Genomic DNA, 45,364 nt, shown 5'->3' on the forward strand with positions numbered 1-45,364 from the left:
CCTTCCCTTTTCCCCCTTTCCCTGTACATGCTTCCTCCCCGCGCTTTTTTTTCCCGGCGCGGCACGGCAGGGCAGGGTAGTACATCGCGGTAAGGGACGACCGCGTGGCCAGAGCGTCGTGGCCGGGGACGAGCTGCTCAGCGCCGGGTCAGCGCCAGCACGCTCAGAGCGAACATCAGGACGCCCAGGGGGAGATGGACCGACGGGACGTGCGCGATGCCGAGCACGACCTGGACCGAGGCGAGTACGAGGAATCCCGACGCGTGCCAGATGGGCCGGGGCGAGCCGCCGCCCGGCTTCCACGCCAGTACCGCCGCGAGCACGTACAGCATCGCCGCCCCGTACATCACACGGGCTCCGACGCTGTGCATCGTCTCTCCGTAGGACGAGGTCAGCAGCAGTCCGGCGGAGACCGCCTGGAAGAAGATGGTCAGCGTCTGCACCGCGATCGCGATCCGCAGGAACGAGGGGCCGCGCCGTGTGTTCTCCGTCACCTGAGTGGCCATGCCACACTCCCCCTTTTCTGCCCTCGGGCAGTAGGTCTGTAAGGTCTCACCAGTTCGACGACGCGGGCCTGCGAAAGGTAAGGCGAGGGGGCGGCCGACAGCATGGGGACCGTCGGGAACAGCACGGAAGGGGTAGCCGGCGAGCGGCGCCAACTGATCAATGTCGCCTACCGGTTGCTCGGTTCGGCGGCCGAGGCCGAGGACGCCGTGCAGGATGCCTACGCGCGCTGGTACGGGCTGCCACGAAGCCGGCAGGAGGAGATCCTGTCCCCCGGCGCCTGGCTGACGAAGGTGACCGGCCGCATCTGCCTGGACCTGCTCGGCTCGGCTCGGGCCCGCCGCGAACGCTATGTCGGCGCGTGGCTGCCCGAGCCGCTGCCCGACCGCACCGAGTGGGACCACGCGGGCGGCTCCGACCCCGCCGACCAGATCGTCCTGGACGAGTCGGTGGTCATGGCCTTCCTCGTCGTTCTGGAGTCGATGACGCCCGCCGAGCGGGTGGCGTTCGTCCTGCACGACGTCTTCCGGTACCCGTTCGCCGAGATCGCCGACGTTCTCGGCCGGACCCCTGCGGCCTGCAAGCAGCTGGCGGCCTCCGCCCGGCGGCGGGCGGGCGTCGCGCGCGCTCCGGTCGCCGCGACCGGCCGGACCGACGTGGTGAGGGACGTCAAAGAGGCATGGGAGACCAAGGACATCGCCGCCCTCGTCGGTCTCCTCGACCCGGCCGCCGTGATGACCGCCGACGGCGGCGGCGCGGTCGGCACCGTCCTGCGCCCGGTCGAGGGCGGCGAGTGCATCGCCCAGTACATGGTCGCCATCGCCGACAGGGCTCCGGGGCTCGAACTCCTGGAGCGGTCGGTCAACGGTGTGCCGGGCCTGGTGGCCCGGCGTGCCGGCGTCGTCACGACCGTCGCCTCGTTCGACGTCTCCGACGGGCGCGTCACCCGGATCTGGGTGGTCCGCAACCCGGAGAAGCTGCGGCCGTGGACACGGAAGGGGTAGCGCCTCGGCTGTGCGCGGCACGGCCTCGTCCACCTGCGCCGGGCCCTCGCGGTGGGCGAGGGGCGACCGCCGGGCGGCCTCAGTTCACACCGCTGCCCACCAGCTCCTTCGCCTCCTCGGTGCGCTGATCGTCGCGGTCGGCACCGCGCGGCAGGAGCAGGGCGACGGCGAGGGTGCCCACGCCCAGGATCACCGCGCCGACCAGGCTGGTGTGGGCCACCGCGTCGGAGAAGGACGAACCGACCGCCTCCTTCATCCGCTGGGCGCCCTCGGCGAGACTGCCAGCCTGCGCCTTGAGCTGCGCGGCCTGCTGCGGATCGGTCGCGTGGACGGCCTGCGCGGCGAGATCGCGGGCCTTCTCCCCGATGCCCTGGGCGACGGCGTACCCGGCGCCGACCGAGTCCTGGGCGGTGGACAGCGCGTCCGCCGGGAGCCCGCCGGCGGTCGCGTCGGAGAGGTGCCGGGCGTACGAGGTGGACAGCAGGGAGCCGAGGATCGCGATGCCGAGGGAGCCGCCCAGCTCCAGGGAGGTGTCGTTCACGGCGCCGCCGACGCCCAGCTCGGACTCGGGGAAGGCGCCCATGATGGCGTCGGTGCAGGGGGAGAGGGCGAGCCCGATGGCCAGGCCCAGGATCACCAGGGGTGCCACGAGGTCGCCGTAGGCGGACGAGCCGTCCACCCGCGTCAGCAGCGCCAGGGCCGCGGTACCGCCGACCATGCCCGCGGTCACCGTCCACTTCATGCCGACGCGCGGGGTGAGGTAGCCGGTCAGCGCCGAGCCGGCGAAGACCGCGCCCGCCAGCGGCAGCATGCGCAGGCCGGTGGCCAGGGCGTCGTACCCGAGGACGAATTGGAGGTGCTGGGTGAGGTAGTAGAAGGCACCGAAGACGGCCAGGAAGAACAGGGCGACGGCCAGGTTGGAGCCGGCGAAGCGGCGCTGCGTGAAGCGCCGTACGTCGAGGACCGGGCGCGGGTGGCGCAACTCCCACAGGACGAAGGCCAGCAGGCCCGCGCCCGCGACCGCGGCGGCCGTGACCGCCTTGGCGTCCCAGCCGAAGTGCGGGCCCTCGATGATCATATAGACCAGCGAGCCGATCCACACCACCGACAGCAGTCCGCCGACGTAGTCGATCCGGCCGTGGTGCGCCGCCCTGGAGGGCGGTACGAGGACGAGGGCGCCGACCAGGGCGACGGCCGCGACCGGCACGTTGATCAGGAAGGTCGAGGACCAGCCGTGGTCCTGGAGCAGCGCGCCGGCGACGAGGGGGCCGGCGGCGATGGCGAGGCCGGCGGTGGCGGTCCACAGGGTGATCGCCTTGGCCCGCTCGGCGCGCGGGAAGGTCGCGGCCAGCAGGGAGAGGGTGGCCGGCATGATCAGCGCGGCGCCCACGCCCATCACGGCGCGGGCCGCGATGACGGTCGCCGCGCTGTCGGCGAGGTGGCCGAAGACGGCGCCGCCGCCGAACACGACGAGCCCGAGGACGAGCGCCCCGCGCCGGCTGTACTTGTCGCCGATCGCGCCGAGCAGCAGCATCAGCGCCGCGTAGGGGACGGTGTAGCCGTCGATGACCCACTGGAGGTCGGCGCTGGTCAGGCCGAGGTCCCGGGTCATGTCGGGCGCGGCGACCGTGAGCGCGGTGTTGGCCATCACGATGATCAGCAGGCTGAGGCAGAGCACGAGGAGCGCCCACCAGCGCCGGGCGTAGGGGCGGTCCGTCCTCTCGGCCGGTTCGTTCATGACGAGTCGCATGGGCAGGGGTCGCCTTCCTCTGTCTACTTGCACAAGAGAGTGCAATTGCACAACGCTGTGCAATGTATGACCCTTGCACAGTGCTGTGCAAGTCGAAGGAGGGCAGAATGTCAGCCATGACCACGGGTAACACCAGTCGCGCCGACGTGAACCGGCGCCACATCCTCGATGTCGCCCTCGCGGAGCTGCTGCGCGACCCCGACGCGTCCATGGACCAGATCGCGCGGGCGGCCGGTGTCGTACGGCGCACGGTGTACGGCCACTTCCCCAGCCGGGAGGCGCTGATCAGCACGCTCGTCGACGAGGCGGTGCTCGCGCTCGCCGCGGCGCACGCGGCGGGCCGCGAGGGCGTCGAGGACCCGGCGGAGGCCGTGGCGCGCTCGGTGCTGGCGCTCTGGCCGATCGCCGACCGCTACCGGCTGCTGGTCGCGCTCGCCCAGCGCACGGTCACCATGCAGGGCATCCGCGAGCGGCTGGCCCCGGTCCGCGACAGCTGCGCCGAGGTGCTCCAGCGCGGTCTCGACCAGGGCGTCTTCAGCTCCGCGCTGCCCGCGCCGGCGCTCGCCTACGTCCATGAGCAGATCGTGTTCGCGCTGATGGAGGCGGTGAACGACGACCTGCTGGCCGCACACGAAGCGGGCCGCTCCGCCGCGGTCACGGTACTCACGGCGGCCGGGGTGCCCGCCTCCCTCGCCGCCGCCCTGGTGGCCGGGCTCAGCGACTGACCGCCCCGGAACACGAAGAGACCCCGCACCCCCGGAAGGGGCGCGGGGTCTCGGTGTCCCTCGCGGGGTCTGCGGTGTCCCTGCGGAGTGCTACGCCTTGGCCAGTTCGCGCTGCTCGGGAATCCCGGCGCCGTCGTCGGAGTCGTCCAGCAGCGTCTTCTCGTCGAAGGGCAGCTCGCCGGCGAGGACACGCCGGACGCGGTCCTTGTCGACCTCGCCGGTCCAGGTGCCGATGAGCAGGGTGGCGACCGCGTTGCCCGCGAAGTTGGTCAGGGCGCGGGCCTCGCTCATGAAGCGGTCGATGCCGACGATCAGGCCGACGCCGTCGACCAGGGCGGGCTTGTGGGTCTGCAGGGCGCCGGCGAGGGTGGCCAGTCCGGCGCCGGTGACGCCGGCGGCGCCCTTGGAGGCGATCATCATGAACAGCAGCAGGGTGATCTGCTGGCCGATGGACAGCGGCTGGTCCAGGGCGTCGGCGACGAACAGGGACGCCATGGTCAGGTAGATCATCGTGCCGTCGAGGTTGAAGGAGTAGCCGGTCGGCACGGTGATGCCGACAACCGGACGGCTCACGCCCAGGTGCTCCATCTTGGCGATGAGCCGGGGCAGCGCGGACTCCGACGACGACGTCGACAGGATCAGCAGGAACTCACGGCCCAGGTACTTCAGCAGCTGGAAGATGTTGACGCCGGCCACCAGCCGGGTCAGCGCGCCCAGCACCACGACCACGAACAGCACACAGGTGACGTAGAAGCCGAGCATGATCGCGCCAAGTGCCTTGAGGGCGTCGACGCCCGTCTCGCCGACGACGGCGGCCATGGCGCCGAACGCACCGATCGGGGCGGCCCACATGATCATGGCGAGCACGCGGAAGACCAGCCGCTGGATGTGCTCCACCCCGCGCAGGACCGGCTCGCCCTTGCGGCCCATGGCCTGGAGCCCGAACCCGACGAGCAGGGCGACCAGCAGCGTCTGCAGCACCTGGCCCTCGGTGAACGCCGACACGAGCGTGGTCGGGATGATGCCGAGCACGAAGTCGACCGGGCCCTCGCTCGCGGCCTGCGCCTGTGCCTGGCCGGCGCCCCTGGCCGCCTCCGTCAGGTGCATCCCGCTGCCCGGGTGGACGATGTTGCCGATCACGAGCCCGATGGCCAGGGCGACGAACGACATCGCGAGGAAGTAGCCGAGCGCGAGCCCGCCGACCTTGCCGACCTTCGCGGCCTTGCGCACCGAACCGACGCCGAGCACGATCGTGCAGAAGATGATCGGCGAGATCATCATCTTGATCAGGTTCACGAAACCGGTGCCGAGCGGCTTGAGCTCCTTGGCGAAGTCCGGCGCGGCGAACCCGATGGCGACGCCCAGGACCACCGCGGCGATCACCGCGATGTACAGGTAGTGGGTACGGTCCCGCTTGGGTGCGGGTGCGGGTGCGGGTGCGGCAGGTGCCGTATCGGCTGCGCTGCTCAAGGCGGCCCTCCTTGACGACGTCATCGGCATCACCGGCGTGCGGCTCACGTCCGGGCATGGGGGAATGCCGCGACTATCTCCCGTCCTGTGAGCGCGGTCACGCTTCCGTTCATTAAGTTCACGCCACGCAGTTCAGGCCAGAACGAAAGAGGCAGACTGGCAGGCATGCGCATACCCGCCCTTCCCCGACCTCGCAGCCTGGCCGGCCAGCTGTTCGCCATGCAGGCCGTGCTGCTCGCGCTCGTCGTGGCCGGATACGCGCTCTTCAGCTACATCAGCGACCGGGGCCAGGCCGAGGAGGCGGCCCGCCGCCAGGCCACGGCGGTCGCCCGCTCCATCGCCGACGCCCCCTCGGTCCTGGCGGCCGTCCACACCTCCGACCCCTCGTCGGAGCTCCAGCCGTACGCGCTGAGGGTCCAGCAGGACACCGGGGTCGACTTCGTCACGATCATGACTCCGGACGGCATCCGCTGGACCCACCCGGACCCGGACCAGATCGGGCTGCCCTTCCTCGGCAACATCTCCCGCGCCCAGCGCGGCGAGTCCTTCACCGAGACCTACACCGGCACCCTCGGCCCGTCCGTCCGCGCGGTCACGCCCGTCGAGGAGCACGGCCGCGTGGTCGGTCTCGTCAGCGCCGGCATCAAGGTGGAGGCGATCAGCGAGCGGGTCCGGGAACAGGTCATCGCCCTGTTCTCGGTCGCGGCCGGGATCCTCACGCTCGGCGCGGTCGCCACGTACGTCATCAACGCGCGTCTGCGCCGCCACACCCACGGCATGAACGCGGCCGAGCTCAGCCGGATGCACGACTACCACCAGGCCGCCCTGCACGCGGTGCGCGAGGGCCTGCTGATGCTGGACGCGCAGCACCGGGTGGCGCTCATCAACGACGGCGGACGGGTACTGCTGGGCGTGGGACGCGAGGAGGACGTGGTGGGCCGGTCGGTGGCGGACCTCGGTCTGCCGGCCCCGCTGACGGGCGCGCTGCTGGCGTCCGAACCGCGGGTGGACGAGGTGCACCTGACCGACTCGCGCGTGCTGGTGGTCAACACCTCACCGGTGTCGGGCGGACAGCACCGGGGCACGGTGGTGACCCTGCGGGACGTCACCGAACTCCAGTCGCTGATGGGGGAGCTGGACTCGGAGCGCGGCTTCAGCCAGGCGCTGCGCTCCCAGGCGCACGAGGCGGCCAACCGGCTGCACACGGTGGTGTCGCTGATCGAGCTGGGGCGGGCCCAGGAGGCCGTGGAGTTCGCGACGGCGGAGCTGGAGCTGGCCCAGGCGCTGACCGACCAGGTGGTCACGGCGGTGAGCGAGCCGGTGCTGGCCGCGCTGCTGCTCGGCAAGGCGGCCCAGGCCAACGAGCGCGGCGTGGAGCTGGTGGTGTCCTCGGACAGCGGCCTGGACGACGGACTGCTGCCGCGGAGCCTGCCGCCGCGGGACCTGGTGACGATCCTCGGCAACCTCGTCGACAACGCGGTGGACGCGGCGCAGGGCGGCGCGCGGGCCAGGGTGACCGTCACGGCGTGCGCGCGGGACGGCGAGCTGGTGCTGCGGGTCGCGGACACCGGCCCCGGCGTGCGTCCTGACCACACGGACCTGGTGTTCCAGCACGGCTTCTCCACCAAGCCGACGGGTCCCGGCGGGCGCGGGCTGGGCCTGGCGCTGGTACGGCAGGCGGTGCGGCGGCACGAGGGGACGCTGGCGGTGACGGAGGCCGAAGGGGGCGGCGCGTTGTTCGAGGCGCGGCTGCCCCTGGCACACGGGACGGACCAGCACGCGGCCGGCGGGGCCGTGTCCGGGACCCGGGGCGGCCTGCCCGGAGGCGCGGCATGACGGACGACAGAAGCGGGACGCAGCCCATCCGTGTCCTGGTGGTGGAGGACGACCCGGTCGCGGCGGACGCGCACGTGATGTACGTGGACCGGGTGCCGGGCTTCGTCGCGGTCGGCAAGGCGCACACGGGCGCCGAGGCCCGGCGGGCCCTGGAGCGCACCCCGGTGGACCTGCTGCTGCTCGACCTTCACCTTCCGGACGTGCACGGCCTGAAACTGGCCCGGTCCCTGCGGGCGGGCGGACATCACGCGGACGTGATCGCGGTGACCTCGGCACGGGACCTGGCGGTGGTGCGCGAAGGGGTCTCGCTGGGGGTGGTCCAGTACGTCCTGAAGCCGTTCACCTTCGCCACGCTCCGGGACCGGCTCGTGCGGTACGCCGAGTTCCGTGCGGCGGTCGGGGAGGTGGGCGGTCAGGACGAGGTGGACCGCGCGCTGGCGACCCTGCGCGCCCCGAGCCCGGCCGCCCTCCCCAAGGGCCTGAGCGCGCCCACGCTCCAGCGGGTGACGGACGCGCTGCGGGCGAAGGAGGAGGGGCTCACCGCGGCGCGGGTCGCGGGGGCGGTCGGCATCTCCCGGATCACCGCCCGGCGCTATCTGGAGCACCTGGTGGACGCGGGCCGCGCGGTACGCAGCCCGCTGTACGGGCAGGTGGGCAGGCCGGAACTGGTGTACCGGTGGGTGCGGGAGAGCGGCGGGGGCCGGTAGGAGGAGGCCCCGGACGGATCCGCGGGCCTCGCCGGAAGCGGGCCCCGGACGGACCCGCCCGGACCAACGGCTCCTAGTGCCGCGACCGGCAACGTTTGCCCCGTCGCGACGCCCGGCACGCTCCCCCAAGCTCTTCGAGCAGGGGGACCCCCACTCGCCGCACCGGCCGAAAGCCCAAGTACGTCCAGTACGAGGACTTCCGGCCGGCACACCGAGAGCACGCACCGGACGCCGCTCCTTGACGGGCAAACGTCACCTGACGCGGCACTAGAACACCGACTCCGTCTCGTCCATGCGGTCCTTGGGGACGGTCTTCAGCTCGGTCACCGCCTGGGCCAGCGGGACCATCACGATGTCGGTGCCGCGCAGCGCGGTCATGTGGCCGAACTCACCGCGGTGGGCGGCCTCCACCGCGTGCCAGCCGAAGCGGGTGGCGAGGACACGGTCGTAGGCGGTCGGGACGCCGCCGCGCTGGACGTGGCCGAGGATGACCGGCTTGGCCTCCTTGCCGAGCCGGCTCTCCAGCTCGTACGCCAGGGCCGTGCCGATGCCCTGGAAGCGCTCGTGGCCGAACTTGTCGATCTCGCCCTTGCCGTAGTCCATGCTGCCCTCGGCCGGGTGGGCGCCCTCGGCGACGCAGATCACCGCGAACTTCTTGCCGCGGGCGAACCGCTCCTCGACCATCTTCACCAGGTCGGCCGGGTCGAAGGGCCGCTCGGGCAGGCAGATGCCGTGGGCGCCGGCCGCCATGCCGGACTCCAGCGCGATCCAGCCCGCGTGCCGGCCCATGACCTCGACGACCATCACGCGCTGGTGCGACTCGGCCGTGGTCTTCAGCCGGTCCATGGCCTCGGTGGCCACACCGACGGCCGTGTCGAAGCCGAAGGTGCGGTCGGTGGAGGAGATGTCGTTGTCGATCGTCTTCGGCACGCCCACCACCGGCAGCCCGGCGTCCGACAGCATGCGCGCCGCGGTCAGCGTGCCCTCGCCGCCGATCGGGATCAGCGCGTCGATGCCGAACCGGTGGATCATGTCCGAGGCGTTCCCGCAGGCCTCGCGGAGCCGGTCCCGCTCCAGGCGGGAGGAACCGAGGATGGTGCCGCCGAGGGCGAGGATGCCGCCCACCGCGTTGAGGTCCAGCGTGCGGTAACGGCCGTCGAGCAGGCCCGCGTAGCCGTCCTCGAAGCCGATGACCTCGTCCCCGTACGCCGTGACCGCCCGGTGTACGACCGACCGGATCACCGCGTTCAGGCCCGGGCAGTCGCCGCCCGCCGTGAGAACTCCGATACGCATGCTGCTGTGTCTCCTGCTCGCTGTTGACACCGGTGATCCCGTCCGATTGTTTCATGTCCGGGCGGCGACCATGGCCTGGCGGGCGCCATAGCTACCGTCAGGGGTATTGTCAAGAGGATTCCGCTCACCCCGGTGGGCGTTTTTTGCAGGACGCCATCCCCGGCCGACGAGTGATCCCCCGAGGAAACGGAGAGCCCGCGTGACCCGCAGCGTGTACGTGACCGGCATCGACCGCGGTGACGGCCGACAGGTCGTCGAGCTGGGAGTCATGGAGCTGCTGACCCGGCAGGTGGACCGGGTGGGCGTCTTCCGCCCTCTCGTCCACGACGGCCCCGACCGTCTCTTCGAACTGCTGCGCGCCCGCTACCGCCTCTCCCAGGACCCGGCGACCGTCTACGGCATGAACTACCGGGAGGCGTCCGCCCTCCAGGCCGAGCAGGGCACGGACGAACTGGTGTCGGCCCTCGTCGACCGGTTCCACCTGGTCACCCGCGACTACGACGTGGTCCTCGTCCTCGGCACCGACTTCGCCGACACCCAGCTCCCGGACGAGCTGTCCCTCAACGCCCGGCTCGCCAACGAGTTCGGGGCCTCCGTCCTGCCGGTCGTGGGCGGCCGCAGGCAGCACGCCGAGTCGGTGCTCGCCGAGACCCGCAACGCCTACCGCGCCTACGACGGCCTGGGCTGCGACGTGCTGGCCATGGTCACCAACCGGGTGGCCCGCGGGGACCGCGACGAGATCGCCGAGCGGCTGACCGGCCGGCTCCCGGTGCCCTGCTGGGTGGTGCCGGACGAGCCGGCCCTGTCCGCGCCGACGGTCGCGCAGATCACCCAGGCCCTGGACGGCAGGGTCCTGCTGGGCGACGACTCCGGCCTGGCCCGCGACGCCCTCGACTTCGTCTTCGGCGGCGCCATGCTGCCCAACCTCCTCAAGGCGCTGACCCCCGGCTGCCTGGTGGTCACCCCCGGCGACCGCGCCGACCTGGTCATCGGCTCGCTCGCCGCACACAGCGCCGGCACCCCGCCGATAGCCGGTGTGCTGCTCACCCTGAACGAGGCGCCGCGGCAGGAGATCCTCACCCTGGCCGGCCGGCTCGCCCCGGGCACCCCGGTGGTCTCGGTGTCCGGCAACAGCTTCCCCACCGCCGAGCGGCTGTTCTCCCTGGAGGGCAAGCTGAACGCGGCCACACCGCGCAAGGCGGAGACCGCGCTCGGCCTGTTCGAGCGGTACATCGACACCGCCGACCTCAGCAAGCGCGTCTCCGCGCCCAGCAGCGACCGGGTCACCCCGATGATGTTCGAGCACCAACTGCTCGAACAGGCCCGCAGCGACAGGCGCCGGGTCGTGCTGCCGGAGGGCACCGAGGAGCGCGTGCTGCACGCGGCGGAGGTGTTGCTGCGCCGGGGCGTGTGCGACCTGACCCTGCTCGGCCCGGTGGAGGGGATCCGCAAGAAGGCCGCCGACCTCGGCATCGACCTCGCGGACGCGCAGCTGATCGACCCGGCCACCTCCGACCTGCGGGACGCCTTCGCCGAGCGGTACGCGCTGCTGCGCGCCCACAAGGGCGTCACGGTCGAGCTGGCCTACGACGTCGTCTCGGACGTGAACTACTTCGGCACGCTCATGGTGCAGGAGGGTCTGGCCGACGGCATGGTGTCGGGGACGGTGCACTCCACGGCCGCGACCATCCGGCCCGCGTTCGAGATCATCAAGACCCGCAGCGACGCCTCGATCGTCTCGTCGGTGTTCTTCATGTGCCTGGCCGACAAGGTCCTCGTCTACGGCGACTGCGCGGTCAACCCCGTCCCGGACGCCGAGCAACTGGCCGACATCGCCATCCAGTCGGCGGCCACCGCCGCCCGGTTCGGGGTGGAGCCGCGGATCGCCATGCTGTCGTACTCCACCGGCACCTCCGGCTCGGGCGCCGACGTGGACAAGGTGCGCGAGGCGACCGACCTGGTGCGGCTGCGCCGCCCGGACCTGATGATCGAGGGGCCGATCCAGTACGACGCGGCCGTGGAGCCGTCGGTGGCCGCCACCAAGCTGCCCGGCTCGGAGGTGGCGGGGCAGGCCACTGTGCTGATCTTCCCGGACCTGAACACCGGCAACAACACCTACAAGGCCGTGCAGCGTTCGGCCGGCGCGATCGCGGTCGGCCCGGTCCTCCAGGGCCTGCGCAAGCCGATCAACGACCTGTCCCGGGGCGCCCTCGTGCAGGACATCGTCACCACCGTGGCCATCACGGCGATCCAGGCCCAGTCGTCCGGCACCTGACCTCCCGTCGAACGCGTGCGGCCGGGGCCGCCCACGGCCCCGGCCGCAGACCTCCCCAGCTCCCGACCAGAAAGCGTCAGCGCTCGTGACCGCGACCCGCGTCCTCGTCCTCAACTCCGGCTCCTCGTCGCTGAAGTACCAGCTGCTCGACATGCGTGACGCGACCCGGCTCGCCGTCGGCCTGGTGGAGCGCATCGGTGAGCGGACCTCCCGGCTCCAGCACACCTGCCTGACCGCGGCGGGCACCCGCGAGCACAACGGCCCCCTCGCCGACCACGACGCCGCGCTGAAGGCGGTCGCGGAGGAACTGGCCAAGGACGGGCTCGGCCTGGACTCCCCCGAACTGGCCGCGATCGGGCACCGGGTGGTGCACGGCGGCATGTTCTTCACCGAGCCGACCGTCGTCGACTCCGCCGTGCTCACCGAGATCGAGCGGCTGATCCCGGTGGCGCCGCTGCACAACCCGGCCAACCTCACCGGCATCCGCACGGCCATGGCGCTGCGCCCCGACCTGCCGCAGGTCGCCGTCTTCGACACGGCGTTCCACACGACCATGCCGGAGTCCGCGGCGCGCTACGCGATCGACGCTCAGACCGCCGACCGGTACCGGGTGCGGCGCTACGGCTTCCACGGCACCTCGCACGCCTACGTCTCCCGGGCGACCGCCGAGCTGCTGGGCAGGGCCCCCGAGGACGTCAACGTCATCGTGCTGCACCTGGGCAACGGCGCGTCGGCCTCGGCGGTCCGGGGCGGCCGGTGCGTGGACACCTCCATGGGGTTCACGCCGCTGGAGGGACTGGTGATGGGAACGCGTTCCGGTGACCTCGACCCGGCCGTCATCTTCCATTTGCAGAGAGTCGGCGGAATGTCCATGGACGAGGTCGACACTCTCCTCAACAAGAAGAGCGGTTTGTTCGGCCTGTGCGGCGAGAACGACATGCGGGAGATTCGGCGCCGGATGGAGGAGGGCGACGACACGGCACGGCTCGCGTTCGAGATCTACATCCATCGGCTGAAGAAGTACGTGGGCGCCTATTACGCGGTACTCGGCACCGTGGACGCTCTCGCCTTCACGGCCGGGGTCGGCGAGAACGCGGCCTTCGTGCGCGAGGCCGCCCTCGAGGGCCTGGAAGGGCTGGGCCTGGCGGTGGACCGCGAGCGGAACGCCGTACGCGGCGACGGGGCGCGGCTGATCTCGCCCGAGGGCGCGCGGATCGCCGTGGCCGTGGTTCCCACGGACGAGGAAATGGAGATCGCCGTCCAGACTTACGCGCTGGTCGGAAAGGACGGCTGAGCACGTCCACGGAATTTCGACCGGCACTCGAGTGAGCGCGAAGGCGCCCATTTGTATCTTCCACCTGACGGAATATTCCGGAGCGAAACAAACCGATAGGATCGCCCCATGCGCCGTTCGAAAATCGTCTGTACTCTCGGCCCAGCGGTCGACTCCCACGAGATGCTCGTCGCCATGATCGAGGCGGGCATGAACGTGGCCCGTTTCAACTTCAGCCACGGCACGCACGCCGAGCACCAGGCACGGTACGACCGTGTCCGCGCCGCGGCCAAGGAGACCGGCCGGGCCATCGCCGTCCTCGCGGACCTCCAGGGTCCGAAGATCCGGCTGGAGACCTTCGCCGAGGGTCCGGTGGAGCTCGAGCGGGGTGACGAGTTCACCATCACCACCGAGGACGTCCCGGGCGACAAGCACATCTGCGGCACGACGTACAAGGGGCTGCCGGCCGACGTCTCGCGCGGCGACCAGGTCCTCATCAACGACGGCAACGTCGAGCTGAAGGTCCTGGACGTCGAGGGCCCGCGGGTGAGGACGATCGTCATCGAGGGCGGCGTCATCTCCGACCACAAGGGCATCAACCTGCCCGGCGCCGCGGTGAACGTGCCCGCGCTGTCCGAGAAGGACGTCGAGGACCTGCGCTTCGCGCTGCGCATGGGCTGCGACATGGTCGCCCTGTCCTTCGTCCGCGACGCCAAGGACGTCTCCGACGTCCACCGGGTCATGGACGAGGAGGGCCGCCGCGTCCCCGTCATCGCCAAGGTGGAGAAGCCGCAGGCGGTGGAGAACATGCAGGACGTCGTGATGGCCTTCGACGGCGTGATGGTGGCCCGCGGCGACCTGGCCGTCGAGTATCCGCTCGAAAAGGTCCCCATGGTGCAGAAGCGCTTGATCGAGCTGTGTCGGCGCAACGCCAAGCCGGTGATCGTGGCGACCCAGATGATGGAGTCGATGATCACCAACTCCCGTCCGACCCGCGCCGAGGCCTCCGACGTGGCCAACGCGATCCTGGACGGCGCCGACGCGGTCATGCTGTCGGCCGAGTCCAGCGTGGGCGCCTACCCGGTCGAGACCGTCAAGACGATGTCGAAGATCGTCCGGGCGGCGGAGGAGGAGCTGCTCTCCAAGGGCCTGCAGCCGCTGGTCCCCGGCAAGAAGCCGCGCACGCAGGGCGGTTCGGTGGCCCGCGCCGCCTGCGAGATCGCCGACTTCCTGGGCGGCAAGGGCCTGGTGGCCTTCACCCAGTCCGGCGACACGGCCCGCCGGCTGTCCCGCTACCGCGCCTGCCAGCCGATCCTGGCGTTCACCACCGACGAGTCCACCCGCAACCAGCTCGCGCTCAGCTGGGGGGTGGAGTCGCACGTGGTGCCGTTCGTCAACAGCACCGACGAGATGGTCGACCTGGTCGACCAGGAGCTGGTCAAGCTCAACCGGTTCGCCCCCGGCGACACGGTCATCATCACCGCCGGCTCGCCCCCCGGCGTCCCCGGCACCACCAACATGGTCCGCGTCCACCACCTGGGCGGCGGCTCCCGCGACTGAGCGCGCGCGGCCGACCGGCGCGGATCGCCACAGACCGGCACATGACTGAGGGCGCCCCCTGCGCACAGGGGGCGCCCTCAGCGGTGTCGCGGCTCCCGGACGGGCCCGCGGCCGGTCAGTCGGTGGTGTACACGTGCATTCCGGGGACGTGCAGGTTGCCGCCGAACTGGGCCGCCTGGACCACCTTGACCTTGGTGAAGTAGATCAGCGGGATGTTCAGCGGCGGAGGGTCGTCCGGGCTGAAGGTGATGGGGATCAGCCCGAACAGGTTGCCGGAGATGCTCTCGGTGTACATCACCGTGTCGCCGCCGCGGATCGTGGACGTCGAGCCTTTGGCGGCCTGCACGTGGTAGGTCTTGCCGGCCTGCTTGTCGTTCACCGTCTGGTGCAGGTCGCCGATGTCGGTGCCCTGCGAAATGACGTACTTCAGCACCCTCTTGACCTTGCCACTGGCCGTGCGCACCTCCACGACGCCCTGGTAGTCGGCGCCCTTCAGCAGCAGCGAACTGGCGTCCAGGTACCAGGGGTCGTCGGCCACGAGCAGCTTGTTGTCCACGCCGCCCACGGTGTCGGTGGCGACAGGGCAGTCCTCCGGGTCCGTCGTGGAACTCGCCGACGGGCTCGGAGAGGCCGTCGCCGCGTCGGCCGCCTCACCTGCCGCCTCGCCGACCGCGCCCTGGACGCCCTCGACGGCCTTCCCGGCCTCCTCGGCCGTCCCGGACACCGTGCCGGCCGTGTCCTTCACGGTGCCCCCGACCGTGTCCGTGACGGTGTCGGTGACCTTCCGGGCGGTGTCCTCGACCGGGTCGGAGACGCCGGCGCCCGTGTCCTTCGCCCCGCCCGCCGCGGGCGAGGCGGAGGCGGACGGCGCGACCCCCGGGTCCGCGGAGGCCCCGGAGCCCTGCTTGCCGCCGGCGAGGAGGCCTCCGAGCGCATCCCCGACGCCTCCGAGCGCGTCGCCGACGGTCCCCAGCACGCCGCCGCTCCCGGCTGCCGACGGGGCCGCGGTGGCGGCTCCCCCGGTCCCCGAACCGCCGGGCTGACTCTGGGAGGCGGTGGGGGCCGGCTCGGGCGCGGCCTTGTCGCCGGAGGCCGTGCCGGGCGAGGAGGAGGCGTGCGAGGAGGACGCGTCCTGCCGGCCGTTCTGACCGTTGCGGTCCGCCTGGCTGTCCTGCCCCGTGGCGGACGTGGCCGGGGACGCCGGCTTCGCGGTGGCGCCGCCGTCCTCCGCGGCGTCGCCGGCGCTCGCGGAGGCGGACGGCGTCGGCGAGGCCGAGGCCTTGTCCTGGGGGTCGTCCAGCGCCGCGACACAGTCCTTGTACTCGTCGGCGGTCAGGCTCTTGGCGGACGGCGTCGGCGCGTTGTTGTCGGCGACGGCGTGCGTCGATGTGAGGCCCATCCCCATGAGGACCGCGGTCGGCATCGCCGCCATGGCTATCGCCTTGCCGGCCGGCATGTGGAACCTGGTGAACAGCGGCTTCTTGGGTGCCGCGTGGCGCGGCCCGGTTCTCACACGGAACTCCTCCACTCCCGTCCCGTGAGTCACCTCGTCAGCCGGCACTTCGCCTCCCGTTCGCCCCGTTGGCCGGGCTCGTTCCTGACAGGTCGTTCTCCCCCAGCGCCTCGAGGTTCTGGGAGGGGCCGCCCTCACCCACCGGGTCCACCATCGGGTCCACCAGCGGGCCGGGCTCGGCCTCGGGAGCACCGCCCGGTACCGGGCCGGCCCGCTCGACGTCCTCCGGAGCGGGCGGTACGCCCTCCGCCCAGGCCACGGCCATCGCGCCGCCGATGAGCGCGAGCAGGAAGCCCATGACGAAGCCGCCGAAGTTGGACACCGGGATGGACACCAGCGCCAGCAGGATCGCCGCGACACCCGCGAACACCCGGATGTGCTTCTGGAACCAGAGGCTGACGCCCAGGACGACGAGGAGCACGCCGATGATCAGGGACCCGGCTCCCGCGGTGGTGGCCATCGCCAGCGTCAGATGACCGAGCTGGAGGTGGGCGTACGGGAAGTACATGATCGGAAAGCCGCCGAGCAGGACGAACAGACCGGCCCAGAACGGACGTGTGCCCCGCCAGGCGCGGAACTGCAGCCTCCGGCGGGTGAACTGGCCGGCTTCGGCAGGAGTCTCGGCGCTCATGGAAAACAGCTCCCTGGTGCGGCGTTGCTGTGATGAGGGTGGTGCTTGGTCGGTGTGGGGGGTGTGTGAAGAGCGGGTGGAAGGTGGAACGGGCGGGGGCGCCATCGGCTCCCCCGCCCGTCACCGAGTGCCTAGTAGCACTCCTTGGTACCCGTCGCCAGTGACATGCTGAGTCCGCTGAGCTTGAAGGTTCCGGCGGTGGTCGCCCACGCCGTCTGCTTCACGCCGGTCAGCGTGGCCGTTTCGGCCTGCTGGGCGAACCCGAAGGGGCTGGTCTGCTTGTTCTTGAGCTCGCCCGCCTTGACGCCCGGACCCTTGTCGATGCTTCCGGCGGCGACACCGATGTCCATGTTGGTGAACGTGGCGTCGGCCGTGAGGTCGGCGACGTCGATGTAGAGGTTCTCGGCCTCCACCGGCGACTTGCCGCCGCCCGCCTTCAGGATCAGGCTCACGTTGCCGAAGGGCGTCGGGGTGACGACCGACTGGCACAGGTTGTTGATCGTGGCCGTCCTGAACGCCGAGACCGCGACCGGGTGGTTCTCGTCCTTGCTGCCGTCGAGGCTCTTCCCCGAGTCGATCGCGCCGTACTGGGAGAACCCCTTGCCTTCGAGCCGGTCCGCCGTCACCTTGAACGACTGGCCCGACACGCTGAACGACGCGGCGAGGGCACCCTGAGCCAGGGCCACGCCTATCGCCGCCGTCGCGGCCACGCTGGGCACCATGACCACAGCGAACCGCTTCCATCTGGTCCCGCCACGCACTTGGGACTCCATTTTTCCTCCTTCTCGGACGTACATCTCCTGGCCCGGCTCACCACCGGCCGGCGGTTCGGCCGGGCAGGGATGGGAGAAGTGCTACGTCCTCGGGAAGGAGAGCGCCCGTACTCGGTGACGCCAACCGCGCCCGAATCACCGGCGATCACCCCCGAGCGACAACCACTGGTCGCGCCTGACACGCATCACGCACAACCTTGCTGGACAGGCTTCGCCAGCCGGCGAAGACCCCCCTGTCCCAAGGGTCGGCGTCACTACCGCCGCCCCTGCTCGGTGGGGACCCAGGCACCCCATGACCCGGCCGGCTGCCGGGGTACGGGGATGGACCGAGCGTCGCCGATCGTGGTGCATTCTCGCCGCCCGCACAAGGGGGTTCGTTACTCGCTGGTAACGGCCGGGCCACCGGGACACGACTCACCGGTCTCGAACGGCGACACTGGGTGGCAACGAAGGGCAGAACAAAACGCCCCATCTCCGGCTGGAACCGGGCGGAAGCACACCCCTGATTTACTGCCAGTAACAGCGGCCGCGCTTACCAAGTTTTGGTAAAGCGCGGCCGCACTGACGGCCCCTCGGCCAATCCTTCACTCGGGCATCACAGGCCGTGAGGTTCAACGACTGGCCACCGCAGGAGCATTGGCCCGGATCAGAACAGCGCCCGCGCCAACGCCCGGCGCGCCCCCGTCACTCGCGGGTCCTCGGCCCCGACGACCTCGAAGAGCTCCAGCAGCCGCAGCCGCACCGTGTCCCGGTCCTCACCGGCGGTGCGCCGCACGGTGTCGATGAGCCGGCCGAACGCGTCCTCCACGTGACCGCCCACCAGGTCCAGGTCGGCGGCGATGATCTGCGCCTGCACGTCGGCGGGCTTCTCGGCCGCCTCCTTGCGCACCCGCTGCGGGTCCAGGCCCTGCACCCGCTGGAGCAACTCGGCCTGCGCCAGGCCGAGTTTGGCCTCCGGGTTGCCCGGGTCGTCGGCCAGCACGTTCTTGTACGCCTGGACCGCGCCGCCCAGGTCGCCGGCGTCGAGGGCCTGCGAGGCCGCGTTCAGCAGTGCGTCGTACGGGCCGACCGGGACTTGCGGGGCCGCCTCGGCGCCCGCCTCGGCGTCCGGGTCGACGGTCAGGCCGGTCAGCCCGAACCGCTGCTCGGCGACCTGCACCAGCTGGTCCAGCGTCTCCCGGATCTGCGCCTCTGCCGCCGCGCCCTGGAACAGGGGCAGGGCCTGGCCCGCGACCACCGCGAAGACCGCGGGGATCCCCTGGACGCCGAACTGCTGCATCAGCAACTGGTTGGCGTCGACGTCGATCTTGGCGAGGAGGAAGCGCCCGTTGTACTCGACGGCCAACCGCTCCAGGACCGGGCTCAGCTGCTTGCAGGGCTGACACCACTCGGCCCAGAAGTCGATGACGACCGGTACCTCGGCCGACCGCTGGAGGACATCGCGCTCGAAAGCGGCCTCGTCGACGTCGATGACGAGATCGGCCGGGGAGACCGCCCCCGCGCCGCCCTCCCTGGCCGCTTGGGCGCGCGCCTGCTCCGCCTTCGCCTTGGCCTCCTGGGCCGCCTTCACCGCGGCAAGGTCGACGACTCCGCTCATGGACATGTTCCGTGGCTGCATGCGCCTATCCTCCCCCGTTCTGCCCGCCTGAGTGAAAACCGCCGGGAAAGCCGTACCGCCGCGGGCTCCCGGTCCCCACCTGGCGCCCTGTGGTCGTCGCTCGGACGCGGGCTCGCGCCCGCGTTTCGCTACGGCACGTAGCGTAATGGCACCGGGTGCCCTCGCGGAAGCTCATCGCGGTGATCTCTCTCACGACCGGACAGGAATCACTCGTTTTCGGTCCGGTTATGGTCAGGGAATGCAGAGCCGCACCCCGATCGCCCGCGCCGGCCGGCCGCGCAGCGCCGCCGCGGATGCGGCGATCCTGGCCGCCACCCGGGCGGCGTTGGTGGAGCTGGGCTGGTCCGGGCTCACCCTGGGGGACGTGGCCACCCGGGCCGGGGTCGCGAAGACGACGCTGTACCGCCGCTGGGCCGGCAAGAACGAACTCGTGGTCGACGCCGTCGCCGAACTCTTCGACGAGCTCCGCCTCCCCGACCGCGGCAGCCTCGCCGCCGACATCGAGGGCGTGGTGCACCAGTTCGCGGCGATCCTGGCCCGGCCCGAGACCAAGAGCGGCCTGATGGCCGTGGTCGCCGAGTCGACCCGCGACGAGGCCCTGCGCGAACGGATCCGCACCTCGATCGTGGACCGCCAGAAGCACCTGGTCCTGGAGGGCCGCGCCCGCGCCCAGACGCGCGGCGAACTCCCCCCGGAACCGGACCCGGAGGAGGCCGCCCGCACGGTCGGCCTGATCTTCGACGTCGTCGCGGGCGCGGTGGTGCACCGCACCCTGGTCAGCGACGAACCGGCGGACGAGCGATGGGTGCACGACCTCACCCGGCTCCTTCTGACCGGGCTGGCGGCGAACGGCTGAGGGGGCGCCGGGACGGATCAACCCGCCCCGGCGCCCCCTCCTGCTCCTGGCCCTCAGAACCCCGCGGGCTCCGTGTAGACCCCCCACTCGTCCCGCAGCACCCCGCAGATCTCACCCAGCGTCGCCTCGGCGCGTACCGCGTCGAGCATCGGCTCGATCATGTTGGCGCCGGAGCGGGCGGCCGCCAGCATCGCGTCCAGCGCGGAGCGCACGGCGCTGTCGTCCCGCGCGGCCTTCCGCTCGCCGAGCATCCGCACCTGCTCCCGCTCCACCTCGTGGCTGACCCGCAGGATCTCCAGATCGCCGGTGACCGAGCCGGTGTGGACGTTGACGCCCACGACCCTCTTGTCGCCCTTCTCCAGCGCCCGCTGGTACTGGAACGCCGACTCCGCGATCTCGCCGGTGAACCACCCGTCCTCGATCCCCCGCAGGATGCCCGACGTGATCGGCCCGATCGGGTGCTGTCCGTCGGGGTGCGCGCGCAGTCCGCGCTCCTTGATCTGCTCGAAGATCTTCTCGGCGTCCGCCTCGATCCGGTCCGTCAGCTGCTCGATGTACCACGAACCGCCCAGCGGATCGGCCACGTTGGCGACCCCGGTCTCCTCCATCAGCACCTGCTGGGTGCGCAGCGCGATCTCCGCGGCCTGCTCGCTCGGCAGCGCGAGCGTCTCGTCGAGCGCGTTGGTGTGCAGCGAGTTGGTGCCGCCGAGCACCGCCGCGAGCGCCTCGACGGCCGTACGCACGACGTTGTTGTACGGCTGCTGCGCGGTCAGCGAGACCCCGGCGGTCTGCGTGTGGAAGCGCAGCCACTGCGCCTTGTCGGTCTTCGCCCCGTAGACGTCCCGCATCCACCGGGCCCAGATGCGGCGCGCCGCGCGGAACTTGGCGATCTCCTCGAAGAAGTCGAGGTGCGCGTCGAAGAAGAAGGACAGGCCGGGCGCGAAGACGTCGACGTCGAGACCGCGGCTCAGCCCCAGTTCGACGTATCCGAAGCCGTCCGCCAGCGTGTACGCCAGCTCCTGCGCGGCCGTCGCCCCCGCCTCGCGGATGTGGTAGCCGGAGACGGACAGCGGCTTGTACGCGGGGATCCTGGAGGCGCAGTGCTCCATCAGGTCGCCGATGAGGCGCAGATGCGGCTCGGGCTGGAAGAGCCACTCCTTCTGCGCGATGTACTCCTTGAAGATGTCCGTCTGGAGCGTGCCGTTGAGGACGGCGGCGTCCACGCCCTGCCGCTCCGCGGCGACCAGGTACATGCAGAAGGCGGGGACGGCCGGCCCGCTGATCGTCATCGACGTGGTGACGTCACCGAGCGGGATGTCCTTGAACAGCACCTCCATGTCGGCCGCCGAGTCGATGGCCACGCCGCAGTGGCCGACCTCGCCCAGGGAACGCGGGTCGTCGGAGTCGCGGCCCATGAGCGTCGGCATGTCGAAGGCGACCGAGAGCCCGCCTCCGCCGTTGCCGAGGATCATCTTGTAGCGCTCGTTGGTCTGCTCGGCGTTGCCGAACCCGGCGAACTGCCGGATCGTCCAGGTGCGTCCCCGGTAGCCGGTCGGATACAGGCCGCGGGTGAAGGGGTACTCCCCCGGCCAGCCGATCCGCTCGAATCCCTCGTACGTGTCTCCCTGCCGGGGGCCGTACACCGGCTCCACGGGGTCGCCGGAGAGCGTGGTGAAGTCCGCCTCGCGCTTGCGTGCGGCGTCGTACCGGGCCTGCCAGCGGCGGCGGCCCTCCTCGATGGCGTCAGCGTCCATACCCTCGAATTTACTAGGACGTCCAAGTAAATGTCGACGGCTGACCGCCGTACGGGTTCCGTACGGCGGTGGCGCGTGCCTACGCCTTGGCCACCGCGGGGGCCTCGTCCTGCGCGGCGAGCCGGGACTCCAGCTCGCGGCTGACCCGGCGCTCGACGAAGAAGGCGGCGGTCGGGACGGTCCCCGCGAGGAGCACCCACAGCTGCTTGGCGACCGGCCACTTGGCCTTGGAGCCCAGGTCGAAGGCGAACACCAGGTACACGACGTACAGCCAGCCGTGCGCGATGCCGACGACGCTCGTGAAGCTCGCCGCGCCGTTGATGCCCAGCACGTACTTGGCGATCACGCCGAGAGTCAGCAGGACCAGCAGCACACCGGTGACGTAGGCCATGACCCGGTAGCGGGTCAGCACGCTTCGTTTCATGGGGACGAGCGTAACCACCCGTTCCGGGAGATCTTGCCCCGGGTGGCCGTGGAGCGGCCGGCCCCTGTCGCGGCCCGCCAGTCCTCGTGGAACGCGGCCCCTCAGTCCTCGTGGAAGTCGTGCGCGGCGATCCGCAGCGGCCGCAGCATCGCGAAGATCTCGCCGCACTCCTCGGCGTCGTAGGCCCCGAGTCCGAACTCCATCGCCATCAGGTCGCGGGTGGCCGACTCGACCACCTCGCGGCCCTTGTCGGTGATGACGGCGAGCGTGCCGCGCCCGTCGTTGGGGTTGGGGCGCCTGGCCACGAGACCGGACCTGACCAGCCGGTCCACGGTGTTCGTCACGGAGGTGGGGTGCACCATCAGACGTTCGCCGATCTTGGACATCGGCAGCTCGCCCGCCTTGGAGAAGGTGAGCAGCACCAGGGCCTCGTAGCGCGCGAAGGTCAGCCCGTACGGCTTGACCACCGCGTCGACCTCGGCCAGCAGGATCTGGTGGGCGCGCATGATCGAGGTGATCGCGGCCATCGACGGCACGCTTCCCCAGCGCTGCTTCCAGAGCTCGTCGGCGCGGGCGATGGGGTCGAAAGGGAGACTGAGGGGCTTCGGCACGTCACCAGACCCTACCCGTCGGTCATATCCGGCTCAGCCCCGTCTCAGCTTTCGGTCCGGCGGGCGGCCACCGCCAGCCCCACGCAGCACACCGTCCCCAGGATTCCGGCCCCCGCGACCGTCGCGGTCAGCCCGGCGAACTCCGCCGCGACCCCGGCCAGCGCCATGCCCACGCCCTGGATCGTCATGAGTCCGGCGGTCAGCAGGGTCATCGCCCGGCCGCGCAGTTCCTCGGGCACCGCCCGCACGAACCACTGGTCCAGGCCGAGCGTGTACGCCGACCCGGTGCCCGACAGCAGCAGCAGGAGGAGGGAGACGGTGAGGTCCGGGTGCAGGGCGTAGCCGAGGTACGGCAGCAGCATGAGGCAGACCAGCGGGAGGGCGATCCGCTCGCGGGCGGCGGGCCGCAGCCGGGAGCCGGCGTACAGCTCGCCCGCGATCGTGCCGACGGGCAGCGCGCACATCAGCAGGCCGAGGCCGGTGGAGCCGGCGCCGAGCGCGGCGGCGTACGGCGCCGCCAGCGCCTCGGGCACGACCGCGAACATCGGCGGCAGCCAGAACAGCAGGAGCAGCACCCTGGTCCGGCGGTCGGCGAGGACCTTCCGGGCGCCCCGGAGCGAGTCGCCGACCAGGGCGCCGGGCCGAACGGTGCGCGGCGGGCGGCGCCGGGTGCCGAAGCGGAGCAACACCGCCGAGGTCAGGAAGGTGCCGACGGTGATGAGCAGGGCGTGCCGGGGGTTGACCACGGTGAGCAGCAGGCCACCGAGGCCGTAGCCGACGAGCAGCGCGCTCTGCGAGACGATCCGCAGCAGGGAGCGGCCGAGGACGAACAGGTCGCCGTCCCCGAGGATGTCGGTGAGGGTGGCCATGCGCGTCCCCTGGAACACCGGGGACACGACGGCGAGCACGCAGCGCAGGACGAGCAGGACGCCGATGTGGGACACCGGCGCCACCATGAGGGCCACGCAGGCGGCGCAGACCAGGTCGCAGACGACGAGCACCCGGCGGGCCGGGAAGCGGTCGGCGATCCCGGCGAGGAGGGTGCCGCCGACGACGTACGGCAGGAAGCCCAGCGCGAAGGTGAGGGCGCTCATCAGGGGCGAGCCGGTGAGGTCGTAGACCAGGACCGACAGGGCGATCTCGCTGACGACCACGCCGAGCAGGGAGAGGGCGTGGGCGGCGAAGACCGCCCGGAACTCGGGCACGGCGAGGACCCGGGCGTAGCCCGTCGGTTCCGGTGCGGGGGCGCTCACGGGCGGGGGCTCCGGCTGGTCCGGGGTCTGCGGGGCGGGGGCGGGCTCGGGGGCTTGCTGCATGGGCCGCAGCGTGCCGGTGGCAGGGGCGGGCGGCGTAGAGTTTCGGCCTCCGCCGAATCTTCGCCGTCTTCGCTGTTCTTCGCTGCTCTTGCTGGGGGTGCCGTGCCGTTCCGTCTGCACTTCGGGGACGACGACCTCATGCGGTGCCGGTTCGCGGTGTCGCCGCTGTGGGAGACGCAGGAGGCGGTGCGGACGCTGCGGCGGCCGGACCGGCACGGGTACCACCCGTACTGGCTGCGTCGCATCCGGGAGGCCGCGCGGGAGCTGGACCTCGCCCCGCTGTGGCTGCTCATGCCCCGGCGCGGGCACAGCCCCGACTTCCTCGGGCCGCCGCCGATCGGGCCGGCGGCCGTCTTCGAGGACGAGATCGCCCAGTTGCGGGCGGCGGACCCCGGGACGGCGCGGGAGGAGCTGGCGCGGGCGCTCGCCGATACGCCGGGTGCGCTGGAGTCGGCCCGGGGGCGGGCGATGCTCGCCGATCCGGGGCGCGCGGTGCGGGAGCTGGCCGACCTGATGGAGGCCGCGTGGCACGCGCTGGTCGAGCCGGAATGGCCCCGGCTGCGGGCGCTCCTCGAGGCCGACGTGGCCTTCCACTCGCGGCGGCTGGCCGAGGTGGGGCTGGGGGCGCTGCTGCCGGAGCTGGACCGGCGGATGTCCTGGGACGGCCGGACGCTGACGGTCGACTGGCCGGGCGAGCACGGGCGCGACCTCGGCGGGCGGGGCCTGGTGCTGATGCCGAGCGTGTTCTCCTGGCCGGACGTGATCAGCGGCTACGACCCGCCCTGGCAGCCCACGCTGGTGTATCCGGCGCGGGGTCTGGCGGGCCTGTGGGCCCGGCCGGGCGCGGAGGGCGGCGAGGCCCTGGTGCGGCTGCTGGGGCGGGGGCGGGCCGCGGTACTGGCCGCGCTGACCGATCCGGCGACGACGACGGCCCTGGCCCACCGGCTGGGACTGGCTCCGTCGTCGGTGTCGGCGCATCTGACGGTGCTGCGGGACGCCGGCCTGCTCACGTCCCGCCGGTACGGGCACCAGGTGCTGTACGAGCGCACACCGCTGGGGATGGCGCTGGTCTCGGGCGGGTGAGGCGCGCGAAACGGGCGGCGCGGGTGGGACGGGAGTCCCACGACGCGCCGCCGGGTGCCTACTCCGCCTACTCCGCCTGCTCTTCCTGCCCACCCTGTTGGGCGAGGTACCTCTCGACCCGCTCCACCTTGGCGGTGAGGCCGTCCGTCACGCCGGGACGGATGTCCGCCTTGAGGACCAGGGACACGCGCGGGGCGCGTGCCTCCACCGCGGCGACGGCACGCCTGACGACGTCCATGACCTCGTCCCACTCGCCCTCGACGGAGGTGAACATCGCGTCGGTGCGGTGGGGCAGTCCGGACTCGCGGACGACCCGGACGGCGTCGGCGACGTACTCCCCCACGTCCTCGCCGACCCCGAGCGGGGTCACGGAAAAGGCGACGATCACGCGCTCACGACTCCTTCGCGGCGGGCGCGGGAGGCGATCACCGCGTCCTCGGCCTCGCGCTTGAGCCTGCGCTCGGCGAAGAAGCCGCCGGTGGGCAGGACCGAGAGGACGAAGTAGAGGGCGGCGGTCCCCAGCGACCACTTGGCGCGGTTCCAGGCGTCGGCCCAGAAGATCACGTACAGGATGAACAGGACGCCGTGGATCGCGCCCATCACGGGCACCGCGTTGAAGTCCGTGGTCCGCTTCAGGACCGAGCAGACCAGCAGCAGGAGGAAGGAGACCGCCTCGGGGGCGGAGACCAGGCGGAGGCGGCGGAGGGCGGTGGCGGTCTTGATGTCCACGGGTCACCTTCGGTGGGAGACGGACCGGCGGGCCGCTGGAGGGGCGCCGGCCGGCTTGTGAATGCGAGCACAAACGTTCGTCCATTGTGGCAAACCCACCGCGCGGGTCCGGTCAGGGGGTGCCCGCGGCCGACCCGTAAGGGTGTGAATCAGGGTCGTTGTCCCCCCGTGGACCCTGTCGGCCGCCCCCGTCCGCCGCTACCTTCGCTGCGTGGCGATGTTCCGACTTCAAGACAGCAGGGTGCTCGCCGTCGACATGACCGGGGATGCCGTGAAGGCGAAGAACGGCTCGATGGTCGCGTACGACGGGCAGATGGCGTTCAAGAGGCTGACCGGTGGCGGCGAGGGCCTGCGCGGCATGGTGACCCGGCGGCTCACCGGCGAGCAGATGACGGTGATGGAGGTGCGGGGGCAGGGGACGTGCTGGTTCGCCGACCGGGCGGCCGAGATCAATCTGGTCCATCTCCAGGGGGACAAGCTGTACGTGGAGTCGAGCAACCTGCTCGCGACCGACGCCGCGCTCAGGACGGGCACGACGTTCACCGGGCTGCGCGGCGCCTCCCAGGGCAACGGGCTGTTCACGACCACGGTCGAGGGGCACGGGCAGGCGGCGATCATGTCGGACGGGCCGGCGGTGGTGCTCAGGGTCAGCCCGCAGTACCCGCTGATCGTCGACCCCGGCGCCTACGTCGCGCACCAGGGGAACGTCCGGCAGTCCTTCCAGTCCGGGGTGACCTTCCGCACGTTCCTCGGGGAGGGCGGCGGGGAGGCCTTCCAGATCCGGTTCGAGGGGGACGGGCTGGTGTACGTCCAGCCGAGCGAGCGGAACACGATCGCGGGGGACCTGTGAGATGACCTTCCGGGAGATCAACTCGAAGATGGTCGAGGCGGCGGTCGTGCCCGGCCGGCGTCTGTTCAGTCAGCGCGGCGCGATGCTCGCCTACCGGGGTGACGTGGAGTTCACGCCCAACATCCAAGGCGGCCAGGGCGGTCTGATGTCGATGATCGGGCGCCGGGTGGCGGGTGAGGCGACACCGCTGATGACCGTGGAGGGCAGCGGCACGGTGTACTTCGGGCACGGCGGTCACCATGTGCACCTGATCGAGATGACGGGTGACACGTTGTACGTGGAGGCGGACCGTCTGCTCGCCTTCGAGGGCACGCTCCAGCAGGGGACCATGTTCATGGGCTCGCAGGGCGGGGTCATGGGCATGGTACGGGGCCAGGTGACGGGTCAGGGCCTGTTCACCACGACCCTCCAGGGCCACGGCTCGGTGGCGGTCATGGCGCACGGCGGCGTCTTCGAGGTGCCGATCACCCCGCAGCGCCCCGTCCACGTCGACCCGCAGGCCTACGTCGCCCACCACGGCGACGTCCGCAACAAGCTCTCCACCGCGCTGGGCTGGCGCGAGATGGTGGGCCGCGGCTCCGGCGAGGGCTTCCAGCTGGAGCTGAGCGGCAACGGCACGGTGTACGTCCAGGCGTCGGAGGAGAAGCTGTGAGCGCGTACGGAACGCCCGGCGCCGGGCCGGTGGTCCACGACCCGAGCACCCTGCCGGCCGACGACAACGTGAACCCGTACACCTTCTGCGTGGAGCTCAAGGGGAGCCAGTGGTTCCTCCAGAAGGGGAAGATGATCGCCTACTACGGGGCGATCGAGTTCAACGGCATCGGGCACGGCGCGCTGGACCTGCTGACCCGTACGTCGTTCCATTCGCCTCTGCACGCGAGCGACTGGGTGGTGGCCCAGGGCTCGGGCCGGATGCTGCTCGCCGACCGGGCCTTCGATGTCAACTCCTTCGACCTGGACGACGGCAATCTGACCATTCGCTCCGGCAATCTGCTCGCATTCCAGCCAACTCTCGCGCTGAAGCAGTCGATCGTGCCCGGCTTCCTCACCCTCATCGGAACCGGGAAGTTCGTGGCCGCCTCCAACGGCCCCGTGGTGTTCATGGAGCCCCCGATCCGGGTGGACCCGCAGGCGCTGGTCGGCTGGGCCGACTGCCCGTCCCCGTGCCATCACTACGACCACGGGTACCTGACCGGCGTACTGGGCGGGCTGCGTTCGATGACGGGCCTCGGACCGGTCTCCGGGGAGGAGCACCAGTTCGAGTTCGTGGGCGCCGGGACGGTCCTGCTCCAGTCGAGCGAGAGCCTCATGGCGGAGCAGGCGGCGGGGGTGCTTCCGGACGAGCCCGGGGTACCCGGAGGGGGAAGCGTGTCCGGAACCCGCGGACAGCACGCCGGCCAGACGCGCCTTCCCGGACAGCTGGGAGATCTCCAGCGTCGCTTCGGCGTGTGAGCGGTAGTCTGCGGAGTGTGACATCGAACGCATGCGCGGCGTCACACCACTCTCGCTAGTTCGTCTTTCAACTTCTTAGGTAGACTTCATTCATGGAGACCGAGACGGCCACGCCCTGGCTGACCGATGCGGAGCAGTGCGCCTGGCGCACCCACCTGGAGGTCAACAGGCTGTTGACGTACCAGCTCGAAAAGGACCTTCAGCCGTTCGGCCTGACGATGAACGACTACGAGATCCTGGTGAATCTCTCCGAGTCGGAGGACATGCGGATGCGCATGAGCGACCTCGCGTCCGCCACCCTCCAGTCCAAGAGCCGCCTCTCGCACCAGATCACCCGCATGGAGAACGCGAACCTGGTGCGCCGTGAGAACTGCGAGTCCGACCGCCGGGGCCTGTACGCGGTCCTCACCGAGCACGGCCTGGAGACCATGCGGAAGGTCGCGCCGCACCACGTGGCCTCCGTGCGCAGGCACTTCATCGACCTGCTCGACCACGAGGCGCTGAGGGAACTGGACAAGTCCCTGAAGCCGATCGCCGAGCATCTGCGGGCGCAGCGCGGTCGTCCCTGAGCCCGGCCGAGCGTCCGGGACCCCGGGGTGACCCGAGGCCCCGGAGCCGGGACGGGCGGAACGCGCCTACCGGCGCCGCCACGGTGCCGCGACCAGCGCCGCCGCCACGGACACCCCTCCCGCCAGCAGGAAGCACACCCCGAGCGGCAGGGCACCGATCAGCAGTCCCGTCACCAGCGCTCCACCCGAACCACCGGCGTTCACCGCCGCGTTCACCCACGCTCCGGCCCGCGTCCGGGACTCTTCCGCCGCCGTCTCGTCGGCCAGCAGATACGCCGTGGTCAGCGCCGGAGCGATGAACGCACCCGCGCAGGCCATGGCCGCCGTCAGGGTCCACACACCGGGCGCGAGGCCCGCCACGGCGATCACGGGGCCAAGGCCCACCGCGAACCAGGTCAGGCGCACCCGGGCGGGTCTGCGCCAGTCGATCGCCCCGTTGACGAGGCCGCCCACCGCGCTCCCCGCCGAGAGGGCGCCCAGGACCCACGGCACCAGGGCCGTGTCGTACGACTTCTCGGCGGCGAACGCCATCACCAGCAGGTCCACTCCACTGAGCGCCAGGCCGACGCCCAGGGCCACGGCGACCGGCGGCAGGAGGCCGCGGATCCCGGCGAGGCGGCCGCGGGACCGCTCCCGCCGCGGCGCGGGACGGGGGCCGGCCAGCACCGGGGAGGTGACGAAGGCCCAGGTACCGGCGATGATCAGCAGCGCGCTGAGCAGGAGGCCGGACGCCGGGGACGCGAAGCCCACGAGCACGCCGACGAGGGCCGGGCCGGAGACGAACAGCAGCTCCTCGGCGACGCCGTCCAGGCTGTAGGCACGCAGCAGGAGGCCCCGGTCGGCGACGAGTTCGGACCACAGGGCGCGCATGGTGGGGCCCAGGGGCGGCGCGCAGGCGCCCGCGAGGGCGGCGGTCGCGGCGACGGCCGCGGCCGGTGCGCCGGGCTCCCAGGTCAGGACCGCCAGGGCGCACAGCAGAGCGCCGTAGAGCGTGGCCATGGGGAGCAGGGCGCGACGTGGTCCGTACCGGTCGACGAGGGACGCTCGCAGGGGCAGCAGGAAGACCGACATGGCGCCGAACAGGGACATCACGACACCGGACACGGCGTACGACCCGGTGGCCCGGGTGACGGCCAGCATCACCGAGAGCGACACCATCCCGTAGGACAGGCGTGCGGTCAGGGCGGCGGTGAAGGTGCGGCGCGCGTGCGGGACGCGCAGGACGGCGGCGTACGAGGGGCGCGCGGGCAGGGCTGGGCGCGACGAAGTGGGCGCGGACATGAGTGGTTCCCCCAACGGAAGGCATGAAGACGGCACACCGAGGCGCCGCGTCCGCCGACGGTCGGTCGTCGGCCGGGACGCGGCGCCGGTGCGCGGTCTATGCCAAGAGGAGGAACATGTGGATCAAGTTAGCGGTACCCGCCGGGATTGACCACGGTGTTTCCGGACGAGGCGGGGATCAGCCCTCGGTCAGTCCCGCCACCAGTTCGTCCGCCGCCTGGTAGGGGTCCAGCTCACCGGCGACGATTCGCTCCGCGAGGGCGCTCAGACGGCGGTCGCCGTGCAGGTCGCCGATGCGTTCGCGCAGGGCAGTGACCGCGATGGTCTCCACCTCGTGGGCGGCACGGGCCCGGCGGCGCTCCGCCAGCACGCCCCGCTCCTCCATCCAGGCCCGGTGCTTCTCCAGCGCCTCGACCACCTCGTCCACGCCCTCGGCGCGCGCGGCGACCGTCTTGACGATGGGCGGGCGCCAGTCGCCGGGGCCGCGGGCCTCGCCGAGGCCCAGCATGTGGTTCAGCTCGCGGGCGGTGGCGTCCGCCCCGTCCCGGTCGGCCTTGTTGACCACGTAGACGTCGCCGATCTCCAGGATGCCGGCCTTGGCCGCCTGGATCCCGTCGCCCATGCCCGGGGCCAGCAGGACGACGGACGTGTCGGCCTGGGAGGCGATCTCCACCTCCGACTGGCCGACGCCGACCGTCTCGACCAGGATCACGTCGCAGCCCGCGGCGTCCAGGACGCGGATCGCCTGCGGGGCGGCCCACGCGAGCCCGCCCAGATGGCCGCGGGTGGCCATGGAGCGGATGTAGACGCCCGGGTCGGAGGCGTGCTCCGACATCCGCACCCGGTCACCGAGCAGCGCGCCGCCGGAGAAGGGCGAGGACGGGTCGACGGCCAGGACGCCGACCCGCTTGCCCTGCTTGCGGTACGCGGTCACCAGCGCGGACGTGGACGTCGACTTGCCCACGCCCGGGGAGCCGGTCAGACCGACCACGTACGCGTTGCCGGTCAGCGGCGCGAGCGTGCGCATGACCTCCCGCAACTGCGGGGACGCCCCCTCCACCAAGGAGATCAGCCGGGCCACGGCTCGCGGCCGGCCTTCCCTCGCCTGGGCCACCAGAGAGGAGACGTCCTGCATCACAGCTCCGTTCACGTGATCCTCGTACGCGGTCCGCGTACGAGGGTTCGTACGAAAGGGTTCGTACGAAGGGGTTCGCACGAAAGGGGTCGCACGAAGGGTTCGGACGAAAGGGGGTCGGTCGAGCCGTACCCGGCTCAGGCCTTCGGCACCCGGACGATCAGCGCGTCGCCCTGGCCGCCGCCACCGCACAGCGCGGCCGCGCCGACACCGCCGCCGCGCCGCTTCAGCTCCAGCGCCAGGTGCAGCACGAGACGGGCGCCGGACATCCCGATCGGGTGACCCAGGGCGATGGCGCCGCCGTTCACGTTCACCTTTTCCGTGGACACGCCGAGGTCCTTCATTGACTGCACGGCCACGGCGGCGAACGCCTCGTTGATCTCCACGAGGTCCAGGTCGGAGACCTCCAGGCCCTCCTTCTTCAGGGCGTGCAGGATGGCGTTGGAGGGCTGGGACTGAAGGGAGTTGTCCGGACCCGCGACATTGCCGTGGGCGCCGATCTCGGCGATCCACTCCAGGCCCAGCTCCTCGGCCTTGGCCCTGCTCATCACGACCACGGCCGCGGCGCCGTCGGAGATCTGCGAGGAGGAGCCGGCCGTGATCGTGCCGTCCTTGGCGAAGGCCGGGCGCAGCTTGCCCAGGCCTTCGGCCGTGGTGTCGCCGCGGATGCCCTCGTCCTTGCTGCACAGGACCGGGTCGCCCTTGCGCTGCGGGATCTCCACCGGGGTGATCTCGGCCTCGAAGACGCCGTTCTTCTGCGCGGCGGCGGCCCGCTGGTGGGACAGGGCGGCGATCTCGTCCTGCGCGGCGCGCCCGATGCCCAGGCGGGTGTTGTGCTTCTCCGTGGAGGCGCCCATGGCGATGCCCTCGAAGGAGTCGGTCAGGCCGTCGTGGGCCATCGAGTCCAGCATCTCCACCGCGCCGTACTTGTAGCCCTCGCGGGACTTCGGCAGGAGGTGGGGGGCGTTGGTCATGGACTCCTGGCCGCCGGCCACGACGATGTCGAACTCACCCGCACGGATCAACTGGTCGGCGAGCGCGATGGCGTCCAGACCGGACAGGCACACCTTGTTGACGGTGAGCGCCGGCACGCTCATCGGGATGCCGGCCTTGACCGCGGCCTGACGGGCCGGGATCTGCCCCGCCCCGGCCTGGAGCACCTGGCCCATGATCACGTACTGCACCTGGTCGCCGCCGATCCCCGCGCGGTCGAGGGCGGCTTTGATCGCGAAGCCGCCGAGGTCGGCTCCGGAGAAGGACTTCAGCGAGCCCAGCAGTCGCCCCATGGGCGTGCGCGCGCCCGCGACGATCACCGAGCCGGTCGTACCGGACATTCCAGAAGACATGAGCTGCGATCCCCTTACCGGCCTGCTCAGCCGAGGAGTGAACGAGGGTTTACTTCGAATGTACTGAGGGCTGCTCCACCCCGTCATCGGGCCGTCGGTGTGATCGCGCGCACGTTGCGTAACCACCCCGTTGGCGTTGCACTGATTCCATGCTGACGCGAATCGACCACATCGGGATCGCCTGCCACGACCTCGACGCCACCGTCGAGTTCTACCGGACCACGTACGGCTTCGAGGTGTTCCACACCGAGGTCAACGAGGAGCAGGGGGTGCGCGAGGCCATGCTCAAGATCAACGAAACCTCCGACGGCGGAGCCTCCTACCTGCAACTGCTCGAACCGATCCGCGAGGACTCCACCGTCGCGAAGTGGCTCGCCAAGAACGGCGAGGGCGTGCACCACATCGCCTTCGGCACGGCGGACGTCGACGCGGAGGCCGCGGCCGTCCGCGACAAGGGCGTGCGCGTTCTGTACGACGAGCCGCGGCGCGGCTCGATGGGGTCCCGGATCACCTTCCTGCACCCCAAGGATTGCCACGGAGTCCTGACAGAACTGGTCACTTCGGCGGCCGTTGAGTCGGTTGAGCACTGACTCCCGTACATAAGGGCCGGTAGGGTTGGGGGCGGTCGTCCCCCGAGCGGGGACGACCCGGTCCTGCCGTCACGAGCGACAGGACCGCCGGGGTCCGTGTTTCGGGGGACGAGCGGCGGGGCAGCAGCCCGTGCTCCGCTGTTGATCTGACACCATTTCCCGGGGGCCCCGTTCGGCGGATGGACGGTGCTCGTTTGGACAGGCTTGCGACCAGGGGACGGATGGGACCGCGCAGTGCGGGGCTACGAACGCCAGGAGCGAGAGCCGGCGGCTGACGTCGACCACCTCTCTCGGTTCGAGGCCGAGATGGATCGGCTGAAGACCGAGCGGGAAAAGGCGATCCAGCACGCCGAGGACCTCGGCTACCAGGTCGAGGTGCTGCGCGCCAAGCTGCACGAGGCGCGCCGCACCATCATGACCCGGCCCGCCTACGACGGCGCCGACCTCGGCTACCAGGCCGAGCAGTTGCTGCGCAACGCGCAGGTGCAGGCCGACCAGATCCGCGCCGACGCCGAGCGCGAGTTGAGCCAGGCACGGGCGCAGACGCAGCGCATCCTCCAGGAGCACGCCGAGCAGGCCGCGCGCCTCCAGGCGGAGCTGCACGCCGAGGCGGTCAACCGGCGCCAGCAGCTCGACCAGGAGCTCGCCGAGCGCCGGCAGACCGTCGAGTCGCACGTCAACGAGAACGTGGCGTGGGCGGAGCAGCTGCGCGCCCGCACCGAGCAGCAGGCCCGGCGTCTGCTGGACGAGTCGCGTGCCGAGGCCGAGCAGGCCATGTCCGCCGCCCGCGCGGAGGCCGAGCGGCTGGCCGCCGAGGCCCGGCAGCGGCTGCAGAGCGAGGCCGAGGCGGCCCGCGCGGAGGCCGAGCAGCTCCTGCGCCGCGCCCGCACCGACGCCGAGCGACTGCTGAACGCCGCTTCCACCCAGGCCCAGGAGGCCACCGACCACGCCGAGCAGCTGCGCTCCGCCACCGCCAGCGAGTCGGACGCCACGCGCCGCCGGTCCGCCGAGCTGGGCCGGGCCGCCGAGCAGCGCATGACGGCGGCCGAGGACGCGCTGCGCAAGGCGCAGACCGAGGCCGAGAAGCTGGTCACCGAGGCCGAGGAGGCCGCGGCCAAGACGCTCGCCGGCGCCGAGTCGGCCAACGAGCAGCGCACGCGCACCGCCAAGGAGCAGGTCGCCCGGCTGGTCCAGGAGGCCACCAAGGAGGCCGAGGCCACCAGGTCCGAGGCCGAGCAGCTGGTCGCGGACGCCCGCGCCGAGGCGGAGAAGATCGTCGCGGAGGCCGCCGAGAAGGCCCGGACGATCACCGCCGAGGAGAGCGCGACCCAGCTCTCCAAGGCGGCGAAGACCGCCGAGGACGTGCTGAACAAGGCGTCGGACGAAGCCAAGCAGACCACGAAGGCGGCGGCCGAGGAGGCCGAGCGGATCCGCACGGAGGCCGAGGCCGAGGCGGACCGGCTGCGCGCCGAGGCGCACGACATCGCCGAGCAGCTCAAGGGCGCCGCCAAGGACGACACCAAGGAGTACCGCGCCAAGACGGTCGAGCTCCAGGAGGAGGCCCGCCGGCTGCGCGGCGAGGCCGAGCAGCTGCGCGCCGACGCGGTCGCCGAGGGCGAGAGGATCCGCGCCGAGGCCCGCCGCGAGGCCGTGCTCCAGATCGAGGAGGCGGCCAAGTCCGCCGAGGAGCTGCTGGCCAAGGCGAAGGCCGACGCCGACGAGCTGCGCGGCACCGCGCAGACCGACAGCGAGAAGGTCCGCACCGAGGCCATCGAGCGGGCCACCACGCTGCGCCGGCAGGCCGAGGAGACCCTGGAGCGCACCCGCAAGGAGGCCGAGCGGCACCGCGCCGAGGCCGCCGAGCAGGCGCAGTCGGTCACGGCGGACGCCGAGAAGGCCGCGCGCGAGCTGCGCGAGGAGACCGAGCAGGCGATCGCCGCCCGGAAGGCGGAGGCCACCGAGGAGCTCACCCGGCTGCACACCGAGGCCGAGGAGCGGCTGGCGGACGCCGAGAAGGCGCTGGGCGAGGCCCGCGAGGAGGCCACCCGCATCCGCCGCGAGGCGGCTGAGGAGGCCGAGCGGCTGCGCGCCGAGGCCGCCGAGCGCATCCGGACGCTGCAACAGCAGGCGGAGACGGAGGCCGAGCGGCTGCGCACGGAGGCCGCCGCCGACGCGTCCGCCTCCCGCGCCGAGGGCGAGGCCGTCGCCGTACGGCTGCGCTCGGAGGCCGCGGCGGAGGCCGAGCGGCTCAAGGCGGAGGCGCAGGACACCGCGGACCGGGTCCGCGCGGAGGCGCAGGCCGCCGCGGAGCGGCTGGGCACCGAGGCGTCCGAGACGCTGGCCGCCGCCCAGGAGGAGGCCGCCCGGCGCCGCCGCGAGGCCGAGGAACTGCTCGGTGACGCGCGCGGCGAGGCCGAACAGGAGCGCGAGCGGGCCCGCGAGCAGAGCGAGGAACTGCTGGCCTCCGCGCGCAAGCGGGTGGAGGAGGCGCAGGCCGAGGCCACCCGTCTGGTGGAGGAGGCCGACCGGCGCGCCACCGAGATGGTGTCGGCCGCCGAGCAGCACGCGCAGCAGGTGCGGGAGTCCGTCGCCGGGCTGCACGAGCAGGCGCAGGAGGAGATCGCCGGGCTGCGTTCGGCCGCCGAGCACGCGGCGGAACGGTCCCGCCGGGAGGCCGAGGAGGAGGCGGACCGGGTCCGCACCGACGCCTACGCCGAGCGGGAGCGGGCGAGCGAGGACGCGGGCCGGCTGCGCGGTGAGGCGCGGGAGGAGGCCGAGGCCGCCAAGGTGCTCGCCGAGCGGACCGTGTCCGAGGCGATCACGGAGGCGGAGCGGATCCGCGCGGACGTCTCCGAGCACGCCCAGCGGGTGCGCACCGAGGCCTCCGACACCGTCGCGCAGGCCGAGCAGAACGCCTCGCGCACCCGGGCGGAGGCCCGCGAGGACGCCAACCGCATCCGGTCGGAGGCGGCCACCCAGGCGGACACGCTCATCTCCGAGGCGCGCTCGGAGGCGGAGCGGCTCCAGACGGAGACGGTCGAGGAGGCCGACCGGGTCCGTGCCGAGTCCGTCGCCAAGGCGGAGCAGCTGATCTCGGACGCCACCGGGGACGCGGAGCGGCTGCGGGCCGATGCCGCCGAGACGGTCGGCGCCGCGCAGGCGCACGCCGAGCGGGTCCGTGGCGAGTCCGAGCGGGTCGAGTCGACGGCGCGGGCGGAGGCCGAGCGGCTGGTGGGCGAGGCCCGCGAGGAGGCCGAGCGGACCCTGGACGAGGCCCGCCGGGACGCCAACAAGCGGCGCTCGGAGGCCGCCGAGCAGGTCGACACGCTCATCACCGAGACCACCGCCGAGGCCGACAAGCTGCTCACCGAGGCGCAGACGAGCGCGGTCAAGACGAAGGCGGACGCCGAGTCCCAGGCCGACTCGATGGTGGGCGCGGCCCGCAAGGAGGCCGAGCGGATCCTGTCCGAGGCGAAGGTCGAGGGCAACAGCACGGTGGAGAGGGCCCGTACGGACGCGGACGAGCTGCTCGTCGGCGCCCGCCGGGACGCCACCCAGATCCGGGAGCGCGCGGAGGAGCTGCGCGAGCGGCTCACGACGGAGATCGAGGAGCTGCACGAGCGGGCCCGCCGCGAGGCGGCCGAGACGATGAAGTCGGCGGGCGACCGCTGCGACGCCCTCGTCAAGGCGGCCGAGGAGCAGCTGGCCAAGGCGCAGAGCAAGGCGAAGGAGATCGTCTCGGAGGCCAACTCCGAGGCGGGCAAGGTCCGGATCGCCGCGGTGAAGAAGGCCGAGGGGCTGCTGAAGGAGGCCGAGCAGAAGAAGGCGAAGCTCGTCAAGGAGGCCGAGGAGCTCAAGGCCGAGGCGGTCCGCGAGGCCCGCCGCACGGTCGAGGAGGGCAAGCGCGAGCTGGAGATCCTGGTGCGCCGGCGCGAGGACATCAACGCCGAGATCTCCCGGGTGCAGGACGTGCTGGAGGCACTGGAGTCGTTCGAGGCGCCGTCCGGAAAGGACGGCGCGGTGAAGGCCGGCGCGACGGTGGGGGCACCCCGGTCGGGTGGCAAGACGTCAGACGGCTAGCCTGTAGGCGGATTCCGGTCTTCTGCGTGCTTTGACCCGTTCTTCGGCAAGCCCTGGAACGGTCAGCCACTCAAAAGAGGTGTCATTCTCCAGATCAAACACGTATCCGCTCGATGACACACCGCTTCGGCCCCTAGGATTCCACCTATCACCTCACCGGTCTCATTCGGACAGGAACCCCATGAGCGACACTTCCCCCTACGGCTTCGAGCTTGTGCGGCGTGGGTACGACCGCGCTCAGGTGGACGAACGAATCTCCAAGCTCGTCTCTGATCGTGACAGTGCTCTCGCCCGCATCACCGCCCTGGAGAAGCGCATCGAGGAGCTCCACCTCGAGACGCAGAACGCCCAGGCCCAGGTCGGCGACGCCGAGCCGTCGTACGCGGGCCTCGGCGCGCGGGTCGAGAAGATCCTCCGCCTCGCCGAGGAGGAGGCCAAGGACCTGCGTGACGAGGCCCGGCGCGCGTCCGAACAGCATCGCGAACTGGCCGAGTCGGCGGCCCAGCAGGTGCGCAACGACGCCGAGTCCTTCGCCGCGGACCGCAAGACCAAGGCCGAGGACGAGGGCGTCCGGATCGTCGAGAAGGCCAAGGGCGAGGCCTCCCAGCTGCGCGCCGAGGCACAGAAGGACGCGCAGTCCAAGCGGGAGGAGGCGGACGCCCTCTTCGAGGAGACCCGCGCCAAGGCCGCACAGGCCGCCGCGGACTTCGAGACGAACCTCGCCAAGCGGCGCGAGCAGTCCGAGCGGGACCTGGCCTCCCGTCAGGCCAAGGCCGAGAAGCGGCTGGCGGAGATCGAGCACCGCGCCGAGCAGCTGCGCCTGGAGGCGGAGAAGCTGCGCACCGACGCCGACCGCCGCGCCCGCCAGACGGTGGAGACGGCCCAGCGCCAGGCCGAGGACATCGTGGCCGACGCCAACGCCAAGGCGGACCGCATCCGTTCGGAGTCCGAGCGCGAGCTCGCGGCGCTCACCAACCGCCGCGACTCCATCAACGCTCAGCTGACGAACGTGCGCGAGATGCTGGCGACCCTCACCGGTGCCGCGGTGGCCGCCGCGGGCGCGCCGGCGACCGAGGACGAGCCGATCTCCCGCGGCGTTCCGGCGCAGCAGTCCCGCTGATCCGAGCTCACCGGGCCTGACAGCGGCCGAAGTACACCGCTGACCGCGAAGCTCTCCGCCCCAGGGGTGGCGGAGAGCTTCGCGGCGTTCTAGCGTGTCCGACATGATCGAACTGGAGGGGTTGACCAAGCGGTACGGAGAGAAGCTGGCGGTCGACGGCCTCACCTTCACCGTCCGGCCGGGCACCGTCACCGGGTTCCTCGGGCCCAACGGCGCCGGGAAGTCCACGACGATGCGGATGATCCTCGGCCTCGACCGTCCGACCTCCGGGTACGTCCGCATCGACGGGCGGCACTACCACGAGCTCAAGGACCCGCTGACGTACATCGGCGCGCTGCTGGACGCCAAGGCCATGCACGGCGGGCGCAGCGCCTACAACCATCTGCTCTGCCTCGCCCAGAGCAACGGCGTCCCCACCCACCGGGTGAACGAGGTCCTGGACACCGTCGGTCTGACCCCGGTGGCGCGGAAGAAGGCGAAGGGCTTCTCGCTCGGCATGAGCCAGCGGCTCGGCATCGCCGGCGCGCTGCTCGGCGACCCGCAGATCCTGATGTTCGACGAGCCGGTCAACGGCCTCGACCCCGAGGGCATCCACTGGATCCGCGGTCTGATGAAGTCCCTCGCCGCCCAGGGCCGTACGGTGTTCGTCTCCTCGCACCTGATGAGCGAGATGGCGCTGACCGCGGACCACCTCGTCGTCATCGGTCAGGGCCGGCTGCTCGCCGACACCTCCATGGCCGACTTCATCGAGCGGAACTCCCGTTCCCACGTCCGGGTCCGCACCCCGCAGCGCGAACGCCTGCTCGACGTGCTGCACGAGGCCGGGATCACGGCCGTACCGGGCGAGGGCGGACTGCTTCAGGTCGAGGGCGGCAAGGCGGAGCGCATCGGGGAGCTGGCCGCACAGCACCAGGTCGTGCTGCACGAGCTGAGCAGCCAGCAGTCGTCGCTGGAGGAGGCGTTCATGCGGCTGACGGCCGGTGCGGTGGAGTACCACGCGCACGCCGGAGGGGCCGTGCCGGAAGGGGCGCCCACCCCGCCGCGGGGCGCCGACAGTGAGAAGGAGGGCTGAGCGATGGCGGCGACTCAGGTCATCAGGTCCGAGTGGACCAAGATCCGGTCGGTGGCGTCCACGGTGTGGACGCTGTCCCTGACGGCGGTCGTCACGATCGCCCTCGGCATGCTGCTCTCGGCCCTGTCGAAGCACGAGTTCGGGAACATGCACCCGCAGGACCGGGCCTCCTTCGACCCCACCTACGTCAGCTTCGCCGGCATGGGCCTCGGCCAGCTCGCGATGATCGTGTTCGCGGTGCTGGTGGTGTCCAACGAGTACAGCACCGGCATGATCCGCACCTCGCTGGCCGCCGTCCCGCAGCGCGGTGCCTTCCTGGCGAGCAAGGTGGCGGTGGCGGCCGGGCTGGCCCTCGTGGTGGGCATGGTCACCAGCTTCGCCTCGTTCTTCCTCGGGCAGGCGATGCTCGGATCGCTCGGCACCTCCCTCGGCGAGCCGGGTGTGCTGCGCGCGGTCGTCGGCGGCGGCCTCTACATGACTCTCATCGCCATGTTCTCCATGGGCGTCACCGTGATGCTGCGCTCGCCGATGCTGTCCCTTGGCATCCTGATGCCGTTCTTCTTCCTGATCTCCAACATCCTCGGCAACGTCTCGGCGACGAAGAAGGTCGGCCGGTTCCTGCCCGACCAGGCCGGCAGCCGCATCATGCAGGTGGTTCCCCGGGTCGCCGACGACACCCCCTACGGCCCCTGGGGCGGCCTCGGGATCATGCTGCTGTGGGTGATCGCGGCGCTCGCCGGAGGGTTCGTACTGCTGCGGAACCGGGACGCCTGAGCACGAAGGCTTTTACTTTCCTTTGGGCGGAACCGTCAGCGCCCGGATATCCTCCTAACCCTTACGGGGGGCGTCTGCCCCGCTGACCTGGAACCGTTTTCGATGGGTGCGGAGCATGATCGAGGCAGTCGGCCTGACCAAGCGCTATGGCGACAAGACCGCCGTGCACAACCTCTCCTTCCAGGTGCGGCCCGGTGCCGTCACCGGCTTCCTCGGTCCGAACGGCTCGGGCAAGTCGACGACGATGCGGATGATCCTGGGGCTCGACAACCCCACCTCGGGGATGGTGACGATCGGCGGCCATCCGTACCGCACGCTGCCGAACGCGCCCCGCCAGGTCGGCGCCCTGCTGGACGCGAAGGCGGTGCACGGCGGCCGGTCCGCGCGCAACCACCTGCTGTCCCTGGCCCAGCTGTCCGGCATCCCGGCCCGCCGCGTCGACGAGGTGCTCGGGGTCGTCGGCCTCCAGGGGGTGGCGAAGAAGCGTTCCAAGGGCTTCTCCCTCGGCATGGGCCAGCGGCTGGGCATCGCCGCCGCGCTGCTGGGCGACCCGCAGGTGCTGCTGTTCGACGAGCCGGTGAACGGTCTCGACCCCGAGGGCATCCTCTGGGTGCGCAATCTGATGAAGTCGCTCGCGGCGGAGGGGCGGACCGTGTTCGTCTCCTCGCACCTGATGAGCGAGATGGCGCTGACCGCCGACCACCTGGTCGTCATCGGGCGTGGGCAGCTGCTCGCCGACATGAGTGTGACGGACTTCATCTCCGCGAACTCCGCGGACTTCGCGCGGGTCCGCACACCCGACACCGAGCCGCAGCAGCGGGAGAAGCTGACGTCCGCGCTGACCGAGGCGGGCGGGCACGTGCTGCCGGAGCAGGACGGCGCGCTGCGCGTGACCGGGCTGCCGCTGGCCCGCATCAGCGACCTCGCGCACGAGGCGGACGTACGCCTGTGGGAGCTGTCGCCGCACCAGGCCTCGCTGGAGGAGGCGTACATGCGGATGACCCAGGGGGTCGTCGACTACCGCTCCACGCACGACCAGAAGGCCGGGCTGATGCAGCCCCTGCCGCCCGGCGCCCGGCCGCCCGTGCCGGTTCCCGGTCAGGGCCAGCCGGGCTGGTACGCACCGCCACCGCCCCAGCCCGGCGGACAGCCGTACGCGGGCCCGCAGGGCGCCCCCGGCGGGCAGCCGAACCCGTACGCCGCTCCGGGCGCGGGCGCCCCGAACCCGTACGCGCAGAGCTCGCCGCAGGCCTCGCAGGTGCCCGCCCAGCCCGCCGCCGCGCCGCACGGAGGGGCCGCACCGGCACCCGCGCCCGCGCCCTCCCCCGCCGCCGACTCCACCAAGCCCGAGGACGCCCGATGAGCACGCCGCAGACTCCTGTGCCGCAGGCCGCGCCGCCCGCCTGGGAGGCGGCGGCCGGTTCCCCCCGGCCCGGCTACACCTCGCCGATCCCGGTGGTCCGAGCGCATCTCGGGCACGCCCTCGCCTCGGAGTGGACGAAGATCAAGTCGGTCCGCTCCACGATGTGGACGCTCGGGGTGTTCATCCTTCTCGTGGTGGGGATCGGGCTGCTGACCGGCCTGATCATCGCCAACTCCGCGGGGGAGATACACGGCGACGAGAACATGCTGTCGCTGGGCTTCTTCGGGCTGCTGCTCGGCAGCATCTGCGTCATCACGCTCGGCGTGATGACCACGGCCTCGGAGTACGGCACCGGCATGATCCGGACCACGATGACGGCGTGCCCGAGCCGTGGGCGGGTGCTCACCGCGAAAGCGGTGGTGTTCTTCCTGGTCGCGTTCGTGGTGACCCTGGTCTCCACCGGCGTGGTCGGCCTCGTCCAGACGGCCATGCTCGACGGCACCGGCGCCCGGCAGCCCACCGGAGCGGAGTGGTTCAAGGCCACCGTGGGCGTCAGCCTCTACATGGCCCTGCTCGGGCTGTTCTCGCTCCTCGTGGGCTCGCTGCTGCGGCACTCCGCGGGCGCCATCACGATCATGATCGGTGTCGTGCTCGCCCCGCTGGTGATCGCGCTGTTCATGTTCACGCGCTCGCTGGAGAAGGTGCGCCAGTTCCTGTTCGAGTACTCGATCCCGAACCAGCTGAGCGTCTTCTACTCCAACTCCCTCACCGACTCCGGCCCGACCGGCTGGGACCCGCTGTGGATCCTGCTGGTCGCGACGGCCGCCGCGTTCGCCGGCGCCTGGATCCTGCTGCGGAGCCGGGACGTCTGAGTCACCGGTGTGCCGCCAAGACCCTAGAACCGCGGCGCGTTACGGGACCGCTGCACCCGCGTGGTGCGGCGGTCCTTGGCGTTCCAGCACGCCTTGTGCCAGTGCCGGCGGTCGTCCACCCCCGCGTGCTGGGGCCAGGCCACCACGTGCGGGACGCCGGAGGGGATCAGCTGGTCGCAGCCGGGGCAGCGGTACGTCTTGCCCCCGGCGGCCGCGCCCGCGACATGGCGCACGCTGAAGTCCTCGCCCTGCCAGTTCTCGGTGGACTGCCAGCCTCCGTAGCGGCCCGGGGTGTCGTCCTCGGTCCGGCCGGACGAGGCGGCGCCTCTCGCATCCTTGGGTCGGTTGCGGCGGGGGGACACGGGACACCTCACGAAGCGGTACGGGAACAGGGGCTCTTCCAGCCTACGCGCCGCCGCCACGGGCGGGTGGGGAGAACCGGACACCACAAGTCCCCTGCCCGGACCAGCCATTCCGCAGACAATCCGCAAATCTCTTCGCCAGGCCGTGTCCTCGGCACGTGTCCCCCGGTTATGCCCGGTGGGGGAGCTCCGCGTCGGAGCCGAGGAAGCAGGAAAGAGCAATGCGCGTAGGAAGTTTCGTGCTGGCGGCCCAGTTCCCCGGGCAGGGCCAAGGCGAGGCGCTGCACCGGGCGGTCCGCTCCGCGGAGGTCGCCGAGGAGGCCGGTCTTGACGCGGTCTGGCTGGGCGAGCACCACTTCGTCCCGTACGGGACGTGCCCGTCGGCGATCACCCTGGCCGCGCTGCTGCTGGGCCGCACCCGCCGACTGCGGGTGGGTACGGCGGTCAGCGTGCTGCCCACGGCCCACCCGGTCGCGCTCGGCGAGCAGGCGGCGCTGCTGCATGTGACGAGCGGCGGGCGGTTCTCGCTCGGTGTAGGGCGCGGCGGCCCGTGGGTGGACCTGGAAGTGTTCGGCAAGGGGCTGGAGGCGTACGAGAAGGGGTTCCCGGAGTCGCTGGACCTGCTGGTGCGCTGGCTGCGCGAGCCGTCGGTGTCGGCCTCGGGAGAGCGGTTCGCCTTCCGCGAGGTCCCCGTCGTGCCGCGTCCCTCGGAGGCACTGACCCAGGTCCCGGGCCCCGAGGTCGTCGTCGCCTGCACCTCCGTGGCGAGTGTGCGGCTGGCCGCCGAGCGCGGGCTGCCGATGCTGCTGGGGATGCACATCGGGGACGAGGAGAAGGCCGGGATGGTCGCCCTGTGGCAGCGGTGCGCGCGGGCGGCGGGCCGGCCGGAGGAGGAGATCCGGGGCGCCGCCCATGTCTCGGCGGGCGTCTGCCAGATCGCGGACCGGCGCACGGACGCGGCCGAGACCCTGCTGAAGGCGATGCCGGGCTGGCTGAAACAGGGTCTGGACGCCCATGTCACCGTGGACGGCCGGATGCGCGCGATGCGCGATCCGCTGGAGTACACCGAACTGCTCTGCGGGCTGCACCCGGTGGGCACCCCGCGGCTGTGCGCCGACCGGCTCGCGGCGACCTCCGAGCGGACCGGTGTCTCCCGTTTCGCCCTGCTCACGGAGGGCTCGGGCGATCTGGCGGCGACGGAGGAGAACCTGCGACGGCTCGGCGCCGAGGTACTGCCCCACCTCCGTTGACCCAGAGCGCGTCATGGGAAGCTTGCCGCCCCCTGTACTCCAAGCACCTCCCGCGGAAGGAGCGGCAAGCAGGCGACTCACGGCGTCAGCAGTCCCGAAGTTCCGGGGACTGGTTGAGGAGCTGGTTGCGCACCGAGGTGAAACGGGCCAGCGTCTCGTCGACCGAGGCGTCCAGCGGGAACACCGCGACCCGATGGCAGTTCTGGAAGGCGAGCCGCACACCGAAGTGCCGCTGAAGCGCTCCGCGTATGGCGTCACTCGCCAGCGCACGCAGCAGCTGACCGCGTGCCTGCTCGTCCGGCGGGGGCGTCTGGTTGTCGGCGAACTGGCCGCCGTCCACCTTCAGCTGGGCCACCAGGGAGCTGATCATCTCCCACGCGTAGGGCAGGGAGGTCCGGACGCAGTCGACGAATTCAGCTTCGTCGACCTCGCCTCGCTCGGCCGCTTCGAGTAGGGCCGGTGAGACGTCGAGCGACATGGGTTCTCCTCTCGCACCCCCGAACGACAGGGGTTGCCGGACAGGTCATGGGGGCGCGCGACTCCCAATACGGTGAGTACACGGGTCGCGACCTCCCGTTCACTACGGTAGGCACAAGAACGGACGCCCACTAGGCAAATGCATATACAGACCGGGCTAGTTGGGCACACAATCGGCCACAAGTGAACACGGGTGATCCAGGGAAAAATGGGGCGTCCGGCGGGGAGTCCCGGTGGACGCCCGGCGGGAGGTCCCCGGGCGAATCGCGCGCACCGCCGTCCGTCCAGTAGCGTTGCCGACCATGCGTCTCGTCATTGCCCGGTGCTCCGTCGACTACGCCGGTCGGCTCACCGCTCATCTGCCGTCAGCGCCCCGTCTGATCCTGGTCAAGGCCGACGGCAGCGTCTCGATCCACGCGGACGACCGCGCCTACAAGCCGCTGAACTGGATGTCTCCGCCGTGCACCCTGAAGGAGGGCACCGGTGACGAGGAGGGCGTCTGGACCGTCGTCAACAAGGCGGGCGAGAAGCTCATCATCACGATGGAGGAGGTCCTGCACGACTCCTCGCACGAACTCGGCGTGGATCCCGGGCTGATCAAGGACGGCGTGGAAGCCCACCTCCAGGAGCTGCTCGCCGACCGCATCGAGACGCTCGGCGAGGGGTACACGCTGATCCGCCGCGAGTACATGACGGCCATCGGCCCGGTCGACATCCTGTGCCGGGACGCCGAGGGACGCACGGTCGCGGTCGAGATCAAGAGGCGCGGTGAGATCGACGGCGTGGAACAGCTCACCCGCTATCTCGAGCTGCTGAACCGCGACCCCCACCTCGCCCCGGTCCGCGGCGTCTTCGCGGCCCAGGAGATCAAGCCGCAGGCCAGGGTCCTCGCCACCGACCGCGGCATCGGCTGCCAGGTGCTGGACTACGACGCCCTGCGCGGCATCGAGGACGACAAGCTGCGGCTGTTCTGAGGACGGCCGCGGGGCACTCGTACGACGCCGGGGGGGGAGGGGGGGTTGTTTCCCGAGCAGTCCCCCCCCCATTTCCTTTTTTTCCTGGGTCT

General features: G+C 71.6%; 41 protein-coding genes. 22 read left to right on the forward strand and 19 right to left on the reverse strand.

The features are described from left to right. Nucleotides 1–137: 137 nt before the first annotated feature. A complete protein-coding gene (locus ACTYVM_RS13820) occupies nt 138–506 on the reverse strand; it encodes a hypothetical protein (RefSeq protein ID WP_445526238.1) in 369 nt (122 codons plus the stop codon). Between the two features lie 102 nt (nt 507–608). Between ACTYVM_RS13820 and sigJ the strand changes: the two genes are divergently transcribed. Next, nucleotides 609–1,508: an RNA polymerase sigma factor SigJ gene (sigJ, locus tag ACTYVM_RS13825; protein WP_445526239.1), complete on the forward strand. Its 900-nt coding sequence runs from the start codon at nt 609–611 to the stop codon at nt 1,506–1,508. Nucleotides 1,509–1,587: 79 nt separating this feature from the next. On the opposite strand, the gene ACTYVM_RS13830 is transcribed toward sigJ, so the two are convergent. Continuing rightward, complete coding sequence (locus tag ACTYVM_RS13830; protein ID WP_445526240.1) at nt 1,588–3,258, reverse strand: MFS transporter; 1,671 nt, start codon at nt 3,256–3,258, stop codon at nt 1,588–1,590. 107 nt (nt 3,259–3,365) lie between these two features. On the opposite strand from ACTYVM_RS13830, the gene ACTYVM_RS13835 reads away from it, so the two are divergent. After that, the gene (locus ACTYVM_RS13835) at nt 3,366–3,983 is read left to right on the forward strand and encodes a TetR/AcrR family transcriptional regulator (RefSeq protein ID WP_400029198.1); all 618 of its coding nucleotides are present in this window, start codon (nt 3,366–3,368) and stop codon (nt 3,981–3,983) included. Nucleotides 3,984–4,073: 90 nt separating this feature from the next. On the opposite strand, the gene ACTYVM_RS13840 is transcribed toward ACTYVM_RS13835, so the two are convergent. Further along, nucleotides 4,074–5,477 (reverse strand): cation:dicarboxylate symporter family transporter, encoded by a 1,404-nt coding sequence (locus tag ACTYVM_RS13840; protein WP_445526271.1) that lies wholly within the window; start codon nt 5,475–5,477, stop codon nt 4,074–4,076. 141 nt (nt 5,478–5,618) lie between these two features. Between ACTYVM_RS13840 and ACTYVM_RS13845 the strand changes: the two genes are divergently transcribed. Both ACTYVM_RS13845 and ACTYVM_RS13850 read left to right on the forward strand, forming a co-directional pair. Further along, a complete protein-coding gene (locus ACTYVM_RS13845) occupies nt 5,619–7,289 on the forward strand; it encodes an ATP-binding protein (protein ID WP_445526241.1) in 1,671 nt (556 codons plus the stop codon). After that, nucleotides 7,286–7,996, forward strand: a complete 711-nt coding sequence (locus ACTYVM_RS13850) for a response regulator (protein WP_445526242.1) — start codon at nt 7,286–7,288, stop codon at nt 7,994–7,996. Before ACTYVM_RS13845 ends, ACTYVM_RS13850 begins: the two co-directional genes overlap by 4 nt. A gap of 267 nt (nt 7,997–8,263) precedes the next feature. Here ACTYVM_RS13850 and ACTYVM_RS13855 read toward each other — a convergent pair whose 3' ends face one another. Continuing rightward, the gene (locus ACTYVM_RS13855) at nt 8,264–9,289 is read right to left on the reverse strand and encodes an ATP-dependent 6-phosphofructokinase (protein WP_445526243.1); all 1,026 of its coding nucleotides are present in this window, start codon (nt 9,287–9,289) and stop codon (nt 8,264–8,266) included. A gap of 199 nt (nt 9,290–9,488) precedes the next feature. Here ACTYVM_RS13855 and pta point away from each other — a divergent pair, with 199 nt between their 5' ends. From pta to pyk, 3 genes are all read left to right on the forward strand, one after another. Further along, a complete protein-coding gene (gene pta, locus ACTYVM_RS13860; protein WP_445526244.1) occupies nt 9,489–11,564 on the forward strand; it encodes a phosphate acetyltransferase in 2,076 nt (691 codons plus the stop codon). 85 nt (nt 11,565–11,649) lie between these two features. Then, complete coding sequence (locus ACTYVM_RS13865; protein ID WP_445526245.1) at nt 11,650–12,858, forward strand: acetate kinase; 1,209 nt, start codon at nt 11,650–11,652, stop codon at nt 12,856–12,858. A gap of 108 nt (nt 12,859–12,966) precedes the next feature. Then, nucleotides 12,967–14,397: a pyruvate kinase gene (pyk, locus tag ACTYVM_RS13870; RefSeq protein ID WP_445526246.1), complete on the forward strand. Its 1,431-nt coding sequence runs from the start codon at nt 12,967–12,969 to the stop codon at nt 14,395–14,397. A gap of 115 nt (nt 14,398–14,512) precedes the next feature. Here pyk and ACTYVM_RS13875 read toward each other — a convergent pair whose 3' ends face one another. From ACTYVM_RS13875 to ACTYVM_RS13890, 4 genes are all read right to left on the reverse strand, one after another. Further along, nucleotides 14,513–15,958, reverse strand: coding sequence for a hypothetical protein (locus tag ACTYVM_RS13875; protein ID WP_445526247.1), 1,446 nt, complete (start codon nt 15,956–15,958; stop codon nt 14,513–14,515). Beyond that, nucleotides 15,948–16,541 (reverse strand): DUF6114 domain-containing protein, encoded by a 594-nt coding sequence (locus ACTYVM_RS13880; protein WP_445526248.1) that lies wholly within the window; start codon nt 16,539–16,541, stop codon nt 15,948–15,950. The genes ACTYVM_RS13875 and ACTYVM_RS13880 overlap by 11 nt, the downstream gene beginning before the upstream one ends. A 131-nt stretch (nt 16,542–16,672) precedes the next feature. Then, a complete protein-coding gene (locus ACTYVM_RS13885) occupies nt 16,673–17,314 on the reverse strand; it encodes a DUF6230 family protein (RefSeq protein WP_400029188.1) in 642 nt (213 codons plus the stop codon). A gap of 646 nt (nt 17,315–17,960) precedes the next feature. Continuing rightward, nucleotides 17,961–18,932, reverse strand: a complete 972-nt coding sequence (locus ACTYVM_RS13890; protein WP_445526249.1) for a tetratricopeptide repeat protein — start codon at nt 18,930–18,932, stop codon at nt 17,961–17,963. 238 nt (nt 18,933–19,170) lie between these two features. On the opposite strand from ACTYVM_RS13890, the gene ACTYVM_RS13895 reads away from it, so the two are divergent. Further along, nucleotides 19,171–19,788: a TetR/AcrR family transcriptional regulator gene (locus ACTYVM_RS13895; RefSeq protein ID WP_445526250.1), complete on the forward strand. Its 618-nt coding sequence runs from the start codon at nt 19,171–19,173 to the stop codon at nt 19,786–19,788. Nucleotides 19,789–19,841: 53 nt separating this feature from the next. Here ACTYVM_RS13895 and icmA read toward each other — a convergent pair whose 3' ends face one another. The 4 genes from icmA to ACTYVM_RS13915 form a co-directional block, all read right to left on the reverse strand. Further along, nucleotides 19,842–21,542, reverse strand: coding sequence for a coenzyme B12-dependent isobutyryl-CoA mutase large subunit (icmA, locus tag ACTYVM_RS13900; RefSeq protein ID WP_445526251.1), 1,701 nt, complete (start codon nt 21,540–21,542; stop codon nt 19,842–19,844). A 79-nt stretch (nt 21,543–21,621) separates the two neighbouring features. After that, complete coding sequence (locus ACTYVM_RS13905; protein WP_400029184.1) at nt 21,622–21,966, reverse strand: DUF3817 domain-containing protein; 345 nt, start codon at nt 21,964–21,966, stop codon at nt 21,622–21,624. A gap of 101 nt (nt 21,967–22,067) precedes the next feature. Then, nucleotides 22,068–22,577, reverse strand: a complete 510-nt coding sequence (locus tag ACTYVM_RS13910) for a MarR family winged helix-turn-helix transcriptional regulator (RefSeq protein ID WP_445526252.1) — start codon at nt 22,575–22,577, stop codon at nt 22,068–22,070. Nucleotides 22,578–22,621: 44 nt separating this feature from the next. Then, nucleotides 22,622–23,893, reverse strand: coding sequence for an MFS transporter (locus ACTYVM_RS13915; protein WP_445526253.1), 1,272 nt, complete (start codon nt 23,891–23,893; stop codon nt 22,622–22,624). A 102-nt stretch (nt 23,894–23,995) separates the two neighbouring features. Here ACTYVM_RS13915 and ACTYVM_RS13920 point away from each other — a divergent pair, with 102 nt between their 5' ends. Beyond that, nucleotides 23,996–24,976 (forward strand): ArsR/SmtB family transcription factor, encoded by a 981-nt coding sequence (locus ACTYVM_RS13920; protein WP_445526254.1) that lies wholly within the window; start codon nt 23,996–23,998, stop codon nt 24,974–24,976. Nucleotides 24,977–25,043: 67 nt separating this feature from the next. Here ACTYVM_RS13920 and ACTYVM_RS13925 read toward each other — a convergent pair whose 3' ends face one another. Further along, nucleotides 25,044–25,364 carry an MTH1187 family thiamine-binding protein gene (locus ACTYVM_RS13925; RefSeq protein WP_445526255.1) on the reverse strand — a complete coding sequence of 107 codons (321 nt, stop codon included), beginning with the start codon at nt 25,362–25,364 and terminating at the stop codon, nt 25,044–25,046. Beyond that, nucleotides 25,361–25,705, reverse strand: coding sequence for a DUF3817 domain-containing protein (locus ACTYVM_RS13930; protein WP_384171129.1), 345 nt, complete (start codon nt 25,703–25,705; stop codon nt 25,361–25,363). Before ACTYVM_RS13930 ends, ACTYVM_RS13925 begins: the two co-directional genes overlap by 4 nt. Nucleotides 25,706–25,922: 217 nt before the next feature. On the opposite strand from ACTYVM_RS13930, the gene ACTYVM_RS13935 reads away from it, so the two are divergent. From ACTYVM_RS13935 to ACTYVM_RS13950, 4 genes are all read left to right on the forward strand, one after another. After that, on the forward strand, nt 25,923–26,555 hold the full coding sequence (locus ACTYVM_RS13935; RefSeq protein ID WP_445526272.1) for an AIM24 family protein: 633 nt from the start codon (nt 25,923–25,925) through the stop codon (nt 26,553–26,555). A gap of 1 nt (nt 26,556) precedes the next feature. Beyond that, nucleotides 26,557–27,207: an AIM24 family protein gene (locus ACTYVM_RS13940; RefSeq protein ID WP_445526256.1), complete on the forward strand. Its 651-nt coding sequence runs from the start codon at nt 26,557–26,559 to the stop codon at nt 27,205–27,207. Continuing rightward, the gene (locus ACTYVM_RS13945) at nt 27,204–28,007 is read left to right on the forward strand and encodes an AIM24 family protein (protein ID WP_445526257.1); all 804 of its coding nucleotides are present in this window, start codon (nt 27,204–27,206) and stop codon (nt 28,005–28,007) included. Before ACTYVM_RS13940 ends, ACTYVM_RS13945 begins: the two co-directional genes overlap by 4 nt. 92 nt (nt 28,008–28,099) lie before the next feature. Continuing rightward, nucleotides 28,100–28,576, forward strand: a complete 477-nt coding sequence (locus ACTYVM_RS13950) for a MarR family winged helix-turn-helix transcriptional regulator (protein ID WP_445526258.1) — start codon at nt 28,100–28,102, stop codon at nt 28,574–28,576. 66 nt (nt 28,577–28,642) lie between these two features. Here ACTYVM_RS13950 and ACTYVM_RS13955 read toward each other — a convergent pair whose 3' ends face one another. The 3 genes from ACTYVM_RS13955 to ACTYVM_RS13965 form a co-directional block, all read right to left on the reverse strand. Then, entirely contained in the window at nt 28,643–29,857 is a 1,215-nt protein-coding gene (locus tag ACTYVM_RS13955; RefSeq protein WP_445526259.1) for an MFS transporter, read from the reverse strand. 178 nt (nt 29,858–30,035) lie between these two features. After that, nucleotides 30,036–30,992: a methylmalonyl Co-A mutase-associated GTPase MeaB gene (meaB, locus tag ACTYVM_RS13960; RefSeq protein ID WP_400029240.1), complete on the reverse strand. Its 957-nt coding sequence runs from the start codon at nt 30,990–30,992 to the stop codon at nt 30,036–30,038. 137 nt (nt 30,993–31,129) lie between these two features. Further along, a complete protein-coding gene (locus ACTYVM_RS13965) occupies nt 31,130–32,338 on the reverse strand; it encodes an acetyl-CoA C-acetyltransferase (protein ID WP_445526260.1) in 1,209 nt (402 codons plus the stop codon). A gap of 149 nt (nt 32,339–32,487) precedes the next feature. Here ACTYVM_RS13965 and mce point away from each other — a divergent pair, with 149 nt between their 5' ends. From mce to ACTYVM_RS14000, 7 genes are all read left to right on the forward strand, one after another. Next, a complete protein-coding gene (gene mce, locus ACTYVM_RS13970; protein WP_445526261.1) occupies nt 32,488–32,928 on the forward strand; it encodes a methylmalonyl-CoA epimerase in 441 nt (146 codons plus the stop codon). Nucleotides 32,929–33,162: 234 nt separating this feature from the next. After that, entirely contained in the window at nt 33,163–37,008 is a 3,846-nt protein-coding gene (gene scy, locus ACTYVM_RS13975; RefSeq protein ID WP_445526262.1) for a polarized growth protein Scy, read from the forward strand. A gap of 181 nt (nt 37,009–37,189) precedes the next feature. Then, the gene (locus ACTYVM_RS13980) at nt 37,190–38,128 is read left to right on the forward strand and encodes a coiled-coil domain-containing protein (protein WP_445526263.1); all 939 of its coding nucleotides are present in this window, start codon (nt 37,190–37,192) and stop codon (nt 38,126–38,128) included. 103 nt (nt 38,129–38,231) lie between these two features. Continuing rightward, nucleotides 38,232–39,200 carry an ABC transporter ATP-binding protein gene (locus ACTYVM_RS13985; RefSeq protein ID WP_445526264.1) on the forward strand — a complete coding sequence of 323 codons (969 nt, stop codon included), beginning with the start codon at nt 38,232–38,234 and terminating at the stop codon, nt 39,198–39,200. A 3-nt stretch (nt 39,201–39,203) separates the two neighbouring features. Continuing rightward, entirely contained in the window at nt 39,204–39,974 is a 771-nt protein-coding gene (locus ACTYVM_RS13990; protein WP_445526265.1) for an ABC transporter permease, read from the forward strand. A gap of 115 nt (nt 39,975–40,089) precedes the next feature. Further along, nucleotides 40,090–41,337 carry an ABC transporter ATP-binding protein gene (locus tag ACTYVM_RS13995; RefSeq protein WP_445526266.1) on the forward strand — a complete coding sequence of 416 codons (1,248 nt, stop codon included), beginning with the start codon at nt 40,090–40,092 and terminating at the stop codon, nt 41,335–41,337. Continuing rightward, nucleotides 41,334–42,209: a DUF2705 family protein gene (locus ACTYVM_RS14000; protein WP_445526267.1), complete on the forward strand. Its 876-nt coding sequence runs from the start codon at nt 41,334–41,336 to the stop codon at nt 42,207–42,209. Before ACTYVM_RS13995 ends, ACTYVM_RS14000 begins: the two co-directional genes overlap by 4 nt. Before the next feature lie 23 nt (nt 42,210–42,232). On the opposite strand, the gene ACTYVM_RS14005 is transcribed toward ACTYVM_RS14000, so the two are convergent. Beyond that, entirely contained in the window at nt 42,233–42,571 is a 339-nt protein-coding gene (locus tag ACTYVM_RS14005; protein ID WP_445526268.1) for an Rv1322 family protein, read from the reverse strand. A 221-nt stretch (nt 42,572–42,792) separates the two neighbouring features. Between ACTYVM_RS14005 and ACTYVM_RS14010 the strand changes: the two genes are divergently transcribed. Then, the gene (locus ACTYVM_RS14010) at nt 42,793–43,821 is read left to right on the forward strand and encodes an LLM class flavin-dependent oxidoreductase (RefSeq protein WP_445526269.1); all 1,029 of its coding nucleotides are present in this window, start codon (nt 42,793–42,795) and stop codon (nt 43,819–43,821) included. Between the two features lie 85 nt (nt 43,822–43,906). Here the strand turns inward: ACTYVM_RS14010 and ACTYVM_RS14015 are convergent, their stop codons facing one another. Continuing rightward, complete coding sequence (locus ACTYVM_RS14015; RefSeq protein WP_445526270.1) at nt 43,907–44,299, reverse strand: SCO5389 family protein; 393 nt, start codon at nt 44,297–44,299, stop codon at nt 43,907–43,909. Between the two features lie 301 nt (nt 44,300–44,600). Between ACTYVM_RS14015 and nucS the strand changes: the two genes are divergently transcribed. Then, nucleotides 44,601–45,272: an endonuclease NucS gene (gene nucS / locus ACTYVM_RS14020; protein WP_362355280.1), complete on the forward strand. Its 672-nt coding sequence runs from the start codon at nt 44,601–44,603 to the stop codon at nt 45,270–45,272. Nucleotides 45,273–45,364 lie beyond the last annotated feature (92 nt).

Source organism: Streptomyces cyslabdanicus (assembly GCF_052663305.1).

What these genes read in the sequence shown, in the direction of transcription:
- ACTYVM_RS13820 (WP_445526238.1), bottom strand. Translation starts at nt 506, where the DNA reads ATGGCCACTCAGGTGACGGAGAACACACGGCGCGGCCCCTCGTTCCTG.
- sigJ (WP_445526239.1), top strand. Translation starts at nt 609, where the DNA reads ATGGGGACCGTCGGGAACAGCACGGAAGGGGTAGCCGGCGAGCGGCGC.
- ACTYVM_RS13830 (WP_445526240.1), bottom strand. Translation starts at nt 3,258, where the DNA reads ATGCGACTCGTCATGAACGAACCGGCCGAGAGGACGGACCGCCCCTAC.
- ACTYVM_RS13835 (WP_400029198.1), top strand. Translation starts at nt 3,366, where the DNA reads ATGTCAGCCATGACCACGGGTAACACCAGTCGCGCCGACGTGAACCGG.
- ACTYVM_RS13840 (WP_445526271.1), bottom strand. Translation starts at nt 5,477, where the DNA reads ATGACGTCGTCAAGGAGGGCCGCCTTGAGCAGCGCAGCCGATACGGCA.
- ACTYVM_RS13845 (WP_445526241.1), top strand. Translation starts at nt 5,619, where the DNA reads ATGCGCATACCCGCCCTTCCCCGACCTCGCAGCCTGGCCGGCCAGCTG.
- ACTYVM_RS13850 (WP_445526242.1), top strand. Translation starts at nt 7,286, where the DNA reads ATGACGGACGACAGAAGCGGGACGCAGCCCATCCGTGTCCTGGTGGTG.
- ACTYVM_RS13855 (WP_445526243.1), bottom strand. Translation starts at nt 9,289, where the DNA reads ATGCGTATCGGAGTTCTCACGGCGGGCGGCGACTGCCCGGGCCTGAAC.
- pyk (WP_445526246.1), top strand. Translation starts at nt 12,967, where the DNA reads ATGCGCCGTTCGAAAATCGTCTGTACTCTCGGCCCAGCGGTCGACTCC.
- ACTYVM_RS13880 (WP_445526248.1), bottom strand. Translation starts at nt 16,541, where the DNA reads ATGAGCGCCGAGACTCCTGCCGAAGCCGGCCAGTTCACCCGCCGGAGG.
- ACTYVM_RS13885 (WP_400029188.1), bottom strand. Translation starts at nt 17,314, where the DNA reads ATGGAGTCCCAAGTGCGTGGCGGGACCAGATGGAAGCGGTTCGCTGTG.
- ACTYVM_RS13890 (WP_445526249.1), bottom strand. Translation starts at nt 18,932, where the DNA reads ATGCAGCCACGGAACATGTCCATGAGCGGAGTCGTCGACCTTGCCGCG.
- ACTYVM_RS13895 (WP_445526250.1), top strand. Translation starts at nt 19,171, where the DNA reads ATGCAGAGCCGCACCCCGATCGCCCGCGCCGGCCGGCCGCGCAGCGCC.
- icmA (WP_445526251.1), bottom strand. Translation starts at nt 21,542, where the DNA reads ATGGACGCTGACGCCATCGAGGAGGGCCGCCGCCGCTGGCAGGCCCGG.
- ACTYVM_RS13905 (WP_400029184.1), bottom strand. Translation starts at nt 21,966, where the DNA reads ATGAAACGAAGCGTGCTGACCCGCTACCGGGTCATGGCCTACGTCACC.
- ACTYVM_RS13915 (WP_445526253.1), bottom strand. Translation starts at nt 23,893, where the DNA reads ATGCAGCAAGCCCCCGAGCCCGCCCCCGCCCCGCAGACCCCGGACCAG.
- ACTYVM_RS13935 (WP_445526272.1), top strand. Translation starts at nt 25,923, where the DNA reads ATGTTCCGACTTCAAGACAGCAGGGTGCTCGCCGTCGACATGACCGGG.
- ACTYVM_RS13940 (WP_445526256.1), top strand. Translation starts at nt 26,557, where the DNA reads ATGACCTTCCGGGAGATCAACTCGAAGATGGTCGAGGCGGCGGTCGTG.
- ACTYVM_RS13950 (WP_445526258.1), top strand. Translation starts at nt 28,100, where the DNA reads ATGGAGACCGAGACGGCCACGCCCTGGCTGACCGATGCGGAGCAGTGC.
- ACTYVM_RS13955 (WP_445526259.1), bottom strand. Translation starts at nt 29,857, where the DNA reads ATGTCCGCGCCCACTTCGTCGCGCCCAGCCCTGCCCGCGCGCCCCTCG.
- meaB (WP_400029240.1), bottom strand. Translation starts at nt 30,992, where the DNA reads ATGCAGGACGTCTCCTCTCTGGTGGCCCAGGCGAGGGAAGGCCGGCCG.
- ACTYVM_RS13965 (WP_445526260.1), bottom strand. Translation starts at nt 32,338, where the DNA reads ATGTCTTCTGGAATGTCCGGTACGACCGGCTCGGTGATCGTCGCGGGC.
- mce (WP_445526261.1), top strand. Translation starts at nt 32,488, where the DNA reads ATGCTGACGCGAATCGACCACATCGGGATCGCCTGCCACGACCTCGAC.
- ACTYVM_RS13980 (WP_445526263.1), top strand. Translation starts at nt 37,190, where the DNA reads ATGAGCGACACTTCCCCCTACGGCTTCGAGCTTGTGCGGCGTGGGTAC.
- ACTYVM_RS13985 (WP_445526264.1), top strand. Translation starts at nt 38,232, where the DNA reads ATGATCGAACTGGAGGGGTTGACCAAGCGGTACGGAGAGAAGCTGGCG.
- ACTYVM_RS13990 (WP_445526265.1), top strand. Translation starts at nt 39,204, where the DNA reads ATGGCGGCGACTCAGGTCATCAGGTCCGAGTGGACCAAGATCCGGTCG.
- ACTYVM_RS13995 (WP_445526266.1), top strand. Translation starts at nt 40,090, where the DNA reads ATGATCGAGGCAGTCGGCCTGACCAAGCGCTATGGCGACAAGACCGCC.
- ACTYVM_RS14000 (WP_445526267.1), top strand. Translation starts at nt 41,334, where the DNA reads ATGAGCACGCCGCAGACTCCTGTGCCGCAGGCCGCGCCGCCCGCCTGG.
- ACTYVM_RS14010 (WP_445526269.1), top strand. Translation starts at nt 42,793, where the DNA reads ATGCGCGTAGGAAGTTTCGTGCTGGCGGCCCAGTTCCCCGGGCAGGGC.
- ACTYVM_RS14015 (WP_445526270.1), bottom strand. Translation starts at nt 44,299, where the DNA reads ATGTCGCTCGACGTCTCACCGGCCCTACTCGAAGCGGCCGAGCGAGGC.
- nucS (WP_362355280.1), top strand. Translation starts at nt 44,601, where the DNA reads ATGCGTCTCGTCATTGCCCGGTGCTCCGTCGACTACGCCGGTCGGCTC.